The organism is Nocardioides endophyticus, assembly GCF_039543845.1.
Lineage (GTDB): Bacteria > Actinomycetota > Actinomycetes > Propionibacteriales > Nocardioidaceae > Nocardioides > Nocardioides endophyticus.
On record NZ_BAABKN010000027.1, the window covers coordinates 1 to 55,615 of the forward strand.

At 70.6% G+C, this 55,615-nt stretch carries 55 protein-coding genes, 2 tRNA genes and 2 pseudogenes (1 of these 59 cut by a window edge); 22 read left to right on the forward strand and 37 right to left on the reverse strand.

From position 1 onward, the window contains the following. Nucleotides 1–424: 424 nt before the first annotated feature. Entirely contained in the window at nt 425–1,696 is a 1,272-nt protein-coding gene (gene tyrS / locus ABEA33_RS20535) for a tyrosine--tRNA ligase (RefSeq protein WP_345528844.1), read from the reverse strand. Between the two features lie 83 nt (nt 1,697–1,779). On the opposite strand from tyrS, the gene ABEA33_RS20540 reads away from it, so the two are divergent. Genes ABEA33_RS20540 through ABEA33_RS20560 form a run of 5 tightly spaced genes read left to right on the forward strand, consistent with a single transcriptional unit; the run spans nt 1,780 to nt 7,929 of the window. Continuing rightward, on the forward strand, nt 1,780–3,192 hold the full coding sequence (locus ABEA33_RS20540; protein ID WP_345528845.1) for a serine/threonine-protein kinase: 1,413 nt from the start codon (nt 1,780–1,782) through the stop codon (nt 3,190–3,192). A 34-nt stretch (nt 3,193–3,226) separates the two neighbouring features. Beyond that, nucleotides 3,227–6,421, forward strand: a complete 3,195-nt coding sequence (locus tag ABEA33_RS20545) for a response regulator (protein ID WP_345528846.1) — start codon at nt 3,227–3,229, stop codon at nt 6,419–6,421. Between the two features lie 35 nt (nt 6,422–6,456). Continuing rightward, on the forward strand, nt 6,457–6,666 hold the full coding sequence (locus ABEA33_RS20550) for a hypothetical protein (protein ID WP_345528847.1): 210 nt from the start codon (nt 6,457–6,459) through the stop codon (nt 6,664–6,666). A 25-nt stretch (nt 6,667–6,691) separates the two neighbouring features. Beyond that, on the forward strand, nt 6,692–7,663 hold the full coding sequence (locus ABEA33_RS20555) for an aldo/keto reductase (RefSeq protein ID WP_345528848.1): 972 nt from the start codon (nt 6,692–6,694) through the stop codon (nt 7,661–7,663). After that, complete coding sequence (locus ABEA33_RS20560; protein ID WP_345528849.1) at nt 7,663–7,929, forward strand: ACT domain-containing protein; 267 nt, start codon at nt 7,663–7,665, stop codon at nt 7,927–7,929. Before ABEA33_RS20555 ends, ABEA33_RS20560 begins: the two co-directional genes overlap by 1 nt. A gap of 1 nt (nt 7,930) precedes the next feature. Here ABEA33_RS20560 and ABEA33_RS20565 read toward each other — a convergent pair whose 3' ends face one another. The 3 genes from ABEA33_RS20565 to ABEA33_RS20575 form a co-directional block, all read right to left on the reverse strand. Continuing rightward, nucleotides 7,931–8,116, reverse strand: coding sequence for a hypothetical protein (locus tag ABEA33_RS20565; protein ID WP_345528851.1), 186 nt, complete (start codon nt 8,114–8,116; stop codon nt 7,931–7,933). A gap of 83 nt (nt 8,117–8,199) precedes the next feature. Next, a tRNA-Ile gene (locus ABEA33_RS20570) sits at nt 8,200–8,273 on the reverse strand. A 32-nt stretch (nt 8,274–8,305) separates the two neighbouring features. Beyond that, complete coding sequence (locus ABEA33_RS20575; RefSeq protein ID WP_345528852.1) at nt 8,306–8,488, reverse strand: hypothetical protein; 183 nt, start codon at nt 8,486–8,488, stop codon at nt 8,306–8,308. A 163-nt stretch (nt 8,489–8,651) separates the two neighbouring features. Between ABEA33_RS20575 and ABEA33_RS20580 the strand changes: the two genes are divergently transcribed. Next, nucleotides 8,652–9,617, forward strand: coding sequence for a collagen-like domain-containing protein (locus ABEA33_RS20580; RefSeq protein WP_345528853.1), 966 nt, complete (start codon nt 8,652–8,654; stop codon nt 9,615–9,617). A gap of 10 nt (nt 9,618–9,627) precedes the next feature. Here the strand turns inward: ABEA33_RS20580 and ABEA33_RS20585 are convergent, their stop codons facing one another. Genes ABEA33_RS20585 through ABEA33_RS20595 form a run of 3 tightly spaced genes read right to left on the reverse strand, consistent with a single transcriptional unit; the run spans nt 9,628 to nt 11,652 of the window. Beyond that, nucleotides 9,628–10,452, reverse strand: coding sequence for a DUF72 domain-containing protein (locus ABEA33_RS20585; protein ID WP_345528854.1), 825 nt, complete (start codon nt 10,450–10,452; stop codon nt 9,628–9,630). Between the two features lie 7 nt (nt 10,453–10,459). Beyond that, nucleotides 10,460–10,828, reverse strand: a complete 369-nt coding sequence (locus tag ABEA33_RS20590) for a hypothetical protein (protein WP_345528855.1) — start codon at nt 10,826–10,828, stop codon at nt 10,460–10,462. Between the two features lie 29 nt (nt 10,829–10,857). After that, on the reverse strand, nt 10,858–11,652 hold the full coding sequence (locus ABEA33_RS20595) for an ArsR/SmtB family transcription factor (RefSeq protein ID WP_345528856.1): 795 nt from the start codon (nt 11,650–11,652) through the stop codon (nt 10,858–10,860). A gap of 63 nt (nt 11,653–11,715) precedes the next feature. Here ABEA33_RS20595 and ABEA33_RS20600 point away from each other — a divergent pair, with 63 nt between their 5' ends. Continuing rightward, complete coding sequence (locus ABEA33_RS20600) at nt 11,716–12,456, forward strand: PIG-L deacetylase family protein (protein ID WP_345528857.1); 741 nt, start codon at nt 11,716–11,718, stop codon at nt 12,454–12,456. 53 nt (nt 12,457–12,509) lie between these two features. On the opposite strand, the gene ABEA33_RS20605 is transcribed toward ABEA33_RS20600, so the two are convergent. The 7 genes and pseudogenes from ABEA33_RS20605 to ABEA33_RS20630 form a co-directional block, all read right to left on the reverse strand. Further along, a tRNA-Asn gene (locus ABEA33_RS20605) sits at nt 12,510–12,585 on the reverse strand. A 55-nt stretch (nt 12,586–12,640) separates the two neighbouring features. Continuing rightward, a complete protein-coding gene (locus ABEA33_RS20610; RefSeq protein ID WP_345528859.1) occupies nt 12,641–13,159 on the reverse strand; it encodes a hypothetical protein in 519 nt (172 codons plus the stop codon). A gap of 10 nt (nt 13,160–13,169) precedes the next feature. Continuing rightward, the gene (gene dnaG, locus ABEA33_RS20615) at nt 13,170–15,404 is read right to left on the reverse strand and encodes a DNA primase (RefSeq protein WP_425577461.1); all 2,235 of its coding nucleotides are present in this window, start codon (nt 15,402–15,404) and stop codon (nt 13,170–13,172) included. A 384-nt stretch (nt 15,405–15,788) separates the two neighbouring features. After that, a pseudogene (locus tag ABEA33_RS27525) lies at nt 15,789–15,974 on the reverse strand (CHC2 zinc finger domain-containing protein); the annotation flags it as partial. A gap of 21 nt (nt 15,975–15,995) precedes the next feature. After that, nucleotides 15,996–16,910, reverse strand: coding sequence for a 2-hydroxyacid dehydrogenase (locus ABEA33_RS20620; RefSeq protein ID WP_345528861.1), 915 nt, complete (start codon nt 16,908–16,910; stop codon nt 15,996–15,998). A 10-nt stretch (nt 16,911–16,920) separates the two neighbouring features. Then, nucleotides 16,921–17,571, reverse strand: a complete 651-nt coding sequence (locus ABEA33_RS20625) for a calcium-binding protein (RefSeq protein ID WP_345528862.1) — start codon at nt 17,569–17,571, stop codon at nt 16,921–16,923. Between the two features lie 73 nt (nt 17,572–17,644). After that, nucleotides 17,645–18,868, reverse strand: a complete 1,224-nt coding sequence (locus ABEA33_RS20630; RefSeq protein WP_345528863.1) for a deoxyguanosinetriphosphate triphosphohydrolase — start codon at nt 18,866–18,868, stop codon at nt 17,645–17,647. An 89-nt stretch (nt 18,869–18,957) separates the two neighbouring features. On the opposite strand from ABEA33_RS20630, the gene ABEA33_RS20635 reads away from it, so the two are divergent. Next, on the forward strand, nt 18,958–19,644 hold the full coding sequence (locus ABEA33_RS20635; RefSeq protein ID WP_345529093.1) for a HEAT repeat domain-containing protein: 687 nt from the start codon (nt 18,958–18,960) through the stop codon (nt 19,642–19,644). 40 nt (nt 19,645–19,684) lie between these two features. Here the strand turns inward: ABEA33_RS20635 and ABEA33_RS20640 are convergent, their stop codons facing one another. The 7 genes from ABEA33_RS20640 to ABEA33_RS20670 form a co-directional block, all read right to left on the reverse strand. Next, nucleotides 19,685–20,560, reverse strand: coding sequence for a VldE C-terminal domain-containing protein (locus tag ABEA33_RS20640; RefSeq protein WP_345528864.1), 876 nt, complete (start codon nt 20,558–20,560; stop codon nt 19,685–19,687). Between the two features lie 143 nt (nt 20,561–20,703). Beyond that, nucleotides 20,704–21,849 (reverse strand): tRNA dihydrouridine synthase DusB, encoded by a 1,146-nt coding sequence (gene dusB, locus ABEA33_RS20645; RefSeq protein WP_345528866.1) that lies wholly within the window; start codon nt 21,847–21,849, stop codon nt 20,704–20,706. A 63-nt stretch (nt 21,850–21,912) separates the two neighbouring features. Beyond that, nucleotides 21,913–22,572 (reverse strand): hypothetical protein, encoded by a 660-nt coding sequence (locus tag ABEA33_RS20650; protein ID WP_345528868.1) that lies wholly within the window; start codon nt 22,570–22,572, stop codon nt 21,913–21,915. A 26-nt stretch (nt 22,573–22,598) separates the two neighbouring features. After that, nucleotides 22,599–23,999 carry a glycine--tRNA ligase gene (locus tag ABEA33_RS20655; protein WP_345528870.1) on the reverse strand — a complete coding sequence of 467 codons (1,401 nt, stop codon included), beginning with the start codon at nt 23,997–23,999 and terminating at the stop codon, nt 22,599–22,601. A gap of 41 nt (nt 24,000–24,040) precedes the next feature. Continuing rightward, complete coding sequence (locus ABEA33_RS20660; protein WP_345528871.1) at nt 24,041–24,361, reverse strand: antibiotic biosynthesis monooxygenase family protein; 321 nt, start codon at nt 24,359–24,361, stop codon at nt 24,041–24,043. Between the two features lie 180 nt (nt 24,362–24,541). Beyond that, nucleotides 24,542–25,189 carry a helix-turn-helix transcriptional regulator gene (locus ABEA33_RS20665; RefSeq protein WP_345528872.1) on the reverse strand — a complete coding sequence of 216 codons (648 nt, stop codon included), beginning with the start codon at nt 25,187–25,189 and terminating at the stop codon, nt 24,542–24,544. Next, nucleotides 25,186–25,407 (reverse strand): DUF2188 domain-containing protein, encoded by a 222-nt coding sequence (locus ABEA33_RS20670; RefSeq protein ID WP_345528873.1) that lies wholly within the window; start codon nt 25,405–25,407, stop codon nt 25,186–25,188. The genes ABEA33_RS20665 and ABEA33_RS20670 overlap by 4 nt, the downstream gene beginning before the upstream one ends. Nucleotides 25,408–25,587: 180 nt before the next feature. Here ABEA33_RS20670 and ABEA33_RS20675 point away from each other — a divergent pair, with 180 nt between their 5' ends. The 4 genes from ABEA33_RS20675 to ABEA33_RS20690 are packed head-to-tail and all read left to right on the forward strand — an operon-like array spanning nt 25,588 to nt 28,685. Then, the gene (locus tag ABEA33_RS20675; protein ID WP_345528874.1) at nt 25,588–26,493 is read left to right on the forward strand and encodes a metal ABC transporter substrate-binding protein; all 906 of its coding nucleotides are present in this window, start codon (nt 25,588–25,590) and stop codon (nt 26,491–26,493) included. Then, nucleotides 26,490–27,293: a metal ABC transporter ATP-binding protein gene (locus ABEA33_RS20680; protein ID WP_345528875.1), complete on the forward strand. Its 804-nt coding sequence runs from the start codon at nt 26,490–26,492 to the stop codon at nt 27,291–27,293. Before ABEA33_RS20675 ends, ABEA33_RS20680 begins: the two co-directional genes overlap by 4 nt. Further along, entirely contained in the window at nt 27,290–28,297 is a 1,008-nt protein-coding gene (locus tag ABEA33_RS20685; protein ID WP_345528876.1) for a metal ABC transporter permease, read from the forward strand. Before ABEA33_RS20680 ends, ABEA33_RS20685 begins: the two co-directional genes overlap by 4 nt. Next, nucleotides 28,284–28,685 carry a Fur family transcriptional regulator gene (locus ABEA33_RS20690; RefSeq protein ID WP_345528878.1) on the forward strand — a complete coding sequence of 134 codons (402 nt, stop codon included), beginning with the start codon at nt 28,284–28,286 and terminating at the stop codon, nt 28,683–28,685. The genes ABEA33_RS20685 and ABEA33_RS20690 overlap by 14 nt, the downstream gene beginning before the upstream one ends. A 25-nt stretch (nt 28,686–28,710) precedes the next feature. Here the strand turns inward: ABEA33_RS20690 and ABEA33_RS20695 are convergent, their stop codons facing one another. The 8 genes and pseudogenes from ABEA33_RS20695 to ABEA33_RS20730 form a co-directional block, all read right to left on the reverse strand. Next, the gene (locus ABEA33_RS20695) at nt 28,711–29,262 is read right to left on the reverse strand and encodes a M15 family metallopeptidase (RefSeq protein WP_345528879.1); all 552 of its coding nucleotides are present in this window, start codon (nt 29,260–29,262) and stop codon (nt 28,711–28,713) included. A gap of 90 nt (nt 29,263–29,352) precedes the next feature. After that, on the reverse strand, nt 29,353–30,948 hold the full coding sequence (locus tag ABEA33_RS20700; RefSeq protein ID WP_345528880.1) for a sensor histidine kinase: 1,596 nt from the start codon (nt 30,946–30,948) through the stop codon (nt 29,353–29,355). Between the two features lie 46 nt (nt 30,949–30,994). Beyond that, complete coding sequence (locus ABEA33_RS20705; RefSeq protein WP_345528881.1) at nt 30,995–31,774, reverse strand: isoprenyl transferase; 780 nt, start codon at nt 31,772–31,774, stop codon at nt 30,995–30,997. Nucleotides 31,775–31,805: 31 nt separating this feature from the next. Continuing rightward, nucleotides 31,806–33,458: a sensor histidine kinase gene (locus tag ABEA33_RS20710; RefSeq protein WP_345529094.1), complete on the reverse strand. Its 1,653-nt coding sequence runs from the start codon at nt 33,456–33,458 to the stop codon at nt 31,806–31,808. A gap of 19 nt (nt 33,459–33,477) precedes the next feature. Next, nucleotides 33,478–33,639 (reverse strand): annotated as a pseudogene (locus ABEA33_RS20715) (ATP-binding protein); the annotation flags it as partial. Next, on the reverse strand, nt 33,627–33,881 hold the full coding sequence (locus tag ABEA33_RS20720) for a hypothetical protein (RefSeq protein WP_345528882.1): 255 nt from the start codon (nt 33,879–33,881) through the stop codon (nt 33,627–33,629). The gene ABEA33_RS20720 and the pseudogene ABEA33_RS20715, both read right to left, overlap by 13 nt. 305 nt (nt 33,882–34,186) lie before the next feature. Further along, a complete protein-coding gene (recO, locus tag ABEA33_RS20725; RefSeq protein ID WP_345528883.1) occupies nt 34,187–34,912 on the reverse strand; it encodes a DNA repair protein RecO in 726 nt (241 codons plus the stop codon). Nucleotides 34,913–34,934: 22 nt separating this feature from the next. Continuing rightward, nucleotides 34,935–35,792 carry an alpha/beta fold hydrolase gene (locus tag ABEA33_RS20730; protein WP_345529096.1) on the reverse strand — a complete coding sequence of 286 codons (858 nt, stop codon included), beginning with the start codon at nt 35,790–35,792 and terminating at the stop codon, nt 34,935–34,937. Between the two features lie 31 nt (nt 35,793–35,823). Here ABEA33_RS20730 and ABEA33_RS20735 point away from each other — a divergent pair, with 31 nt between their 5' ends. Next, nucleotides 35,824–38,223, forward strand: coding sequence for an ATP-binding protein (locus tag ABEA33_RS20735; RefSeq protein WP_345528884.1), 2,400 nt, complete (start codon nt 35,824–35,826; stop codon nt 38,221–38,223). Nucleotides 38,224–38,243: 20 nt separating this feature from the next. Here ABEA33_RS20735 and ABEA33_RS20740 read toward each other — a convergent pair whose 3' ends face one another. Beyond that, nucleotides 38,244–39,761: a hypothetical protein gene (locus ABEA33_RS20740; protein WP_345528885.1), complete on the reverse strand. Its 1,518-nt coding sequence runs from the start codon at nt 39,759–39,761 to the stop codon at nt 38,244–38,246. Between the two features lie 11 nt (nt 39,762–39,772). Beyond that, on the reverse strand, nt 39,773–41,287 hold the full coding sequence (locus ABEA33_RS20745) for an AfsR/SARP family transcriptional regulator (protein WP_345528886.1): 1,515 nt from the start codon (nt 41,285–41,287) through the stop codon (nt 39,773–39,775). 252 nt (nt 41,288–41,539) lie between these two features. On the opposite strand from ABEA33_RS20745, the gene ABEA33_RS20750 reads away from it, so the two are divergent. The 4 genes from ABEA33_RS20750 (at nt 41,540) to ABEA33_RS20765 (ending at nt 45,157) form a co-directional block, all read left to right on the forward strand. Next, nucleotides 41,540–41,737 carry a hypothetical protein gene (locus ABEA33_RS20750; protein WP_345528887.1) on the forward strand — a complete coding sequence of 66 codons (198 nt, stop codon included), beginning with the start codon at nt 41,540–41,542 and terminating at the stop codon, nt 41,735–41,737. A 79-nt stretch (nt 41,738–41,816) separates the two neighbouring features. After that, complete coding sequence (locus ABEA33_RS20755) at nt 41,817–42,026, forward strand: hypothetical protein (protein ID WP_345528888.1); 210 nt, start codon at nt 41,817–41,819, stop codon at nt 42,024–42,026. A 90-nt stretch (nt 42,027–42,116) separates the two neighbouring features. Continuing rightward, a complete protein-coding gene (locus tag ABEA33_RS20760) occupies nt 42,117–44,423 on the forward strand; it encodes a nucleotide-binding protein (protein WP_345528889.1) in 2,307 nt (768 codons plus the stop codon). Then, nucleotides 44,420–45,157, forward strand: a complete 738-nt coding sequence (locus ABEA33_RS20765) for a hypothetical protein (RefSeq protein ID WP_345528890.1) — start codon at nt 44,420–44,422, stop codon at nt 45,155–45,157. The genes ABEA33_RS20760 and ABEA33_RS20765 overlap by 4 nt, the downstream gene beginning before the upstream one ends. 9 nt (nt 45,158–45,166) lie before the next feature. Here the strand turns inward: ABEA33_RS20765 and leuA are convergent, their stop codons facing one another. Beyond that, nucleotides 45,167–46,888 carry a 2-isopropylmalate synthase gene (gene leuA / locus ABEA33_RS20770; RefSeq protein WP_345528891.1) on the reverse strand — a complete coding sequence of 574 codons (1,722 nt, stop codon included), beginning with the start codon at nt 46,886–46,888 and terminating at the stop codon, nt 45,167–45,169. A gap of 599 nt (nt 46,889–47,487) precedes the next feature. On the opposite strand from leuA, the gene ABEA33_RS20775 reads away from it, so the two are divergent. From ABEA33_RS20775 to ABEA33_RS20795, 5 genes are all read left to right on the forward strand, one after another. Beyond that, on the forward strand, nt 47,488–48,357 hold the full coding sequence (locus ABEA33_RS20775) for a sigma-70 family RNA polymerase sigma factor (protein WP_345528893.1): 870 nt from the start codon (nt 47,488–47,490) through the stop codon (nt 48,355–48,357). A gap of 63 nt (nt 48,358–48,420) precedes the next feature. Next, nucleotides 48,421–48,888: a carboxymuconolactone decarboxylase family protein gene (locus ABEA33_RS20780; protein WP_345528894.1), complete on the forward strand. Its 468-nt coding sequence runs from the start codon at nt 48,421–48,423 to the stop codon at nt 48,886–48,888. An 18-nt stretch (nt 48,889–48,906) separates the two neighbouring features. Then, complete coding sequence (locus ABEA33_RS20785; protein WP_345528896.1) at nt 48,907–49,389, forward strand: flavodoxin family protein; 483 nt, start codon at nt 48,907–48,909, stop codon at nt 49,387–49,389. Between the two features lie 46 nt (nt 49,390–49,435). Beyond that, nucleotides 49,436–50,209 carry a septum formation family protein gene (locus ABEA33_RS20790; protein WP_345528897.1) on the forward strand — a complete coding sequence of 258 codons (774 nt, stop codon included), beginning with the start codon at nt 49,436–49,438 and terminating at the stop codon, nt 50,207–50,209. Then, the gene (locus tag ABEA33_RS20795; protein WP_345528899.1) at nt 50,206–51,075 is read left to right on the forward strand and encodes a septum formation family protein; all 870 of its coding nucleotides are present in this window, start codon (nt 50,206–50,208) and stop codon (nt 51,073–51,075) included. The genes ABEA33_RS20790 and ABEA33_RS20795 overlap by 4 nt, the downstream gene beginning before the upstream one ends. Here the strand turns inward: ABEA33_RS20795 and ABEA33_RS20800 are convergent. The 5 genes in view from ABEA33_RS20800 to ABEA33_RS20820 are tightly spaced (at most 19 nt apart) and all read right to left on the reverse strand, a layout consistent with a single transcriptional unit that may run on beyond the window. Next, a complete protein-coding gene (locus ABEA33_RS20800; protein ID WP_345528901.1) occupies nt 51,048–51,449 on the reverse strand; it encodes a nuclear transport factor 2 family protein in 402 nt (133 codons plus the stop codon). The two genes, ABEA33_RS20795 and ABEA33_RS20800, sit on opposite strands and share 28 nt — an antisense overlap. Further along, the gene (gene era / locus ABEA33_RS20805; RefSeq protein ID WP_345528903.1) at nt 51,449–52,378 is read right to left on the reverse strand and encodes a GTPase Era; all 930 of its coding nucleotides are present in this window, start codon (nt 52,376–52,378) and stop codon (nt 51,449–51,451) included. Before era ends, ABEA33_RS20800 begins: the two co-directional genes overlap by 1 nt. After that, nucleotides 52,375–53,160 (reverse strand): siderophore-interacting protein, encoded by a 786-nt coding sequence (locus tag ABEA33_RS20810; RefSeq protein ID WP_345528905.1) that lies wholly within the window; start codon nt 53,158–53,160, stop codon nt 52,375–52,377. Before ABEA33_RS20810 ends, era begins: the two co-directional genes overlap by 4 nt. 19 nt (nt 53,161–53,179) lie before the next feature. Next, a complete protein-coding gene (locus ABEA33_RS20815; RefSeq protein WP_345528907.1) occupies nt 53,180–54,451 on the reverse strand; it encodes a class I SAM-dependent methyltransferase in 1,272 nt (423 codons plus the stop codon). Next, on the reverse strand, nt 54,448–55,615 hold the 3' portion of the coding sequence (locus tag ABEA33_RS20820; RefSeq protein WP_345528909.1) for an FAD-binding oxidoreductase. Its footprint extends 203 nt past the window's final position; 1,168 of the gene's 1,371 nt are visible here — the last part of the coding sequence; the start codon falls outside the window, past its right edge — the gene reads right to left on this strand; the stop codon is at nt 54,448–54,450. The genes ABEA33_RS20815 and ABEA33_RS20820 overlap by 4 nt, the downstream gene beginning before the upstream one ends.

The window sequence follows — 55,615 nt, forward strand, 5'->3', positions numbered from 1 at the left end:
CATAACAAACTAATTCGTCGACTATGACACACTGTTGAGTTCTCAAACATCAGACGCACTCGGAAGTTCGGCCTTCGGCCTCCCCGTCCGGGGCAGTGGTTTAAACTTAGCGGATTGTTTTCCCCGGTGCAATTCCGGGCTTTTCCGCCTCATCTTGCACAGCGCACAGCACATTCTCGCCAGTTTTGGAGGGCTCCAGCTGGAGCTCGCTTCGCCACCGGAAAGGTGAGTGAGAGGTGAAGATGTCCGCCGGGGCCGGAGGCCCGACCTGACCGGTCTTGCCTCCCGCCGCTCCCTGGCGACTCGGAGAACATTAGGGGACGTGGCCGCCGAGTTCAAATCGAGCAAACGTGACGGCGGGCACATCCGCGTTTGCGCAGGTCAGAGGCCCTTTCGGCGATCCCACCGGCGCTGCGCGTGCGTGTCAGCGGACCTCGACGCCGGCGAAGTTCTTCTTCCCGCGGCGCAGCACGAGCCAGCTGCCACCGACGAGGTCTTCCGGTCCGGGCACCTGGTCGGGATCCTCGACGCGCACGTTGTTGAGGTAGGCGCCGCCCTCCGAGATGGTGCGCCGGGCCTCCCCCTTGCTCTTGACCAGTCCGCTGGCGACCAGGAGGTCGACCACGCTCGGCATCGGCTCGTCCCCGTCGAGAGTCGCCGACCCGGCCTCGCGGAGCGCGGCGCCCAGCGTCGCCGTGCTGAGTCCCGTCAGGTCCGCGCCACCGAACAGGGCGGCCGAGGCTTCCTTGATCCGCTCGGTCTCCTCGGCGCCGTGCACGATCGTCGTCACCTGCTCTGCCAGCGCACGCTGGCCCGCCCGCAGGAACGGCTTCTCGGCGTGCTCCGCCTCGAGCGCCTCGATCTCGGCGCGGCTCAGGAAGGTGAAGATGCGGAGCAGCTCCCCGACCTTCTCGTCCTCGACGTTGAGCCAGAACTGGTAGAAGGCGTACGGCGACATCATGTCCGGATCGAGCCACAGGGCGCCGCCCTCTGTCTTGCCGTACTTGGTGCCGTCGCTCTTGGTCACCAGAGGTGTCGCGAACGCGTGCGCCTTCCCGCTGTCGGCCCGCCGGATCAGCTCCACCCCGCCGGTGAGGTTGCCCCACTGGTCGGAGCCGCCGAACTGCAGCGTGACGCCGTGGTCGCGGTAGAGGTTGAGGAAGTCCATCGACTGGAGCAGCACGTAGCTGAACTCGGTGTAGCTGATCCCCGCCTCGAGCCGGCTCTTCACGACGTCGCGCGCCAGCATCCGGTTGACCGGGAAGTGCTTCCCGATGTCACGCAGGAAGTCGATCGTCGACAGGCTCGCGGTCCAGTCGTAGTTGTTGACCATCGTCGCGGCGTTGTCGCCCTCGAAGGACAGGTACGGCTCGATCTGGCGGCGTACCCGCTCGACCCAGTCCTTCACCGTGTCGAGGGTGTTGAGCGTGCGCTCCCCCGAGTCCCTCGGGTCTCCGATCATCCCGGTCGCGCCGCCGACCAGGGCGTACGGCGTGTGGCCGGCCTCCTGGAGCCGACGCGCGGTGAGGATCTGGACCAGGTTCCCCATGTGCAGGCTGGGCGCGGTGGGGTCGAAGCCGACGTAGAACCGTACGCTCTCACCGGTCAGGGCCTCGCGCAGCGCGTCGAGGTCCGTCGAGTGGGCGATCAGGCCGCGCCACTCGAGGTCGTCGAGGAGGGTGGGATCGACGGTCACGGGGAACCTTTCGGGTCGGAATGTGCGGGTCAAGCGTGCCATGGGCCCATCTGACTACGCTCGTGGGTTGGAAGGGGAGATCCTTGATCGCAGGTAGGTACACGCTCGGACGCGAGATCGGACGCGGTGGGATGGGCGCCGTGTGGTTGGGCGAGGACGAGGTCCTGGGGCGCCAGGTCGCCCTCAAGCGCGTCGGCTTCGGCCCGGGCGGGGACGACCTCGATCTCGACCGGGCCGAGCGAGAGGCCCGGCTCGCCGCGCGACTCAACCATCCCCACGTCGTCGCCGTGTACGACCTCCTGGTCGAGGGCGACGACCGTTGGCTGGTGATGGAGTACGTCGCCGGCGCGACCCTCGCCGAGCTCGTGAAGCGCGACGGGCCGCTCACCCCTGACCAGGCCGCACCGCTCCTGCGACAGGTGGCCGACGCGCTGGCCGCCGCGCACCAGGCGGGGATCGTGCACCGCGACGTGAAGCCGTCCAACATCCTCGTCACGCCCGACGGCCAGGTGAAGCTCTCCGACTTCGGCATCGCCCGCGCCCAGGCGGACGCGTCACTCACCCAGACCGGGCTGGTCACCGGGTCGCCGGCGTACCTCGCCCCGGAGGTCGCATCCGGGCAGCAGGCCACGGCTGCGAGCGACGTCTGGTCGCTGGGCGCCACGATGTATCACGCGCTCACGGGGCGTCCGCCGTACGACGTAGGGGAGAACCTGCTCGGCGCGCTCTACCGGATCGTGCACGAGGAGCCACCGCGGTTGGGAGCGTCCGCCGGGTGGTTGGCTCCCGTCCTGCTCGCGACGATGGCTCAGCAGAGCGAGGACCGCTGGTCGATGGCGCACGTGCGCGACTTCCTCGCGGGTGGGCCGTCTGCGCCGCTGCCGGCGCCGCTCCCCCGCGCGGTCCCGGTCGGTGCGCCCTCTTCGCCGGTGCCGGACCCGACCTCCACCCAGGTCATCGCGGCCGTGCCCCCGGGCTCGCCGGCGCCACCGGGCACTCCCCCGCCAGCACCGCGACCCCGCCGGCGCAGCGCCGTCCTGCCCCTGCTCGCGCTGGCCATCGTGGCCGTCCTGGTGGTCATCGTCGTCGCGTGGGTGCTCGGCAACGACGACGATCCCGGCGCAGAGTCGAAGACGCCGTCGTCCAGTCCGTCCGGCTCGAGCTCGGCACCGCCGGCGACCACCGAGGGCGTGACGGCCGACGGCATGGAGAACTTCATGGAGGACTACCTGGCCACCGTCACCTCCGACCCGAAGGCGGCATGGGAGCGGCTCACCCCGCAGTTCCAGGAGCAGAGCGGCAAGTTCGGGCAGTACAAGAAGTTCTGGAGCGACTACCAGTCGGCCGACATCATCGACTTCCAGGCCGATCCGGACGCCATGACCGTCACCTACCGGGTCGAGTACCTCCACCAGGACGGGCAGAAGACCACCGACGTCGTCACCCTTCAGCTCGAGGGCACGGACGGCAACTTCCTGATCGCCGCCGAGAGCTGACTCCCGGCCTCTATCGTTGGCGCGGGAGGGTTCGATGGAGCTGGGGGCGCTGTACAAGGACATCGTCGAGCGGTCGCCAGATGCGTTCTGGGTGTGCGACCTCGACGGTCGAACCATCTATGCAAACGCGGCCATGTGCGACCTCTACGGCGCCAGTGCCGAGGAGATGGCGGACGTCACCGTCTACGACTCGCTCGACGAGCCCGGTCGCAGGCAGCTCGCGGAGCACCTCGAAGAGCTGAAGGTCGTCGGCGGCAACGGCGAGGACGTCGACGTCCTCTTCTGGCGCCGCGACGGCACCTCGCTCTGGGTGATCGTGAGCGAACGCGAGCTCCGCGGCCCCGACGGCGAGATCGTCGGCTTCACGCAGCGGATCAGTGACTACAGCGGCCGGCGCCGCGCCCTCGACCAGCTCCGGGAGAGCCGTGAGCAGCTCGCCGAGGCGCACCGCATCGCCCGGCTCGGCAGCTGGCAGTGGGACCTGGCAACCGACGAGATCTATGCGTCCGACGAGCTCTGCGCGCTCTACGGCCTGGACCCGGCGTCGTTCCCGGCGAGCTACGCCGGCTTCCTCGACATCGTCCATCCGAACGACGTCGAGGCCGTCGACGACGCGGTGCGAGCTGCCCGCGAGCAGCCGTCGGAGTTCGTGTTCGTCGCCCGCATCAACGGCGAGAACGGCTGGGTCTGGACCCGGGGCCGAGGTGTCTCGATCGCCGACGAGACCGGTGAGGTCGTCGCGATGTCGGGCACCCACCAGGACATCACCGAGACCAAGCTCGCCGACCTGGCCCTCGAGGACCAGCTCCGGCAGAACGCCCTCATGCAGGCGGTGGCGATCGCGGCCAACGAGGCGCGCACCCTCCACGAGGTGCTCGGTCAGGCACAGCACCTCGTGCTGCTCCACGACGACTGGGAGCGCGGCCGGGCCTTCGTGCCGGACGAGGCCGGCACCGCCGTCGTCCCCCTGCACATCTCCGACGACGACCGGCTGATCGACGAGTCGACCCCCGACGAGTCGGCGATGGAGCTCGCCCTCGCCAACCGGGCTCTCCAGTCCGGTCGGTCGGTGTGGAGCAACTCGCGACTCACCATCGCCGTCCCTGTCTCGCACGCCGACCAGGTGGTGGCGGTTGTCACGATCACGTCCGCACCGCCCCTCTATCGCTTCGACATGATCCAGTCGATGGTCGAGCAGGTAGCCGTCGAGCTCGGTCGGGTCGCGGAGCGCGAACGCGCCGAACGCGCCCTGGCCGACGCCAGGGATGCCGCGATGGAGGCGTCGCGGCAGAAGTCGGAGTTCCTGGCCACCATGAGCCACGAGATCCGCACGCCGCTCAACGGGGTGATCGGGCTCAACGACTTGCTGCTGCGCAGCGAGCTGACGGCCGACCAGCGGCGGCTGGCCTCCGGTGTCCAGGTCGCCAGCCGCGCGCTGCTCGGGATCATCAACGACGTCCTCGACTTCTCGAAGATCGAGGCCGGCATGATGGAGCTCGAGCGCCTCGACTTCGAGGTGCGGGCCGTCTTCGACCAGGTCGCGAGCATGCTCGGCGAGGCCGCCCGGGCCAAGGGCCTCGAGCTGATCGTCGCCTGCCACCCCGACGTACCCGAGGTGCTGTGCGGCGACCCGACCCGGCTCTCCCAGGTACTCACCAACCTCGGCTCCAACGCCGTGAAGTTCACCGAGTCCGGCGAGGTGTTCATCCGCGCCACAGCGACGCCGCGCGCCGACGGGGGCACGCACCTCGAGGTGAGCGTCACCGACACCGGCGTCGGCATCGACGAGTCCGAGGTCGTGGACCTCTTCGAGGCCTTCACCCAGGCCGATGCCTCGACAACCCGGAGGTACGGCGGCACCGGGCTCGGACTGGCGATCTCCCGCGAGATCGTCGCCGCCCTCGGCGGTGAGATCGGGCTCCGCCCCAACCCCGGTGGCGGCACCGTCTTCTGGTTCACCGCCGAGCTGGACGCACCGCTGGGGACCGGGATCGACCCGGACGACGAATATGGGCGCAGCTGGCTGTCGGGGCGGCGCGTCCTCGTCGTCGACGACAACGACAACAACCGCCTGATCCTGACCGAGGTGCTGGCCCGCTGGCGGATGCGCTCGTCCAGCGCTGCCGATGCCGACGCGGCCGAAGTCGCGCTCGCCGAGGCCCGTGCCGCCGGCGACCCGTTCGAGGCGGTCCTGCTCGACATGTCGATGCCCGGCCGGGACGGGCTCGGGCTGGCGCGGGACCTGATCGCCGACCCAGCCAACGCCGGGATGCACCTGGTGCTCACCTCGCCCGAGCCGCCGCCGCCCGAGGAACTCGCCGCGGCCGGCATCGTGGCCTGCCTGACCAAGCCGACCCTCGCCGGCGAGCTCCGCACGACGCTGCTGCGCCATCTCGCGCATCGCGACCCGCGACCCGACGGTCTGGTCCACCCGATCGCCGAGCCGACCGCGACCCACCGGGTGCTCGTCGTCGAGGACAACCCGGTCAACCAGCTCGTGGCCGTGGGCCTCCTCGAGGCGCTCGGCTACGCCGCCACGACCGTCGACGACGGCGAGGTGGCGGTGGCGGAGATGCACAGCGGCGGGTACGACGCCGTGCTCATGGACGTCCAGATGCCCCGGATGGACGGGTACGCCGCCACCCGCGCGATCCGCGCCGAGCAGTCCGTCCACGTGCCGGTGATCGCGATGACGGCAGCAGCGGTCGAGGGCGAGCGCGAGCGGTGCATCGCCGCCGGGATGGACGACTTCCTGACCAAGCCGGTCGACCCGAGAGCGTTGGCAGCCGTGCTCGACCGGTGGGTGGGGGGCGGCGAGATCGCCCCCGCACGTCGTACGCTGCGGGGCGTGTCTGGCACACCCGCGTCCCCCATCGACGGTCTCGCCACGGATCGGCTCGACGAGCTCCGCGACCTCGATCCGGGCAACACGGCCTACCTCGACCGCGCGATCGGCAACTTCGTGCGCAACACGCCCGGCACACTGGAGTCGATCCGTCAGGCCATCGCGGACGAGGACGCCGAGGTCCTCAAGCAGGTGTCGCACAAGCTCGCCGGGGGTGCCCTCAACCTCGGGGTGATGGCCGCGGGCCGCACCGCCCAGCAGATCGAGCTCGTGGCCGACACCGGCGCGACTGCCGGAGCGGTCGAGCTGACCGACCAGCTCGAGATCGACCTGGAGACCGGCCGTATGGCGCTGCTCGCCTACCAGGCGTCGTACTCGACCTGAGGTTCGGCCTGCCCGTCCCCGGGTACGGATGGGTCATGAAGACCATCATCGGCCTCGTTGTCGTCATCTGGTTGGCCATCGGCGTGCTCGCGGCGTATCAGCGCGACTACTTCACCGACGACCGGGACGTGAGCTGCAAGTCCTCCGGGGACACGGTGCTGACGGTCCTCGCCGGCCCCCTCAACTACTTCGGTGTGAACCCGAAGGTCGACTGCGACGTGAAGGTGCCCCAGCCCTCCGAATGACCGCCGGGGCTGCCAGGCTGGGGTCATGCGATACGCGAAGCTCGGTAACACCGGTCTCGACGTCTCCCGCGTGATCCTCGGCTGCATGAGCTGGGGCGAGGCCGACCGCGGCTGGCATCCCTGGATCCTCGATGAGGAGGCCGCCCGCGTGATCATCCGCCAGGCACTGGAGGCGGGCATCACGACGTTCGACACCGCGAACGTGTATGCCGGCGGCAGCAGCGAGGAGTTCACCGGTCGGGCGCTCCTCGACTTCGCCAGGCGTGAAGACGTCGTGATCGCGACGAAAGTGCACGGGCGGATGCGTCCGGGCCCGTACGGCGCGGGTCTGTCGCGCAAGGCGATCCTGCACGAGATCGACGAGTCCCTGCGCCGGCTCGGGACCGACTACGTGGACCTCTACCAGATCCACCGGTGGGATCCCGAGGTCCCGATCGAGGAGACGATGGAGGCGCTGCACGACGTCGTACGGGCTGGGAAGGTGCGGTACCTCGGTGCGTCCTCGATGTGGGCCTGGCAGTTCGCGAAGGCACAGCACGTCGCGACGGCGAACGGCTGGACGCCGTTCGTGTCGATGCAGAACCACTACAACCTGATCTACCGCGAGGAGGAGCGGGAGATGATCCCGCTCTGCGCCGACCAGGGCGTCGGCGTGATCCCGTGGAGCCCGCTGGCGCGCGGTCGCATCACCCGGGACTGGGACGCCGAGACGGCGCGCTCGGAGACCGACGAGTGGGGCGCCGACCTCTACCTCGATGAGGACCGAGCAATCGTGGAGACCGTGGCGACGGTCGCCGCGCGGCTCGGCGTCACCCGCGCGCAGGTCGGCCTGGCCTGGCTGCTGCACCAGTCGGCCGTCACCGCGCCGATCGTCGGCGTCACCAAGGCGGCGCACCTCACCGACGCGGTCGCCGCGGTCGACCTCGAACTGTCGGACGACGACCTGGCCGAGCTCGGCGCCGGCTACCGCCCCCACCCGGTCTCAGGACACGTCTGATGGCCGGGATCACGGATCTGCAGCAGCTGCTGCGTTCGATGGAACCGACGGCCCTGGAGGTCGAGTACGTCTTCGTGGCAGTCGACGAGGATCGGGCTCGCGAGCCGACCTACTCGGCGATGGTCCGCGAGGACGAGGGCACGAGCCTGGTGATGCGCCGCCGTGACGCCGATGCTGCGGGGCTGCACCACGACCACCTGCTGGTGCCGGTCGAGCGCACGGACGATGCGCTGGAGGCGCTGCAGAGGCTGGGGCACACGACCTGAGTCAGGGACGCGAGCGCCACCGACGGACCAGGAGCCAGGCTCCGAGCGCGAACCAGACGAGACACAGCACCCGAGCCACCGGGTGGCCACCACTGACCACTCCACCTACCGCCGCGAACATCGACCACGCGACCAGAGCCATGACGATCGCATGGCCCGCGATCGGGCGAGTCGAGTTGTCGGACACGCCGGGATCGTCGCACAGCCGTCGGCAGTTCGGCGCCGGATGGCGAACGTCACCCGTCAGTGGAAGTCATACACAAACTCGGGTGGGGCGGGTGGGGCTCGAACCCACGACCCAAGGATTATGAGTCCTCTGCTCTAACCGACTGAGCTACCGCCCCGTTCGGGGCGGCAGCCTAGCGGGGTCGGCCAGTCAGCGCCTGACCCGGACCGGCTTGCTGGTCGCGGTGTCCGCGCGCCAGCCGCTCTTGCGGGCGGTGACGACGACCTGGAGCCGCTTGCCGCGGTCCGCGCGTACGACGCGGTGACGGCGCTCGTCGGCGCCGTCGATCGCCTTGCCGGCGAGCTTTGAACGGACAGCGGGGGGTGGACACAAGTCCTCCAGGTGAGTGGGTGCGGGAACACCGTCAACCTCTCGCGCTGCTCTGGGATCGCACTGGGTTCCGCTGGGAGGTCGAGAAGGCCGCGGTCTAGACACACGAGCCCACCTCGTGAGAACAGGTGCCCGAAGTGACTTTCGGACCACTAACGTCGACTGTGTGACTGTCTTCGCCAGCCCACGGGCCGCCCTCTCCGTCAGCCTCGTGTCGCTCTCGCTCGTCGCCGTGTTCGGGGCGGTCGACACCGCCCAGGCCGCGCAGCAGGAGCGCCGCGTGATCCGTGCCTGCTTCAGCACCGAGACCGGGAAGATCCGGATCGTCGACAGCTTCGCCGACTGCCGGCGCGGGGAGGACCACATCGCCTGGGTCCGTGGTGGCACCAAGCCGAACCAGGGCAAGACCGGTCCGCGCGGACCGCAGGGCGTCGCGGGTGCCGACGGCGCGACCGGACCCACCGGGGCAACGGGTGCCACGGGCGCGGTCGGACCGGCCGGCGCCGCCGGACCTACCGGCTCGACGGGGGCGACCGGCGCCACGGGTGCCACCGGCGACATCGGACCGGCCGGCGCCATCGGCCCTGCGGGCACCACCGGCGCCACGGGCGCGGCGGGCGCTACCGGGGACATCGGGCCCATGGGCGCCACCGGGCCAGCCGGGGCGACCGGACCCACCGGAGCGACCGGACCGGTTGGCTCCGCTGGTGGGACCGGACCGACGGGCGCCACCGGAACCGCGGGATCGGCCGGGCCTACCGGACCTACCGGTGCCACCGGACCGACCGGCCCGACCGGGGCAACGGGCGCGAACGGGGCGACGGGCGCCACCGGAGCGACCGGCCCCGCCGGCCCAGCGGGCGGCATCAGCGGGATCTACGTGAAGTCCTCTGCAGGTTCAACCGTCTACGGTGCCGTCGCGACGATGGCGACCACGTCGTGCGACCCCGGCGACGTGGCGATCGGCGGCGGCGTGTACCTCGACGACCCGAACTCGCTCGCCTCCAGCTACCCCAGCAATGCGCTCGGCGCCCCCAGCACGTCCGCGCCGGCAGCGTGGACGGTGACCTACTGGCCGGGACCGGCCGCCAACACGGTCACGGCGTACGCCGTCTGCGCGCCGACCAGCTGATCGCGACGGCTCACGTGCCGAGTCGCGCGAGGAGCCGCTCCGCGTCGTGGGGTGCGAACCCCTTGGCGTCGTTGTCGAAGTAGACGACGACGTCGACCTGCTCCGACCACTCGCGGATCCGCGCGGCCCACGCATCGAGCGCCGGGTCCGAGTAGCCACTGGTGTAGAGCTCCTGGTCGCCGTGGAGTCGCACGTAGGCGAGGTCGCTGGTCACGAGCTCAGCCCGGGGCCAGCGGCCGGCCGAGTCCGCGACGACCGTCGCGATGTCGTGCGCCCGGAGCAGGTCGAAGGCCTCGTCGGTGCAGAAGCTCTCGTGCCGGAACTCCAGTGCGTGCCGGATCCGTCGGCCGGCGAGCCCCTGCGGCGCCCGGGTGAGGGCGCGCTCCTCGGGCATCTTGTCGTCGTGGCGGCGGGCCAGCGCCGCTGCGTCGCCGATGGTCCGCGGCAGCTGGTCGAAGAACCCGGCGAGCAGGTGGGCGTCGAAGGCGAGGTTGGGCGGGAGCTGCCACAGCACCGGGCCCAGCTTCGCGCGGAGTGCGAGGACACCGGACGCGAAGAAGTTCGCCAGCGGCGTCTCGACGTCGCGCAACCGCTTCATGTGGGTGACGAAGCGACCGCCCTTGACCGCGAAGACGAAGTCGTCCGGGGTCTGGTCGTGCCAGGTCTCGTACGACGAGCGCCGCCGCAGCGAGTAGAACGAGCCGTTGATCTCGACCGAGCCGAGCCGCTCCGCGGCGTACGCGAGCTCCGCTCGTTGCGGCAGCCCGCGCGGGTAGAAGTCGCCGCGCCAGCCGGCGTACGTCCAGCCGGAGATGCCGACGCGCACCTCCCCCATGACGCGCCTAGCGGCTGCGAGCGGTGTCGATCGCCAGCGCGACGGCGTTCAGACCGGCCCAGCCGAGGGTGATGCCGAGGACCTTGCGGCGGAGGTCCGGGTTCTCGGTGCGGGACCCGAGGACCGCGGCGTCGCCGAGGTCCATCGTGATCCGCAGGATCATCGCGGCCCGCACGGTCTTGTCCGATCGACCGAAGACGGCGAGGCTGCTGATCGCCAGGTCGCGGACGCCGTACGTCCTGGCGAGCAGCTCGAGCCCGTCCTGGTCCTTGCGGTCGGAGTGCAGCGCTTGCCAGAGATGCGCGGGCTGGGCGAGGGCGTAGCCGCCGTAGGAGGCGGAGGCGATCGACATCAGGCGGCTCAGGCGGTAGGTCATGGGCGACCGGTACCCCCGGGCGTCCGGGCTCACGCAGTCGGGAGCGGTTCGCCGGTCTCGAGGAGGGTCTTGAGGCTGGCCAGGATCTGCGGCCAACCCCCACTGACGCCCTCGCGGATCTGGCTGCCGTCCTCGAACCCGCTGTGCGTGACCGTGAGCTTGACCTGCTCCCCCGCCTGCTCGATCTCGAAGAGCACGTGCGAGAGGGGCTCGGCCGCGAACGCGGCCAGCACCTCGGGATCGGCATCGATGGCGCGACCGAACTCCTCGGTGATCGCGTGCCAGGTGAAGGAGAGCCGGTACGGCGGGTCCGCGACCAGCACCCGCTGAGCGGGGTCGGCCATGGTGGCCCCGGCGAACGCCCAGGTGACGGTCGACCCGACCTGCCAGTCGGAGGTCAGCTCGACGCCCCAGTAGCGGCTGGTGAAGGCGGGCTCGGTGAGTGCGCGCCAGAGCGCCTCGGGCGTGGTCCTGATGTAGGTGGTGTAGACGAAGTCGTTGGCGGTGTCGTTCACGGGTGTTGCCTCCAGTGCGGTCGTGAGGTCGGCCAGCGCCTGCGCGCGGCGACGGTCGAAGCGGCTGAGCCAGCGGTCGGCGACCGCGTTGATGGGCGCGGCATCGAGGTAGTGCAGCTTCTCCCGGCCGCGCCACCGGGTGGTGACGACGCCGGCGTCCTCGAGGACGGCGAGGTGCTTGCTCACCGACTGCCGGGCCATCTCGACCCCGTCGCACAGCTCGGCGAGGGTCTGCCCGTTGCGCTCCCCCAGCCGGTCGAGCAGCGCCCGACGGGTCGGGTCGGCGAGCGCCTTGAACACCGCGTCCATAGACCCATTTCATGCAGCCATTTGGCTGCATGTCAAGGGTATGCTGCGGCGCGGGAGGTTCACATGGACATCGAGCGACTCGAACCGCTGGCCGAGGACTGGGAGCGCGCGCTGTGCGTGGTCGCGCACCCCGACGACATGGAGTTCGGCGCCGCCGCCGCGGTGGCGCGCTGGACCGGGCAGGGCAAGCAGGTCACCTACTGCATGGTGACCAGCGGCGAAGCCGGGATCGACGGGCTCGGCCCGGACGAGTGCCGGACCGTTCGCGAGGCGGAGCAGGTCGCGTCAGCGGCGGTCGTGGGGGTGCCCGACGTGGTGTTCCTCGGGCTGCCGGACGGGATCCTCGAGTACGGCGTACCGCTGCGGCGCGAGATCGCTCGCGTCGTACGCCGCTATCGACCCGACATCGTGATCACCGGCAACTTCCAGGACACCTGGGGCGGTCGCAACCTCAACCAGGCCGACCACATCGCGACCGGACGCGCCGTGCTCGATGCGGTCCGCGACGCGGGCAACCGATGGGTCTTCAACGAGCAGCTCGTCGACGGGCTCGAGCCGTGGGGCGGGGTGCGTGAGGTCTGGGCGTTCGGCTCGCCGGACTCGGGCCACGCGGTCGACACCACCGACACCTTCGACGCCGGCGTCGCCTCGTTGGAGGCGCATGGCGCCTACATCGAGGGGCTGGGCTGGGAGGACTTCGACGCCCGCGAGTTCCTGGAAGGCATGGCGCGGCAGACCGGCCAGCGACTGGGTACGCCGTTCGCCGCGCCGTTCCAGGTCTTCGCGATGGGTTGGGGCGAGTAGGTCCGGAGAAACGACGAAGGGCCCGTCTCGCGATGAGACGGGCCCTTCTCTGCTGGCTCCCCCGGTTGGACTCGAACCAACAACCCTCCGATTAACAGTCGAATGCTCTGCCAGTTGAGCTACAGGGGATCGGTGCAGCCCGCACAGATTAGCAATGTCGTCGGAGAGTGGAAAATTGAGGGGGTCACTCCGGGCCGACGTCGGCGCGGGCGGCCTCGAGAGCATCGGCGGCGGCCGCCTGGACAGCGGGATCCGCGGGGTCCACGCCCTCGTCGTACTCGTAGATCCAGACCACCGGGTGGTGGCCGCTCGGCGCGCGGCGGGCGATGACGCGGACGCCGCGGCGGCCGTCGACCGGCACGTGGCGCTGGAGGATCACGCTGGCGGTCACGCGTTCGCGCACCAGCTGCAGCAGCAGGCCCGGCTCGTCGAGCGTGAAACGGTGCTCGGGGCGCACCTCGCCCCAGGACCCGACCTCGCTGACCCGTAGCGTCGAGGACTCCTGATCCCAATCGGCGGCCTGGACCTCCTCCCACGGGATCCTGATCGTCTCCTCGAGCCCGAGGGCACCGGTCCCCCGCGTCCGCAGGAGGTAGAGCGCGTCGCGGGTGCCGCCGAGGTGTCCCTCCTCCGCGACCGCGTCGGCGAGCAGGCGCTCGCCACGCTCCACGCGGATGGGCGGACGTTCGCGGCGTAGCCTCATCGAACCGAGCTCACTGGGCCGGTCCCGCGAGGCGATCGCGCAGGGCCCGGCGGTGCGCCTCGAGGGCAGCCAGCTCGCCGAACATCTTGTTGAACTCCTCGGGGTTCTCGACCGGGTTGGTGCGCTGGAGCTTGGACTTGATCGCGGCGATCCGTCGGGCCGCGGTGAGCTCCATCAGGCGTACGACGTGTTGGGCGACGTACGACGCGTCCGGCTCCTTCTTGAGCGGCTCCACGCCGAGGGCGCCGATCGCCGACGCGACGGCCGGGTCCTGGGCGGAGTCGCGGAGCTTGGTGCCCCAGCTCGTGTCCCCGGCGCCGGCCACCGAGCCGCCGGCGGCCTCGACGAGCTCCCAGACGGCCCGGTAGGTCGGGTGGGTGAAGTCGTTGGGGCCGAGGTCGGTGGTGGTGCGGCCGATCGCCATCGGGTGCTGGATCACCAGCTTCAGCGTCTCCCGCTCCGTCTCGAAGCGCGGGTCGCGGAGGTCGGGCACGTTGGTGCGCGGCGGCGCGGCGACCTCGGGCGCGGCACCCCGGGCGTCACGCGACTGGCGGGACGCGGCCCGGCGTACCTCCGCACGGGCCTCGTCGATGTCGACGCCGATCATCCCGGCGATCTCGCGTGCGAAGGCGTCGACCTTCGACTTGTCGCGGATGCTCGAGACGAGGCGGGCGCTCTCGCGCAGCGCGTCGACCCGGCCGTCGGCGCGATCGAGGTCGTACTTGCCGACGATGTTGGAGAGCACGAAGCGGTAGAGCGGCACCCGCCGGGCGACCAGCTCGCGGACCGCGGCGTCGCCCTTCTTGACGCGTACGTCGCACGGGTCGAGGCCGTCGGGCTCGACGGCGACGTACGTCTGGGAGACGAAGTTCTGGTCACCACCGAAGGCGCGGATCGCGGCCTTCTGCCCGGCGGCGTCGCCGTCGAAGGTGAAGATCACCTCACCGCGGAACTCCTCGTGGTCGTGGAGGAAGCGACGCAGCACCTTGGAGTGCTCGTCGCCGAACGCGGTGCCACAGGTGGCGACCGCCGTGCCGACGCCGGCGAGATGGCAGGCCATCACGTCGGTGTAGCCCTCGACGATGACCGCCTGCGACGACTTCGCGATGTCGCGGCGGGCGAGGTCGAGGCCGTAGAGCACCTGGCTCTTCTTGTAGATCCGGGTCTCGGGAGTGTTGAGGTACTTCGCCTCGATCTTGTCGTCGTCGAAGATCCGGCGCGCGCCGAAGCCGATCGTGTCGCCGGGGGCGTCGCGGATCGGCCAGAGCAGGCGACCGCGGAAACGGTCGTACGCCGAGCGGCCGATCGCCACGAGACCTGCCTCGACGGTCTCCTCCTGCGTGAAGCCGCGACCGCGCAGGTGCTTGAAGAGCGCCTCGCCCTCGCGGGGTGCGAAGCCGAGGCCGAAGGTGGCGGCGGCCTCCTGGTCGAAGCCTCGCTCCACGAGGAACTGCCGGGCGACCTGCGCGTCGGGGGTCGCGAGCTGCTCGGCGTAGAACTCCTGCGCGACCTTGTTGGCCTCGATCAGGCGCTGTCGGGGCGGTCCCTTGGGCCGCTCCTCCCGGACATCGCCCTCCTCGCGCCGCAGCTGCACGCCGTACTTGTCGGCGAGGCGTTCGACGGTCTCACCGAAGGTCAGCCCGTCGATCTTCATCAGGAAGCTGATGACGTCGCCGCTCTCGTTGCAGCCGAAGCAGTTCCCCGTGAGGATGTTGTCCTCAAGCGTGAACGCGTGACCGTCCTCGACCTCTGCGCAGAAGACCTCCTCCTCACGATCGGTCGCCTCAACCGACCGAACCACCCATCCAGTTCTCGCGTACTTCTTCGTCGCTGCCTGGAAGCGCTCGCGATGCGAGTCGAGCAAGAAGAAGGCGTCGGTTAGGTCGTCGTTGACGAAGTGGACGCGGTGCAGGTCGGAAGGCTCCGGCCCGAATCCCACGCGTGACTGGGAGGTGATCCCGTACGTCGCTATGCCCAGTCGGCTACAGATCAGACGAACGAACTCGAGGTCCTCTCGATCAGCGGCGTTGAGGATCACCGTGCCGTCGGCCGCTACGCAACCGTCCGCCGCGAAGTAGCCGGCGAGCCAGCCGTATAGATACGAAACCGACTCGTCGGGAGGCGGAAGCTCCTTGAAGAACCGAGGCAGGTGGTGCACCAGGAGGTTGTCACCAGAAGACGACGTGTGGCTGTTGGGGAACCACTTCAGCATCGCACGGTCTTTGGGCGGGCAGATGAGCGCCATACTTCCGGTCCCGGAGCGGGTGCCGTCGCCGTAGGTGAAGCCGTGCGCGATTCCGAACGGGGACGGAGTGGTCCGCTGGATCCGCGAGCGAGGGAACTTCGAAACCAGCCGATCACCCGGCTTCAGGTCAGCGGTCAGGACCTCTCTGCGCTTCTTCTGGTCCGTTCCAGACCGCACGAACCAGCGATGGCCGTCAGTTGCGTAGAGCTCCTTGCGCTGACGGTTGCGAGTGACGACGATCCGTTGCAGCCGCTGCACGCCGTACGACTTGAACGGCGCCTCCACCCAGTCGCCGCGCGCATTCAGAATCCGGTGCGTTCCGCCTGCGAGTTCGCTGATCGGTCGCGGACCATCCCAGGTGAGTACCTGTGTCTCACCCGCGAGGCAGTGGTAGAAACCGCGCGTCGGGTTGACGTTGAAGGAGGGCGACTTCTCGTCGTGGAAGGGGCAGAGCCCCTTCTGGGAGCCGCCGCCGGCGTTCTTCAGCGTGACGTACTGCGAGACGACGTCGTCGATGCGCGCCTTTTCGCGCACCTCGGCGATGTCTTCCTCGCGAATCCGACCAGCCACGTGGCGGAGTCTACGGTCCGCTCAGTAGTCCCCGGACATGACGTTCACAAGCTCCTCGCCGGCCGCGTAGCGGTGCAGCTGGTCGCGCACCAGCCGGTGCGCCCGGGGCCACATCGCGCTGCTCGCGCCACCGACGTGCGGGGACACCAACAAGCCTGGCGCTTCCCAGAAGGGATGGTCTGCAGGGACCGGCTCCGGGTCGACCACGTCGACCGCCGCGCGGAGCCGGCCCGACGTCAGCTCGGCGACCAGCGCGTCGTTGTCGACGACCGGCCCGCGGGCGACGTTGACCAGCAGGGCGCCATCCGGCATCGCGGCCAGGAACGTGGCGTCGACGAGACCCCGGGTCTGGTCGGTGAGGGGTACGACGAGCACCACGACGTCCGCCTCGGGCAGCAGTCGCGGCAGCTCATCGATCGCGTGGACGCCGTCCCGCGCGCTCCGGGCGACCCTGGTGACCTCCACCTCGAAGGGCAGCAGCCGTCGCTCGATGGCCTCCCCGATCGCGCCGTACCCGACGAGCAGGACGCGCTTGTCGGCGAGCGCCGGGCGCCAGCCGGGCTTCCACTCGTGGCGGTCCTGCGCGCGCACCCAGTCGGGGATGCCGCGCAGGCTGGCCAGGATCAGGGTGAGCGCGAGCTCGGCGGTCGAGGTGTCGTGGATGCCACGGCCGTTGCAGAGCGTCACGCCCTCGGGGACCTGGGCGCGGACGTTGTCGACGCCGGCGGTCAGGGTCTGCACCACCTCGAGGCTGCCCATCTGCGCGAGGACCTCTGCGACCCGAGGCCCCACCATGTACGGCGGCACGTAGAACCGGACGTCTCCCACGCTGTCCGGCACATCGCGCGTCGGATCGACGACCTCGTAGCGCAGGCCGGCGGGCGGGTCGCCCAGAAGGGCGGGTTCGAACGGCAGCCAGACGAGTCGGTCGCTCACATCCCCGAACCTACTGCTGGACGTAGACCTCGTCGCAGTCGCCGACCAGGGTGTCCTCCGGGCCGGGGTAGAGCACCTCGTGCGACGCACCGCAACGGATGGTGTCCGCGCCCCCGCCGCCGGAGTGCACCTCGACCCGTCCGTCGTCGGTCACGTCACTGCTGACGATCAGGTCGTCGCCGGGTCCGGGCATGACCAGCACGCGGACAGCCTGCTCGACGAGGATGCGGTCGCCGCCGGTCCCGCCGTACAGAGCAACGTTGAACGATCGGTCGCCGTGGAGGACGTCCGCGCCGGCCTGGCCGTAGAGCAGGTCCGGTCCGCTCTGATGCGGGGGGTTGGTGCCGGCGTGCAGCACGTCGTCGCCGGCACCGCCCTTCAGGTCGTCGGTGCCGGCGTCACCACGGATCAGGTCGTCACCCGCGCCGCCCCAGGCGATGTCCTTGCCCGGGCCCATCCGCATCCGGTCATCGCCACTGCGGCCGTAGTACTGGTCGTTCCCGCCACGCCCGACCATCACGTCGTCGCGCGGGGAGCCCTTGATCAGCTCGCCCGCGCCCGTGCCGGGGAACCGATCGGCGAGGGCCGGCGCACCGGCGAGGATCACGGCGGCAGCGACCGCTCCGGCTAGCACGTGGGAGGTGAGACGACGAGGTGTCACGAGGGGGCTCCTGGGACGGTCGGATCGGCCGAGCCGCACTTTACCTTCCAGACGGCGACCGTCCGCAACGCGGTCAGCGTTGCTCCCACCGGGCGACAGCGCTGGCGTCGGTGAGGGAGGCCACCTGGTCAAGGACCACCCGCAGCCGTGCGGCATCGTCTGCGGCCACCCGCCAGTCGTCAGCGAAGGGCCGGTCGAGCGCGTCCGGTCCGCGATCCAGCAGACCGGCGACGAGCTCGGCGAGCAGCTCGCGTTGCCGCTCCATCAGCGCGGCCCGCTGGTCGGTGTGCATCACGTAGTGGGCCGCGATGCCCTTGAGCACCGCGATCTCGAGCCGGGTCTGCTCCGGGACGACCAGGTCTGCGGCGTACCGCACGAAGGGGCCGTCGGAGGCAGCGAACGTCGCGTGCTGCACCGCTCCGCAGAAGCGGCCGATCAGGTCGCTGGTGACGTTCTTCAGGGCTGCGAGCGAGCGCCGGCTCCCGTCGTACGGCGCGGTCGGCCAACTGCCGACGGCGCGCATCCCGGTGAGCGTGGCATCGAGCACGTCGTCGCCGACGTCGGGCAGGTACCACTCGCGCACCGTCTCCCAGACGGCCGCAGGGTCGATCAGGGTCAGGTCGATCTGACCGGCGACCACGCCGTCCTCGACATCGTGGACGGAGTAGGCGACATCGTCGGCGAGATCCATGATCTGCGCCTCGACGCACCGTCGACCCTCCGCGGCACCGCGCCGCATCCAGTCGAAGACCGGGCGGTCGTCGACGTACACGCCGAACTTGCCGTCGGGGCCGGCGGCGGCGCGCGGCCACGGGTACTTCGTGCAGGCGTCGAGCGTGGCGCGGGTCAGGTTGAGCCCGACCGAGGCGCCGGTTGCGTCCACGGTCTTGGCCTCGAGGCGGGTCAGCAGCCGCAGCGTCTGGGCGTTGCCCTCGAACCCGCCGCAGGACGCGCCGAGCTCGGCGAGCACGCTCTCGCCGTTGTGGCCGAACGGCGGGTGACCCATGTCGTGCGCGAGCGCGGCCGTCTCGGCGATGTCGGGCTGGCTGCGCAGCGCGCGCGACAGGTCGCGGGCGACCTGGGCGACCTCGAGGCTGTGGGTCAGCCGGTTGCGCACGAAGTCGTCGCTCTGCGGGCCGAGCACCTGGGTCTTGGCCGCCAGCCGGCGAGAGGCGGCCGCGTGGACGACCCGGGCCCGGTCTCGCTCGAACGCCGTCCGGATCGGCGCGTCCACCCGCTTGGGCGGCTCCTCGACGATGCGCTCGCGCGCGGCGTCGCCGTACCCGTCGCTGTCCATCGGGAGAGACTCTATGCCGCCCGGCCGGCCACGGACCTTCGGCCCTGGCACCAGCACCGGCATCATCCTAGGTTGCCACCGTGAGCCGAATGTCCGACTACCGCAGCGCACTGACCTCCCTGGAACCGGCGGCCTGGCCGGCGTACCTCGACGAGCACTCGGGACTGCCCGGCCCGCGAGGCAACCTCGAGCTCGCGACTGTCGTGGCCGACCTGGGTGACCGGGTCCTCTTCGACGCGCTGATCGCGAGCGGCGACGAGTACCGGACCTTCTGCGGCGTCGTCGGCCTCGGCCGGGACGCCGGTGACGACCGCGTGCGCGCGCGGCTGCGAGAATTCAGCACCGACGCGCGGTGGCGGGTCCGCGAGGCCGTCGCCATCGGCCTGCAGCGTCTCGGCAACATCGACCTTCCGTCGCTCGAGCGGATCGTGCTCGACTGGGCCGCCGATCCGCACCCCCTCGTCCAGCGCGCGGCCGCGGCGGCCATCTGCGAGCCCCGGCTGCTGCGGACCCCCGCGGCCGCGAGCACGGCGATCGAGGTCTGCCGGCGGGCGACAGCTGCCCTGGCGGCACTCCCCGCCGACCGCCGGCGGGCCGCCGACGTACGAACGCTGCGCCAGGGCCTGGGCTACTGCTGGAGCGTCGCGGTGGCGGCCGACCCGGGCCCCGGTCTCGCGGCGTTCGCGGCGCTCCAGGACCAGAGGGACCCGGACGTCGCCTGGATCGTGCGTGAGAACCTGGGCAAGAAGCGGCTCGCCCGACTGGTCGAGCGGTGACTGGTGGCGAAGATGTACCGGCTCGGGCTGGCCCCCGCCGTCAGTAGGTCGCGACGTGGACGTGGTCGTAGTGGTTGGCGGTGGCCGAGCCACGTGACGACATCGCCCGCCAGCCTTCGCCGCTCCGCTCCTGGGTCCAGATCCGCTGGCGCCACAGCACGTCGTACAGCTTGAGCTCGGAGGCGTGCTCACGCAGGAAGTCAGCGATGGCGGTGCCGAGCGTGACGTCGCTGGTCATGATGTCGAGCGCGCGACCCGACGCGTGCTCACCGTGGCCGTCCCAGCCGCCGTACGACGTGATCTGCGGGAAGGCGTGGCACACGGAGCGGTAGACGTAGACCGCATTGGAGGTCAGGCCGTTCTCGACGCTCGGGTCGGGGCAGGGCGCCATCGAGAGTCCTGCGGCGGCCGCGAGCGGCTTCTCGTCGGAGAGGTAGCCCGCGGTGACCCAGCGGGGCTCACCGTCGATGACGACCTCCTCGCGGTCCGCGGACCTGCGACCGGTCACCAGCACGCGCTTGCCGGCCTCGATCTCGCCGGCCTGCTTGGCGTCCTTGCCGGAGCCACTCCACAGGTTGAGGTCGGCGGTCGCCCACAGCCGAGTGTCGGCGTTGCGGACGGCGGTCCGCGTCACGATCATCTGGTTGCTGCGCTCGTGGGCCTTCTCCAGCCGAGCCGCCACCCGGCGCGACTGGGCCCGGGAGACGCCATCGGTCCGGGTGGCGTCTCGAGGAGTGACGCTGGAGATGTCGGCAGCGTCCTTCGCCAGCACGTTGCCTGCGGCGACCGGGTTGGTCGCCAGCACGCCGATGGTCACGGCACCCGCGGTCGTGAGGAGGGCTAGCGGCGCGGCCACCAGGGCTGCGCGGGGCTTGCGGCGGGCTTCGGTGTCCCGCTTGTGGCGGTGTTCTGCCACAGCGCTGATCCTTCGCTGTTGTCCGTCAGGGTCGGTGTCGCCGGACCGCCGGGGGAAGGTCACGAAACGGCAACGACGGTCGAGTCAACCACAGGCATGCCGCAGTCGTGGAATTTTCAAACTGTTCAATTGAGGTATCCCGGTCACCCGCCGGTGGTCTCGTCGGCATCCTCGTGCAGGTGGGAGCCGGAGCCGGCCCCGTCGGTGTCGTCGTACCAGCCCTCGGGCACGACCACCCGATCACGCGGCGAGCCCTGACGCCCCCGCGGCGCGCCCAGCTCGGACACCGGGAACGCCTCGGTCGGGTCCAGCTCGGCCAGCAGCCGATCCAGGTCCGCGAGCGTGTTGACCAGGCCGAGGGAGCGGCGCATCTCGCCGCCGGCGGCGAAGCCCTTGAGGTACCACGTCACGTGCTTGCGGAACTCCTTGCAGCCCCGCTCCTCCCCCATGTGCTGACACAGCAGTTCGGCGTGGCGACGCATCATCGCGGTCACCTCGCCCAGCGTGGGCAGCGTGGCGACGACCTCGCCAGAGAACGCCGCTGCCAGGTCGCGGAAGATCCAGGGCCGGCCCAGGCAGCCGCGTCCGACCACGACGCCGGCGGCTCCGGTCTGCTCGACCATGCGGACGGCGTCGGCGGCCTCCCAGATGTCGCCGTTGCCGAGCACCGGGATGTCGACATGGTCGACCAGCGCCGAGATCGCGTCCCAGTCGGCGGTGCCCGAGTAGGCCTGCACGACGGTCCGGCCGTGCAGCGCGATCGCGGCGACGCCGCTCTCCTGCGCGATCCGGCCCGCGTCGAGGTAGGTCAGGTGGTCGTCGTCAATGCCCTTGCGGGTCTTCATCGTCACCGGCACGTCGTACGGCGTGGCCGCGGCGACGGCGTGCTCGAGGATCTCGGCCAGCAGCCCGCGCTTCCACGGCAGCGCGCCGCCGCCGCCCTTGCGGGTCACCTTGGGGACCGGGCAGCCGAAGTTGAGGTCGATGTGCGCGACGCCGTACTCCGCGCAGAGGATCTCGGCGGCCTTGCCGACGTAGACCGGGTCGGTGCCGTAGAGCTGGACCGAGCGGACGGTCTCAAGCTCGTCGAAGACCAGCATGTCGCGGGTGTGCTGGTCACCCTCGACGAGCCCGCGGCTGGTGATCATCTCGCAGACGTAGAGGCCCGCGCCCTGCTCGGCACACAGCCGGCGGTAGGCGGCGTTGGTGATGCCTGCCATCGGCGCCAGCACCACGGGTACGTCGACGCGCAGCGACCCGAGGGTCAGCGAGGTGGGCAGGGAGGACATGGACCTATTGTCCGCGGGCGGGTCGGGAGCCCCCAAATCGGCCTCAAGACGCCCGTGGCGCGCTCACTTCTTCTTTTTCTTCTTGTCCGGCTTCGGCGCGACGTACTTCTCGATCTCGCCGGTCCAGTAGATCGGGTCGAAGGTCTCCTCGGGCCGGAAGCTGACCGCCTCGAGGCTGCCGTGGTCGGGCGCCAGGTAGACGAGGCACACGTCGGCCTGCGCACCCGGTCCGAACTTGTCCGGCAGTGCCGTGCTCGGGCAGGCCTCGAAGGAGCTCGCGAAGGGCGTCGACTCCAGCAGGAGGTTGTCCTCGTTGACCGCGTAGAGCGGGACCCGCCGACCGCCGAGGTCGGACTCCCCGACGTTCGTGACGCTCACGTGCACGAAGTACGGCGTCGACTTCTGCTGGGCGTCGGTCAGCTGCCAGGCCGACAGCGTCTTCTTCGTGGTCGTCCGCTCGAGCTTGGTCACGGTGAGGTCGAGCACGCCGACCTCGTCCTGGCGCGGCTCGTAGGCGACCACCGCCTGGTCCCCGACCGAGAGGTGCGTGCCCTGCGGGGTCAGCGTGACCTCGTCAGGCACCGGGAGGTACGGCGAGGCGCTGGCCGAGCCGCTGGGGATGCCGGACTCCCCCGACGCGTCGGGGTCGTCGCTCCCGGAGCAGCCGGCCAGCAGGCCGGCCGACAGCAGGACAGCGAGCGACGTACCGAGCAGACGCGACATGGGAACAGTCTGCCTACGCAACGGCGTCAGCAGCCGACGAAACGCTCAGCGAAGTACGCAACTGCGCGATCGAGGCTGATCCGCTCCTGCGCCATCGTGTCGCGCTCGCGCACCGTGACGGCGTCGTCCTCGAGGGTCTCGAAGTCGATGGTGACGCAGTACGGCGTACCGATCTCGTCCTGACGACGGTAGCGGCGGCCGATGGCGCCGGAGTCGTCGAAGTCGACATTCCAGCCCGCGCGGCGCAGCTGCATCGCCAGGTCCTTCGCCTTCGGCGAGAGGTCGGCGTTGCGCGAGAGCGGCAGCACCGCGACCTTGACCGGCGCGAGGCGCGGGTCGAGCTTGAGCACGACGCGCTTGTCGACACCGCCCTTGGTGTTGGGCGCCTCGTCCTCGGTGTAGGCATCGACGAGGAAGGTCATCAGGCTGCGCGAGAGGCCCGCGGCCGGCTCGATGACGTAGGGGACGTAGCGCTCGTTGTTGGCCTGGTCGAAGTAGGATAGGTCCTGGCCCGAGTGCTTGGCGTGGGTGCTGAGGTCGAAGTCGGTGCGGTTGGCGATGCCCTCGAGCTCACCCCACTCCGAGCCGGCGAACTTGAAGCGGTACTCGATGTCGACGGTGCGCTTGGAGTAGTGGCTGAGCTTCTCCTGCGCGTGCTCGTAGTGGCGCAGATTGTCGGGGTCGATGCCGAGCTCGACGTACCAAGCAGTGCGCTGGTCGATCCAGTACTGGTGCCACTCCTCGTCCTCACCCGGCTTGACGAAGAACTCCATCTCCATCTGCTCGAACTCGCGCGTGCGGAAGATGAAGTTGCCGGGAGTGATCTCGTTGCGGAAGCTCTTGCCGATCTGGGCGATGCCGAACGGCGGCTTCTGGCGGCTCGAGGTCACCACGTTGGCGAAGTTGATGAAGATGCCCTGCGCGGTCTCGGGACGCAGGTAGTGCAGGCCGGACTCGTCCTCGATGACGCCGAGGTAGGTCTTGAGCAGGCCCGAGAACTGGCGCGGCTCGGTCCAGGCGCCGCGGGTGCCGCAGTTGGGGCAGGCCACGGTGGAGAGGTCGACCTCGTCGGGGTTGTCGAGACCCTTCTTCTCCGCGACCTCCTCCTGCAGGTGGTCGAAGCGGTAGCGCTTGTGGCAGGACTGGCACTCGGTCAGCGGGTCGCTGAACGTGTCGACGTGGCCGCTCGCCTCCCAGACCTGGCGCGGCAGGATGATGCTCGAGTCGAGGCCGACCATGTCGTCGCGCATGGTGACCATGGACTTCCACCACTGGCGCTTGATGTTCTCCTTGAGCTCTACGCCGAGCGGGCCGTAGTCCCACGCCGACCGGGTGCCGCCGTAGATCTCGCCGCACGGGTAGACGAAGCCCCGACGCTTGGCGAGCGAGACGACATGGTCAACGGTGGACGGCGGCGGCTTGGCCACGATGAAGCTCCTGCGACGTGTTGATGGTGTGACTTAGTGGATCAGCCTATCGACCGGGGCGACTCGATATTGAGGGCGGTGTCCGGCTCGACCCGCTCGTACGCCGACGGCTCCTCGATCGCCTGCGAGAGCGTCGCCACGGCCCGCAGCTTCACGTCGTACGACGAGAGCGCGCGGCGGTAGCTGCCCACGTTGTCCCACCGGGTGCTGAGCACCCACAGCTCGGGGTCGTCGACGTTGCGGCCGATCTCGCCGCCGGCATACCCGGCGCAGGCGGCGAGCGCCTCGCGTGCCGTCTCCACGTCGCCTCGGAAAGAGTCAGCCCGGTCCGCGGGCACCCGGAACCTGTTCACGACCAGCACGACGTGACCGTACAGCCCGTCAGAGCCTCCGGCGGTCCGCCCACCTGTGGTCATCTCGCCACACGAGGACGAGCGATACCAGGGCGGCGACCGAGATCAGCGCGCACACGCCGGCAGAGAACACGTGATGGACTTCGCCCATGCCCACCAGTGTCCCACTGCGTGAGGCCTCCGACCGGGTCAGACTTCGTCCCAGGTGTCGTACCCGTGCTGCAGCGCCCAGAGCACCGCCTGACTGCGGGTCTGCACGCCGATCTTGCCGTACGCGCTGCGGATGTAGGTCTTCACCGTGTTGATGCTCAGGAACTCACGTTGGGCGATATCCGCGTTACTCAGCCCTTGAGCGATCGAGGTGAGGACCGCGGCCTCACGAGCGTTCAGTCCGACGCTGACGCCCAGCCGCTGCGAACGCCGCTCGGAGGGGCAGGCACAGACGATCGGCTCCCGGGTCGTGGCGGAGCGCTCCCTGGTCCGCACTGTCTCGAGGATCGCCAACAGAGCGGTCTCGCCGGTGCTCACCGAGACGCAGCCGTCAACGCCTTGCGCCAGGGCTTGGTTGAGGAGATCCGGCCTCAGGTCGCGCCCGACGGCGAGTACGACGGCCGACGCCTCGTTGACCAGGCGATCGAGCTCAGCCTCGTCACCGTCGGCGAGGCCCAGCACGTCGTACAGGACGACGTCTGGTTCAGCCATCCCTCCCGGCGCCCGCCACTGGACCAGCTCGATGCGCGCAGGGTGGCGGCCGAGCACGGCGGTGATGCCGGCCACGACCATCGCCTCGGGGCTGACCACCGCGACCTTGGTGCGATGCCCGGGCGGCGACGTCAACTCGGAAGCTCCTCGGACCGCCGCGGATATCGGTTGCGCTCGCTCACGCTGCCGTCGGCCTCGCGGACCACGTGCACGACACCGCGCACCCGAGCCTCGTCGCGCCCGACCTCGACGGCCGACTGTCTGCTGCGGTACTCGCCTGGCAGCGCACTGTCGCGACCGACGGAGTTCCGCCACACCCCGTCCACGCAGGACGTCTCGATGGGCTCACCCACCATCCTCATTCCCTCCCAAATGACGCGTGCCCTCCGGGCGCCGTGCCTCCCGAACGGCGCACCCGGCACAAAGCCGTACGCCTGTACGTGTCGCGACCCCCGCCGTTCGTTACAGGACTCCAGGACGACGCCGCACACCCGAGTTGACAATCATTCTCAACTCGTCTGAGAATGGTTCTCATGAAGAGACTCGCCGTCGCGGCCACCGGTGCCGCCCTGCTCAGTTCGGTCGTCCTGAGCGGGTGCGCCGCATTCACCGACGACTCCGCCTCCTCCGCCGACGGCGTCGAGGTCGCGGCGGCGTTCTACCCGCTCCAGTACGTCGCCGGCCGAGTCGCCGGTGAGCACGCGAAGGTCGAGAACCTCACCACCCCGGGCAACGAGCCGCACGACCTGGAGCTCTCCCCGAAGGAGACGGCGGACGTCGCCCGCGCCGACCTGGTGCTCTACCAGCGTGGCTTCCAGCCCGCGGTGGACGACGCGGTCGACCAGAGCGCGACGGGCGACACCCTCGATGTCGCCGACGTCGTCGACCTGGTGCCGTTCCGCGACCACGGCGTCGATTCCGACGAGCTCGACCCGCACTTCTGGCAGGACCCGCTGCTGCTGGCCGATGTCGGTGACGCGGTCGCCGAGCAGCTCGAGGAGGTCGACCCGGACAACGCCGACGACTACGCGGCGAACGCGGCGGACCTGCGCGCGGACCTCAAGCAGCTCGACCAGGAGTACGCCGACGGGCTGACCGGCTGCGAGCGCACCACGGTCGTGGTGAGCCACGACGCGTTCGGATACCTCCAGCGGTACGGCGTGACGATGGCCGCGATCCTCGGCCTCTCCCCCGACTCCGAGCCGACCCCGGCCGACCTGGCCCGCCTGCAGGAGCTGATCCACGACGACGGCGTCACGACCGTCTTCTCCGAGTCGTTGGTCAGCCCCGAGACCGCCGAGCAGCTCGCGGACGACACGGGGGTGAAGAGCGCGGTGCTCGACCCGATCGAGGGCCTCACCGACGAGACGTCCGACGAGGACTACCTTTCCCTCATGCACGCCAACCTGTCCGCCCTCGAGGAGGCGAACGGCTGTTGAGCACCCCGGCCAACGAGCCTCCCGTCATCGAGCTCGGCAACGGCGCCGTCGCGATCGCCGGCCGGCCGATCCTGCGTGGGATCGACCTGACGGTGCGCTCGGGCGAGTTCGTGGCGCTGATGGGGGCCAACGGCTCCGGGAAGTCCACGCTGGTGCGAGCGCTCACCGGCCTGAGGCCGCTGGCGTCCGGATCGCTGAGCCTGTTCGGCACGCCGTTCGAGAGCTTTCGCGACTGGCGCCGCATCGGCTTCGTACCCCAGCGCGGTGGCGCCGGGTCCGGCGTACCGGCGTCGGTCTGGGAGATCGTCGCGTCCGGGCGGCTCACGCACCGCCGGCTGCTGCGACCGCTCGGTCGCCGCGACCGGGCCGCCATCAACGAGGCGCTCGAGGTCGTCGGGCTGTCGCACCGGGCCAACGACGGCGTCACCACGCTCTCCGGCGGGCAGCAGCAGCGGGTCCTGATCGCCCGGGCACTCGCCGGGGAACCGGAGCTGTTCTTCCTCGACGAGCCGACCGCCGGCGTCGACCTGCCCAACCAGCAGGTGCTCGCCGACACCCTCGAGACCCTCTCGGTCCGGGGCTCCACGATCGTGCTGGTCGCCCACGAGCTCGGCCCGATGGCGCCGCTCATCGACCGCGCGGTCGTGATGCGCGACGGGCGGGTCGCGTACGACGGCCCCCCGCTCGCGAGCGCCGACGTCGCGACCGCCCACCTCGACGGCCATCACCACCATCATCACGAGCCGGAGCGGCACGACCACGCGCCGCACGTCTCCTCCCTGCTGGACGGCGCACCGTGAACGACTTCATCGACCTGCTCGGCTACCAGTTCATGCAGCGCGCGATCATCGCCGCCTTGTTCACCGGGCTCGCGGCGCCGGCCATCGGCACCTACCTCGTGCAACGGCGCCAGGCGCTGATGGGCGACGGCATCGGCCACGTCGCGGTGACCGGCGTCGCGCTCGGCCTCCTCACGCACACGTCGCCCACGTGGACGGCGGTCATCGTGGCCGTGCTCGGCGCGGTCCTGATCGAGGTGATCCGCGAGCGCGGCCACACCAACGGCGACGTCGCGCTGGCCCTGCTCTTCTACGGCGGCCTGGCGGGCGGCGTGCTCCTCACCGGGCTCGCCGGGCAGAGCGCCGGCCGGTTGAACCAGTTCCTCTTCGGCGCGATCACCACGACGTCGATCTCGGACGTGATCGTCGTGATGGTGCTGGCCGCCGTGATCGTCCTGGTCTGCGTCGGCCTGTCGCCGCAGCTCTTCGCCGTGGCCCAGGACCAGGAGTTCGCGCGGGTCGCCGGCCTGAACATCCGGTTCTACAACCTGCTCGTCGCGGTGCTCGCCGCGGTGACCGTCACGGTGGCGATGCGGACCGTCGGCCTGCTGCTGGTCTCCGCCCTGATGGTGGTGCCGGTCGCGACCTCGCAGCAGCTGACCCGGTCCTTCCGGTCCACGCTGGGTGCGGCCATGGTCCTCGGCACGCTCGCCTCGGTCGGCGGACTGCTGCTCTCGGCGTACACCTCCAACTACGCCCGGGTCGCTCCAGGCCCGACGATCGTGCTGCTGGCGCTGGCCGGCTTCGTCGTCGCCTGGCCCGTCGGGGTGCTGCTGCGGTCGCGACGACGGCTGCGGCGCCCGTTCCCGGTGGTCGAGGTCGCGGCTCATGAGGCCATCGACGAGCACCCCCACGAGCACGGCAAGGACTGCGGCCACGTGGCGGTGCGACACGGCGACCACGTCGACTACGTCCACGGCGGCCACCGGCACGCCCCACACGGGAAGCACTATGACGAGCACTGATCCGACACCGCCGCTCCGCCCGACCCGCCAGCGCAAGGCGGTCGCCGAGGCGATGGCCTCCTTCGCCGACTTCCGCTCCGCCCAGGAGATCCACGAACTGCTCGGCGACCGCGGCGAGCAGGTGGGACTGGCGACCGTCTATCGCACCCTGCAGCGCCTGGCCGACGCCGGCGAGGTCGACGTGCTGCGCACCGAGGACGGCGAGGCGATCTACCGACGCTGCTCGGACACTCACCACCACCACCTGGTCTGCCGCTCGTGCGGCGCGACCGTCGAGGTCGAGGGTCCGACCGTCGAGCGATGGACCTCCAGCATGGCCGCCGAGCACGGGTACGCCGACGTGAGCCACACGCTGGAGATCTTCGGAACCTGTCCCCGCTGCGCCTGACGCGCCGTTCACAGCCAACTCATTCTCACGCATGGCGGCTGCTGCTGTCGGCGTACATCTCGGGGCACCGGCCGCCGGGGGTCGTCGCCAGCTCGAAGTGCCAGATCTCGTTCGCGAAGATCTGGCACAGCCCGTAGTCGGCGCCGTGCCGGCCGAGCCAGTCGGCGGCGTCGGTCGGGCCGATGTCGACGGCGTCGCCGGTGACATGCTCCGACGCGTCGGGGGTCGAGACGTAGCGGAGCGCCTCCTCCGCGCTGCCGTACCTGGTCACGGCCTCGTCGAACAGCCGCCGCTGGTGCGCCTTGCTGCGCCACCCGCTGGTGACGACCATCCGGATGCCGTCCTCCCGCGCGTCGCGCGCCGCTGCCTGGATCGCGTCCAGCAGGTCCGGATCGAGCCGGTTGACCGTCGCCCGGCCGGTGTCGAGGGGTCCGCTGTGGTTGATACCGCGGTCGCTGTCGCTGTCGAAGCCGCCGTCGGCGGGGATGCCGCAGCCGACCGTCGCGAGGGCTAGGACGAGCAGGGTCGCGACCTGCACGGCGTGGGTTCGAGGATGACGGGTGGTGGAGGCTGGCACCTCAGCAACGTTGACAGCCGGACCGTGTCGGCACCTCCGCCGCAGGTGCCGACCTCGCTGCCCAGCGGCCAGCCTTCCTCCTCCGCGCGACTAACGCGGCAGCCGGACCCGGAAGACGCTGCCCCGGCCGACCTCGCTCTCGACGGTGATCCGGCCGCCGTGGCTCTCGACGATGTCCTTGGTGATGCTCAGGCCGAGCCCGGCGCCGGCGACGGCCCGTCTGGCGGCGTCCTCGGTCCGGAAGAACCGGGTGAAGAGCCGGAGGCAGTCGTCAGGGTCGATCCCGATGCCGGTGTCAGCGACCTGGAGGTCGACCCAGCGTTCGTCGCTGCCGAGCTGGACGGTCACGTGGCCGCCCGGCTCGGTGTACTTGATCGCGTTGGACAGCAGGTTGTCGACGACCTGCGCGATCCGCTGCGCGTCCAGGCTCAGCCGCAGCTCGTCGGTGGCCGACAGCACGAGCTCGACACCGGCGCTGTCGGCGACGGGCCTGGCCGCCTCGACCGACTCGACGACGATCGCCGACAGGTCGGCACTGGAGCGGTTGATGGGCATCGGACTGCCGTCGCGCTGCGCGGTGTCCAGCAGGTCGCCGATCAGCCGCCGGAGCCGCTCGGCATTGCGGTGCACGACGCGGAGCTGGTCGACAGCGTGCGCCGGCACCGCACCGTCCTCCTCGAGGATCTGCACATAGCCGACGATCGAGGTCAGCGGGGTGCGCAGCTCGTGGGAGACCAGGGCGATGAACTCGTCCTTCACCCGCAGCGCCCGCATGAAGTCGGTGACGTCGGTGTAGCCGAGCGCGGCGCCGGCGAAGGCACCTGAGTCGGAGCGCACCACCCGCGCAGAGACCGACAGCGCCCGGCGGCTCGCCGGGTCGGCACCGATCCACATCCGGAGGTCGTCGAACTCCTCGCCCGCGGTGGCCCGGTATGCCGGCATCTGCTCGCGGAGCATCGGCGTCCGGCCGTCCTCGTCGAACACGTACCCGAGCTGTCCGGCGCGGCCCGCGTGGCCGTCGGGGTAGCCGAGGGCCATGAACTCCTGGTGGCGCCGGTTCATGCCGACGTACTGCCCGTCGCGATCGAGCAGCAGCAGGCCGACGTCCACGGTGTCGAAGATCGCCTGGCTCACCCGGCGCTGGTGCTCGATGGTGCCGGCCTGCACCCGGACCTGGTCCATCCCGTCCGCGATCACCAGCGCCGTGACGAGCACGACCAGCGCGATGAAGAGCGTGCGCACCAGCAGGACCGCGTCCCCGTCCGTGTAGATCGCGCCGGGCACGACCAGAAAGAGCACGGTCGCGGCGCCTGCGACCACCGCGCCGAACCGACCCCACTGACGGCCCAGCCAGAGCGCCGGGAAGACCGCCAGCAGTCCATTGCCGCCTTCGGGAGCCAGCCGGCTCACGCCGATGATCGCGATGTCCGCGACCGGCAGGACCAGCGCCATCCGGGGGGCGAGCCGGTCCCACGGGACGGCGAGCCCGACGACGAGGAGCAGCGGCACGGACATCAGCGCGAAGCCCGGGCCGCAGACGAGACCGAACCAGGAGCCGAAGGTGACCCGCACGCCGACGTCGATGACGTAGAGAGCGGTGAAGACGAGTTGGAAGCGTCCGGGATCGGCCAGCCACGCCAGCGTCCAGCCGCGGGCGGGCGCCCTGCCCTCGCCGAGTCCGACCACCGCACCTCCTCTGCGTCGGCTGAACTGTGTCAGAAAGTCACGCGTCTCAGCCGAAGTTCGGCTGCGCCCCGCCGTAGCGACGGTCGCGGCCGGCGTACAGCTCGATCGCCTGCCACAGGTGACGACGGTCGACGTCGGGCCAGAGCACATCGGTGAACACGAGCTCGGCGTACGCCGCCTGCCACAGCATGAAGTTCGAGAGCCGCTGCTCCCCTGACGTGCGCCAGATCAGGTCGGCATCGGACTGCTCCGGGACGTAGAGGTGTCGCGCGAAGGTCTTCTCGTCGACCTTCTCCGGGTCGAGCCGACCGGCTGCGACCTCGCGGGCGATGCTGCGCGCCGTGTCGGCGAGCTCGGCGCGGCCTCCGTAGTTGACGCACATCGTGAGCGTGAGGACGTCGTTCCTCTTGGTGAGCTCCTCGGCGACTTGGAGCTCGCGGATCACCGACTTCCACAGCCGCGGCGCCCGGCCGGCCCAGCGGACCCGGACGCCCAGCTCGTGCATCTCGTCGCGACGCCGGCGGATCACGTCGCGGTTGAAGCCCATCAGGAACTTGACCTCGTCGGGCGACCGGCTCCAGTTCTCCGTGGAGAAGGCGTACGCCGAGATCGCCTTCACGCCGATCTCGATCGCTCCCTCGACCACGTCGAAGAGTGACGACTCACCCTGCTCGTGGCCCTTGGTGCGGGGTAGCCCGCGCTCCTTGGCCCAGCGGCCGTTGCCGTCCATCACGACCGCGACGTGCCGGGGCACCAGATCCTTCGGGACCGCCGGCGGCCGGGCTCCGGACGGGTGGGGCGTGGGCTGACGGATGCTGCGCTTCACGGCAGGAGCCTAACCAGGACGCGGGGCGGCCTCAGGACGCGAGGCGGGCGATGTGGAGCGGGAGCACGACCCGGAACCGGCTGCCCCGGCCGGGCTCGCTGTCCACCTCGATCCGACCGCCATGGCTCTCGACGATGGACTTGGTGATGCTCAGGCCCAGCCCGATGCCCTGGATCGCGCGGTCGTGCGCCTCCTGCGCGCGGAAGAAGCGGGTGAACAGCTGGGACTGGTCGCTCTCGCAGATGCCGATGCCGGCGTCGGAGACGATGAGCTGGACCTCGGTCGCGCGGGCGCGCAGCTCAACTGCCACCTGCCCGCCGGCAAGGCTGTACTTGACCGCGTTCGAGACCAGGTTGTCGACCACCTGCGCGAAGCGGTGGGCATCGGCGTCCACCCACAGCACCGAGGGACACCTCAGCACCAGCTCGACGCCGGTCCGCTCGGCCGCGGGGCGCGCGGTGTGCACACAGTCACGGACGATCCCGCCGAGGTCGATCCGGGCGCGGTCGACCGGCATCGCGCCGTCCGGGTGCTGCGCCTCCTGGAGCAGGTCGGCGACCAGGCGCTGGAGGCGCTCGGTGTTGCGGGCGATCACGGTCAGCTGTCGCATCACCCGCTCGGGCAGATCCTCCTCGTCCTCGAGCAGGATGCTGACGTAGCCGACGATCGAGGTCAGCGGCGTACGCAGCTCGTGCGACACCAGGGCGACGAACTGGTCCTTCACGGCCAGAGCCTGCATGAGGTCGGTGATGTCGGTGCCCGCCAGCGCCGCACCGAGGAAGCCACCGGACTCGGTCGCGGCGTGGCGGGCGGAGACCGACACGGCCCGCCGGGTGCGCGGATCGGCCCCGCACCACATCCGGAAGTCGTCGAACTCCTCGCCGCGCGCAGCCCGAGCGCTCGGGATCTCGTCGGGTCCGAGCGGGGTGACGCCGTCGGCCGCGAACGTGTGGCCCGGCCAGGCGAGCCCGCTGCCCTCGGGGAGGCTGAGCGAGATGAAGTCGCCGTACCGCTGGTTCATGGCGCGCAGCTCGCCGTCGTGGTCGAGCAGCATCAGCCCGACGCCTGCGGCGTCGAAGATCGCCCGCGAGGTGTCCTGGTGCGCCTGGATCGTCTCGAGCGCCCGAGCCAGCTCCCGCTCGCCACGCTCCGCGCGGGCCTGCGCGGAGCGGGCCACGTCCAGGCCGCCGGAGATCGCGAGCGAGCTGACCCCGGCGATGAACGGGATCATCACGAGGTAGGTGAGAGGTGCACCGCCGACTCCGTGGACCAGCAGGCCGGGGACCGTGATCAGCAGGGCGCTCGCGGCCACCGACGCGAGGGCGCCCCACTCGCCGTACCGACGGCCGAGCCAGAGCGCGGGGAGCACCACCAGCAGCCCGAGGCCGCCGTCCTCGCCACTGAGCAGGGCGACCCCGACGATGCCGATGTCGACGGCAGCGATCACCGGGATCGTGCCGCGCCGCCACCTGGCCGGCACGCACCCGACGACGACGGTGAGCGTCGCCGCGAGCGCCAGGGCGGCCATCAGCCAGCTCCCAGGCGAGTCCGGGACACCGCCGAGGACCCGGAGCCCGGCCTCGGCGACCAGCAGAACGGTGAAGCCCAACTGCAGCACGCGAGGGTCCGGCTCACCGCGGAGCCACATCAGGCGCCAGGCGGTGGCGCCGGCTGTGCGCATCATGCTCACGCGATCCTCCTTCTCAGAACGCGAGTCGGGCGACATGGAGAGGCAGTACGACGCGGAACTCGCTGCCCCGGCCGAGCGCGCTGGCGACCTCGATCAGCCCGCCATGGCTCTCGACGATCGACTTGCTGCTGGAGAGCCCCACCCCGACGCCTTGGATCGCGCTCATGGTCGCCTCCCGGGTGCGGAAGAACCGGTGAACAGGTGGTCCTGGTCCTCGGCCCGCCCTCTGAACCCGGTGTACTTGATGGCGTTCGACACCAGGTTGTCGACCACCTGGGCGAGGCGCTGCGGGTCACCGATGAAGGCGATCGCGTCCGGGGCGCCGATCTCGAGGACCACACCGGCGCGGGTCGCGCTCGGGCACGCGCCCACCAGGCTGCCGTCCGAGTGCTCCACCCGACGGGCCGAGATCGACATGGCGCGGCGGCTCGCCTCCACCCCACCGGTCCAGACCTTGACGTGGTCGAACTCCTCGCCGGTCGGGCGCGCGCGGTCGGCACGTCGTCGATGGCCATCCGGACCGCGCCGCTCTCGTCGAACACCCAGCCGTCGACGACGTTGCCGCCTGGGTAGGCGAGCTCCGCGAACTCGGCCAGCCGGTGGTCCCAGCACAGATGAGCGATCACCCATCTGCACCGCCGAGTCCAGCCCCGCACCTGGTCCTCCCCCGCTCCTGACACCGTGACGATCGGCAGACGGCAGCGGGAACTGAGGACTGCGGGTCAGCGCTCGACGTACGCCAGCGACCTGAGCGCGCGCTCGAGATGCCAGGCGAGGTAGGCCGCGACCAGCGTGCTCGCCTCCTTCAGGTGCCGAGGGTGTGCGGCGTCCACGACCGGCCAGTCACCGGTCAGCAGGGCAGCGAGCAGCGCGACCGTCTCCGGCGCCGGGTTGGCCGACCCGGGGACCCGACAGGTCGCGCACAGCACACCTCCCATGGAGGGGTTGAACCACCGGTGCGGGCCAACCTCCCCGCACCGGGCGCAGTGCTCGAACGACGGGGCGTAGCCCGCCACCGAGAGCGAACGCAGCAGGTAGGAGTCGAGGACCTGTCCGGGGCCGTGCTCGCCGGCCGTCATCGCCCGCAGACCGCCGACGAGCAGCAGGAACTGCTGGACGGAGGGCTCGCGCTCCTCGGTCACCAGCCGGTCGGCGGTCTCGAGCATGACCGTGCCCGCCGTATAGCGGTCGTAGTCCAGCCCGAGGCCCTTGGCGTACGGCGTGATCGTCTCAGCCTGGGTGATCGTGTCGAGGTTGCGTCCCTCGGCGAGCTGGAGGTCGACGTAGGTGAACGGCTCCAGCCGTGACCCGAAGCGCGACGTCGTACGGCGTACACCCTTGGCGACCGCCCGCACCCGACCGTGCTGCCGGGTCAGCAGCGTGATGATGCGGTCTGCTTCACCCAGCTTGTGGGTGCGCAGCACGATCGCCTCGTCGCGGTAGAGCACCCACCCATTCTGCCCGGGCCGGTCAGGATCCGGCGCGTCGGCGGCGGCGTGGCGTGCGCCAGCACTGGGTCGCCAGGTCGAGTGCTGCCTGGTCGAGCCGGTGCGGTCGCAGCCGCCACTCGAGCGGCGTACGAGCCCGCAGGAGGGTGGCTCGCGGCAGCTCCCCCGCGAGCATCTCCGCGTCGGCGAGCGGACGCATCAGGTCGAGCGGGTGTCCGACGACCAGAGCGGGTACGTCGATGCGGCGCCGCTCCCGCGCCGACGGTGCCGCGCGCCCGAAGAACAGCCCGTGCAAGAGCGCGGCGACTGCGCCGGGCCGCTGGTCGCAGGTGTCGAGCGCGATCCCGGCCCAGAACGGCACGATGCCGCGGGGCACCGGACGCGTCGCCCGGCGCAGGGCCGTCACGGCCAGCGGGAGGAACCGCGCCGTGAGCAGCAGCGGCCCGAACGTGAGGATCCCGGACTCCACGCCGTTGTCGAGGATGGGCGCCTCGAGGATCAGCCCGCGCACGCGCTCCGGGGCGATCGCGGCCGTCTCGAGCGCGACGTTGGCACCGAGGGAGCTCCCGCCGACCACGGCCTGGGGCGCGCCGAGGTGGTCTAGCAGGGCCACCACCTGCTCCGCGAAGGCCGTGACCGAGTAGGCCTGCGGGTCGGCCGGCCGGTCCGAACGACCATGGCCGAGCGGATCCAGGGTGACCACGTGCAAGCCCTGGGCAGCGAGGAACCGGGCGAGCGGCTGCTGCATCCGCCGCGGCAGCAGCTCGGCAGGCACCAGTACGACCCAGGCGTCGCCGTCGCCGTACTCGGTGAACTCGAGGCGGTCGCGTCCGACGTCGGTCTCCATGAAGAGCTGCCCGATCCGCTCCGACACCAGCATGTTCACCAGATTAGAGTGCAACACTGCCGCCATGTGGAACTCGGCCCGCGGCCAGCTGAGCCTGCCCGAGGCCTTCGTGGTCCTCGGCGCCGTGCTGGGCGCCGGGGTGCTGGCCATCGCGTCCGCACCCGAGGGGTCGACCATCGCGATCTGGTGGCCGGCCGCGGGCATCGGCGTGGCGCTCCTGGCGCTGACGCCACGGCGCTGGTGGTGGTGGCTGGTCCCCGGCATCCTCGCGATGACCGCGGCCGCCAACCTGATCGAGGACCGCCCCCTGGACCTCGCGCTCTGGCTGGGGGTCGCCAACGCCAGCGAGGCGCTGGTGGCGGCAGTCTTCCTGTGCTGGCGCCGACAGGGCCCTCCCGAGCTCGCCGGGTTCGACGTGTTCGTCCGCCTGCTCGTCGCCGCGCTCCTGGGTGGCATCACGATGGCCACCATCGCGGCGACCGCGATCGCATTCCTGGTCGACGGCTCGTTCCCACAGACCCTGCGCTCCCTGTCCCTGTCGCACGCTGCCTCGACCCTGGTGATCCTGCCGATCGTGATGGCGCCGCCGATCCGGCGGCCACGTCGGCTCGCCTGGGAGCTGCCCCTGCAGCTGGGCGTGCTGATCGGGGTCACCGCGCTGGTCTTCGCGCCCAACCAGACCTTGTCGCTGGAGTTCCTCCCGCTCCCCCTCCTGATCTGGGCGGCGCTGCGCTTCGACCTCGGCATCGTCGCCTGGGAGCTCGCCGGATTCGCAGTCGTGGTGATCCTGCTGAGCTCGTTGGGGCACGGGCCCTTCGGGTTCGACTTCGAACGCGGTGAGGTCAGCGCCCTCGGGCTGGGCGCGGTGCTCCAGGCCTTCCTGCTCGCAAGCGCCCTGATGGCCCTCCCGCTCGCCATCAGCGTCGAGCAGCGACGCCGGCTGCTGCAGCGCATCAGCAGCAGCGAGAAGCTGACCAGCGCCACCCTCGACACCACGGCGGCGATGATCCTGGTGACCGACCTGTACGGCGAGGTGGTGCGCGTCAACGGCGCCACGGCCGCGCTGACCGGGTTCGCCGAGAGCGAGCTGGTCGGCCAGGAGGTCTGGGACCTGCCGCTCGCGCCTCCGGGCTCGTCCGGCTACCCCGCAGGCCTGCCCGACGAGATGAACGCCCAGGTCAGCCGCGAGACCGACGTGGTGACGAGCAGCGGCGACAAGCGACGGGTGATGTGGAACACCAGCTTCGTGCTCGACGAGCGCGAGCGTCCGACGTACGTCGTGATCACCGGCACCGACCTCACGCCCGAGCGGACCGCAGCCGGCCTCACCCGGCACCTGCTCGAGGCCGCCATCACGACCGCCATGATCGGCATCGACCCGCACGGCCGGATCAGCCTCTTCAACGCCGGCGCCGTGAACCTGCTCGGGTACGACGGGCAGGACATGGTCGGCACGTCGTTCGTCGACCTGCTCGATGTCGACCAGGTCGCCCAGCGCTGCCACGGCGCGACCGGCGAGGCGGCGTTCCAGAGCCTGGTCGCCGGCATCGAGAGCGCCGGTGCGACCCCGCCGCGGGACTGGACCTGGACCGGCATCGACGGACGTCGCCACACAGTCTCGATGACGATCAGCATCGCCGCCGACACGTTTGCGGCGCGGTTCGGCTACCTGTGCGTCGCCCGGGATGTCACAGAGGCTCGCGCCAGTCAGGAGATGCTGATCGCGGCCCTGGAGAAGGAGCGGCTCGCCGTCCAGCGGATGAAGGACCTCGATGAGGCGAAGAACGAGTTCGTCTCGACGGTCAGCCACGAGCTCCGCACCCCGGTGACCAGCATCGTGGGCTACACGGAGATGCTCGAGGACGGCTCGCTCGTCGACCCGGCACCCGAGCAACGTCCGCTGCTGCAGAGCATCGCCCGCAACGGCCAGCGGCTGATCCTGCTCTGCGACGACCTGCTGACGCTCAGCGGCATCGACTCCGGTGCCGCCCGCTGGGAGCGCAACGCGGTCGATCTCTCCGCGATCCTGGCCGGTGCCGAGGATGCCCTGCGCGCCCAGCTCGCGGGCCGGCAGCTCGACGTTGTCGTGATGTCCGCCGACGCCCCGATCCCGGTGCTCGGCGATCGCGTCCAGCTCGAGCGGGCGCTCACCAACCTGCTGAGCAACGCGATCAAGTTCACCGAGGACGGCGGCCGGATCGAGGTGTCGGCGAAGGTGCACGGAGGCGAGGCCTGGCTGACGGTCTCCGACACCGGGATCGGCGTCCCGGTCGAGGAACAGGAGGGCCTCTTCCAACGGTTCTTCCGCTCCTCCACCGCTCAGGAGCGCGCGATCCAGGGCACCGGGCTGGGGCTGTCGATCGTGGCCGCGATCGTGGCGACGCACGGTGGGCAGATCGACGTACGGTCCGCGCACCTGGAGGGCACCACGTTCACCATCAGGTTGCCGCTGGCGCGCGGTTGACCGTACTGGTCACGGTTGCCTCAGGAGACGTGTAGCACGGTGCCGAGGGCCAGGCACGCGGACTGCGAACCCTGGTGGAGCTCCCCCGGCGAGACGGTCGCCTGCAAGGCGTACCAGCCGATCTGGTCGACGTAGGGGTACAGGGTCACCGAGGCGTCGCCGTTCATCTTCTGGTCCACCGAGGTCGCGATGGCTCCCGAGCAACCCGCTGCCGTCAGCTCCTGCTGCGTCGCGTAGGGACCGCGCACGTTCACGCTCACGTTGACCGCGGGGTAGCGGGGCAACCCGGACAGGCTCACTCGGACCTCCGCGTTGCCGGGCTGCATCTCCGGGTTCAGGGCGGTCAACGCGACCTTGGACACCGCCTTGACCGTGGTGATCGCCCCACATGCTGTGACCGGCAGGGCCGTGGCGGTGCCGTCGACCGCCACCCTCCAGACGTAGTAGCCAGGAGCCCCGGGCACCAGAGACGGCAGGGTGTAGGCGCCGTCGACGCTCACGGTCGTGCTGCCGGCACCGACCGTCGAGCCCGCACACTGGGCAGCGGAGGCTGAGCCGAACGGTCCGTGGAGGGTTCCAGTCGCGTCGCGCGGCGTGCCGTCGCCGGTCACGGTGGCGGTGACCCGCGCCGGCGAACCTGTCAGCAGGGTGTCGGGGCTGGCCCTGAGAGCGAGCGTCTGCGGACCTCGTACGGCGGCCCGAGTCCTGGCGGCGAGCGTCCTCCGGACCCCGCCTTCGGCAGCGGAGGCCTCGTCCTGCCGCACCGGGAGCCGCAGGTGGATCCGGTGCTCGGGAACGTTGCGGACCGTGGCCGTCACGCGCTGCCATCCCGACTGGAGCTCCGCGAACCGCCCCACCGCCTTGCCGTCGTCTCCCGTGATCGCGTCGATCGCCGTGGCGCCGGCGGCGAGGGTCACGGGCAGTCCGGGGGCCGGCCTGCCGTGGCCATCGACGACGGTGACCGTGGCCGTGACCGTGCCGCCGACGTCGGCGCTCGTCGCGCTCACCCGCGCCCGGTACCGTCCCGCGTGGCGGCGCGACTGGTCGAGCATGATCCGTGCGAACCGTCGCACCGTCGCCGACTCGGGCGCCTGGCGGATGCGGCGCGCACCTCGCTCGCCCGTGGTGGCCCAGCGGCCACCGACCACGAGGGCGTAGACGCTCACGTCGACGGCGGCGGCCTGCGCGGCATCGCGGTAGCCGCCGTACTTGGACAGGATCCAGGCCGCGCGCTCGGTCTCTCCGTGCGTCGCGCCGCGCCGACCGCTGAGGTCATCGACGACGCGAGCCCGCTGGTAGCCCCGGCGGTTGACGTCCTTCGTGGGGGTCGTCACGAAGACCGGCCTGCCATCGACCAGGTATCCACCGATCCAGCTGCCGTCGGCACGTCCGTCCTGGGTGATCTCGTAGCCGGCCCACCGCTGGGGGGTATCGGGTCGGGCGACGGCGCCCATTGGTGCGACGCTCACGAGGAGGGCGGCGGGCAGAGCGACCAACAGCGCGGTACGGCGGACGCTGGCACCGGTGGTCTTCGCCATGGCTGCCTTCCTCAGCCCACGGGAGTCTCCGGCACACTGCCGGGGTCGATGGGCCGACCCGTGGGTCTGCCTTCTGGAGAGTTGTCGGATGGCGCGCTGTGGTGGGGTTGCTGGCTCGGAACGGGTGGGTCGGTCGCGCTCGACTGGCTGGGGCTCGGAGTCGAGGACTCAGGGGACGCCGGCGCCGTGACCGTCGATGCGGGACCCGCCGCCTCGCGCGGGCCGTCAGCGTCCACCGAGGCGGGCTGGCCGGGTATCCGCAGCCGCCCGCTCACGGTGGATGCGACCGACGAGCTGGCCAACCATCGGTAGCGTCCCGGATCAAGGCCGTCCAGCTCCAGGACCCGACCGCGTGCGCTGCGCACCAGCAGCGTGCGCACGACGCCGGCACCGGCTGGTCCACGCACCTCGAAGTGGACCAGGGCGGGCCGCAGGGTGGTCCGCACCAGGAAGGCGGCAGAGCCGACCGCCGCATCGACGGGTCGCACCACCATCTGTCCGGCCCGGATCGCGCCCTCGGCCCGGAGCACGCGCATCGTCGACAGCGACGGGCCGCCCGAGTCACTCACGTCGCCACCGTCCTCGTAGCCGACCCCGGCCACCGCGAGCGCAGTCGCCAGGACCAGCGCCGCCACGCCCAGGAGCCGCACCACCGCGCCGCGCGCGCCCGTTGACCCAGCCGGCTCCTGCCGCGGCCCCGGGATCGCCGCCCTCGTCCGGACGGGCGGGAGAGCGGCGACGACGACGTCCGGTGCCATCCCGCGCTGGTGGCCCACCGTCGCTGCCTCGCGAGGGGCGGTGGAGCCTGCCTTGAGGACCGGCTCGATCAGGTCCAGGATCGCGCGCGACGGCGGGGCGCCGAGCTCGTCCCTCACGGCGTCGCGGTAGCGGTCGAACTCCCGTCGCGCGCTGCCGAGGTCGCCGCGGTCCAGGTGGGCGCGGATCGCGAGCTCACCGGCCGACTCCAGCAGCGGGTCGATGTCGGTGGCCGCGTGCGCCGCGTCGACGGTGAGCGCCAGGTCTCCTGCCTCCAGGGCGTGCCGCGCGATCCGTTCGAGCGCCTTCACCCGCAGCTGCTCGAGGCCTTCGCGCTCGTGGAGGACCCAGTCTTCGTACCAGTCGGGGAGAAGCTCCTCCCCCACCAGCTGCCTGACGAGCGCCCCAGCCTCGCCCTCGGCGAGCGCGCCCTCAGTCGCGGCAGCGGCCCGCCGTACCTCGTCGACGTCGACGTCGACGTCGGGGCCCAACCCGATGGTGAGTCGGTCGGCCTGGAGCAGACCGGGACTGCGCTCCTGGGTCTGGAGGACGGCACGTCGCAGGCTGGCCAGCGCTCGCGCGTCTGTGCTCTCGGACCAGAGGACGCCGGCGACGTGCAGACGGCTGCTCCGACCGCTCAGGCCGAGCAGCGCGATGAGCCGCTCCTCGCGGTGGCCCAGCTCGACGCACTCAGTGTCGACGGCGAGCTGCCAACGACCCAGCAGGCGCAGGCGGCAGCGCCGCGTCTCTGCCCTGCTGTGCTCAGGCATCTCTGCCTCCCCGAGACCCTGGAAAACTCACAGTGGTGCCACACCGATGGCTCCGCCGGAACGGAATCGTTCAGGATGCCAAGAAGCGGCTCATCCACGGCCGAATCCGCAGCGGATATACCCAACATTGGGCGGACGGCAGGCCGTGACCGACCGACGGGACGGCTCGTCACACCGCGGTCACGCTGATGTCACGGGGGGCTCGCTCTCATGTGGCCCTCATTCCATCGCGCCACGGGGGAGGTGAAACCAATGCGCAGGGAACTGACCATCGCAGAGCTCGAGAGCGAGCACACAGAGCTGCTTCCGACCCGGGAGACGCTCTTCTTCGGCAACACCAACTGGGCGTCGGTCATGGCGTCCAACTCCTCGCTGGCACTCAATGCGGCGTCGTTCGGCTCCGTGGCCCAGAGCGCGGCTACCCAGTCGATCACCGTCAGCCAGGGCTGACGCACCACGCGTGGCCTCCCGTTCGCCGGGAGGCCACGCCTCCACCGATCCCTCACCCGCGGGAAGGAGGTGAACCGGGATGTCTCGTCCAGAGATGGCCATCGCAGAGCTCGATGCGCAGACAGCCGTGCCGCTGCCCCGCCGCGAGACGCTGAGCTGCCAGTTCGCGTGCGTCAACGTCAACAACGTGGTCGGCGTCAACCTCGCGATCGCGATCAACGCTGCCACCGTCAACTCGCAGGCGAACGCGCTCGCCATGCAGTACCTCGCCTCCGTCCACGTGTCGTGATCCAGCGCCTGACTCCGATCAGGCGGTGGGTGTGTTGCTCTGGCGCACCCGCCGTCCTCACCCTTCTCCACTCCAGAGCACACCAGAGCGATGAACCCAACGACTGCAGATCACCTCGCCGACCCACCGCCCGCCACGAAGCCGCGATGGCGTCGGGCGCTGGGTCTTCAGTTCCTGGGACCGGTCCAGGGATCAGGACTGCGTGATGTGTCCTACCTGGTGCGCCGGAGCGACGACCAGGTGGTGCAGCTGTCCGAGCTGCTCCATCTGGTCGTCGTCCACGCGGAGCCGCCCCGCCCGGCGGCGGAGGTCGCGGCCGACGTGAGCGCGTCGTACGGACGCACCCTCACGGTCGAAGGCCTCGAGCACCTGGTCACGACCCGCCTCGAGCCCCTCGGCCTGGTGCTGTCCGCGGACTCGGAGGACGTGGCCCGGCCGGTGCGCGCCAATCCGATCCTGGCGCTGACCGTGAAGGCAACCCTGCTCCCGGCGCGGTGGAGCAGGCGCGTGGCAGCGGTGCTCAGCCCGGCCTTGTGGCCGCCCCTCGTGCTCGCCGCCCTCGTCGGGCTGGTTGTCGCCGACATCGCGCTGCTCACCAGCGGTGGCTTCTGGCCGGCCGTCACCGAGGTCTTCGCCTCGCCGACCTTGGCGCTGGTGATCTACGCGCTCCTCACCCTGGCCGCGGTGGTCCACGAGCTCGGCCACGCGGCAGCGTGCCACTACGGCGGGGCCGATCCGGGCGACGTCGGCGTCGGCATCTACATCGTCTTCCCGGCCTTCTACACCGATGTCACCGACTCCTACCGGCTGAGCCGTGGCGGGCGGGTGCGCACCGATCTCGGTGGCCTGTACTTCAACGTCCTGACAGTCCTGGTCCTGGCGGCCGCCTATGTCGCCACCGGCAACGGCGTGCTGCTCCTCACCGCGCTGGTGCTCCAGGTGCAGATGCTGCAGCAGCTCATCCCCGTCGTCCGGTTCGACGGGTACTACGTCGTGTCCGACGTGGCCGGCGTGCCGGACCTCTTCGCGAGGGTGGGCCCGGTGCTGCGCAGCCTGCGTCCCGGTCACCCCGTCGACCCCCGGGTGACCGAGCTCCGTCCCTACGCACGGCGCTTCGTGGCCGGCTGGGTGCTGGTCACGGTCCCCCTCCTGACATTCGCCGTCGGCTGGACGCTGTGGAGCCTGCCCGAGTTCATCACCCGGGCACGCGCGGGCATCCGCCTCCAGCAGATGGTGTTCGACCTGGCGTGGGAGCTGCGTGACTGGTCGGCCATGGCCCTCGCGGTCATCTCGATCGCGCTGATCCTGGTCCCGCTGGTGGGTACCGCCATCGTGCTGTGGCGGGTCGCCGCCTCACTGACCGATCTCGCTCGCAACCGGATGGCCGCACGAGCCCGGGCCTGGGAGGACCGCGTGATCGGGGATCCTGGCGTCCGCGGGGCCCCGGCTGCCGACCCACCCCCCGTGCTGTCGGCCGCCGACTTCACCGACGCGATCATGTACCAGCCACGACCCCCTACCCCGGGACGCGGATGGCGCCGCGCCGTCTACGACGGCAGCGGACACCTGCTCAACCCGGGTCCCAGCGTCGTGGAGCAGCGCCGTCACGAGCTGGAGCGGCGCCTGCGCACGCCCATCACCGACTCGCGCCGGGTCGTGGTCATGAGTCGCAAGGGCGGCGTCGGCAAGACGACCATCTCCCTGGCCCTCGGCAGCACGTTCGCCATGCTGCGGGGCGATCGGGTGATCGCGGTCGACGCCAACCCCGACGCGGGCAACCTCGCCCACCGGGTGGCGCCACCGCACGGCCGCACCATCACCGACGTGCTCCGGGAGATCGACACCATCACCAGCTACGCCACCCTGCGCTCCTATACCGCCCAGGCGGAGGAGTCACGCCTCGAGGTGCTCGCCTCGGACGACGACCCGCGCATCTGGACGGCACTGGACCGCAACGACTACCACCGGCTGATCGAGCTCCTCGACCGGTTCTACAACCTGATCGTGCTCGACACCGGGACCGGGATCCTCGACAGCGCCAACCAAGGGCTCCTGACGGAGGCCGACCAGATCGTGCTGGTGGTGCGCTCGGGGATCGACGGGGGCCGCGCCGGCGCACTCACCCTGGACTGGATGGACGAGCACGGCTTCGAGGACCTCGTGTCCCGAGCGGTGGTGGTCGTCAATGCGCAGCGCAGCGGGGCCGCCCCGCCCGATCTGATGCGCCGCCACTTCGAAAAACGATGTGGCCACGTGGTGACCGTCCCCTGGGACGACGCCCTCGAGCAAGGAGCTCTGACCGACATGTCATCCCTACACCGCAAGACCCGGGACAGCCTCGTCGGCATCGCCGCCGCCGTGGCCGACAACTTCGTCCAGATGGGCGATCGACCGTGAGCGGGGCGACGACGCGCCGCCGCGCCGTGACCTCCGTCGTCATCGCCGCCCTCCTGGTCGGCGCCGCCGGGAGCACCTCGGCGCCAGCGGCCCATCCGGACCCGGCGGTCCGCGACCTCGATCTCGTGGCGAGCGCCAATCCCACAGCGGCCGAACCGGTCGTGGCAGACGACGCCTTCGCCGACGACGGCGTGTTCCCGCGCCGTACGGTCAAGTCGGACGTCGCCGCGACCGGCTCGGCGACCTGTGACGGCTGCGACGCGACGAGCACCGCCTTGCAGGTCCTCTACGTCAACCGTGGCCGGCAGGCCCGTCTCGACAACACCGCCGCCGCCTGGACCCAGGCCTGCACGGACTGCGCCGCGAGGGCGCTGTCCGTGCAGGTCGTCGTCCTCCGCGGCGTGCCGTCGATCGTGCCCAACAACCGGGCCCTCGCCGTCAACGCGGCATGCTCGTCGTGCCAGGCGACCGGCGTCGCCTACCAGCTGGTCGTGGCCTCCCGCCGGGCAAACCGGCTCTCCGGCGGCACGCTGGCCGAGCTCCGGGCGTGGGTCGCCGAGCAGGCAGCAGCACTCAGGGTCCCCGAAGCAGCGCCACCGTCGCGCCTGAGCCAGAAGAAGGCGGACCGGCGAGCCCGACGGGTCGCCGTCTCGGAGCTCGCCACGCTCGAGGACCTCGTCACCGACGACCTGGACGCGGTGACGGTCTCCGCCGACGTCGAGCTCAACCGCTGAGCGAGGCGATCAGGCGCGGTTGACCGCGCTGATGACCGCCTTGAGCGACGCGGTGACGATGTTGGCGTCCACGCCGACGCCCCAGTAGACCTGGTCGCGGACCAAGCACTCGACGTACGCCGCCGCGAGGGCGTCCCCGCCTGCGGAGAGGGCGTGCTCGGCGTAGTCGAGGACGCGGACGTCCCACTCGTGCGGCAGCTCGTTGATCGCGCTGACGAACGCCGCGATCGGGCCGTTGCCCTCACCGTGCAGCGACTGGATCTCGCCGTCGACGTAGACGTTCACGTCGAGCGCGTCCTTCTCGCCGGCAGCCGACGACGTGTGCACCGAGTTGAGCTTGAGCGGGGTCTCGCGGTCGAGGTACTCGCTCGAGAAGACCTCCCAGATCGCGTCCGGCGTCATCTCGCCGCCCTCGGTGTCGGTGCGCTCCTGGACGACCCGGCTGAACTCGATCTGGGCGCGGCGCGGCAGGTCGAGCTTGTGCTCGGCCTTGAGGATGTAGGCGACGCCGCCCTTGCCGGACTGGCTGTTGACCCGGATCACGGCCTCGTAGGTGCGGCCGACGTCCTTCGGGTCGATCGGGAGGTACGGCGCCTCCCACGGCAGCGAGCCGACCGGCACGCCCAGCTCGTCGGCCTGACGGTCGAGGTCCTCCAGACCCTTCTTGATCGCGTCCTGATGGGATCCCGAGAACGCCGTGTAGACCAGGTCGCCGGCGTACGGATGGCGCGGGTGGACCGGCAGCTGCGTGCAGTACTCGACCGTGCGCCGGATCTCGTCGATGTCGGAGAAGTCGACCATCGGATCGATGCCCTGGCTGAAGAGGTTCATGCCCAGCGTCACCAGGTCGACGTTGCCGGTGCGTTCGCCGTGCCCGAAGAGACAGCCCTCGACGCGGTCGGCGCCGGCCATCATCGCGAGCTCGGTCGCGGCGACCGCCGTACCCCGGTCGTTGTGGGGGTGCAGCGAGATGACGGTGTTCTCGCGGCGGGTCAGCTGCCGGCTGAACCACTCGATCTGGTCGGCGTACACGTTGGGCGTCGCGGACTCGATCGTCGCCGGCAGGTTGAGGATGATCTCGCGACCGTCCTCGGGCTGCCACACATCGGACACCGCCTCGCACACCTCGAGCGAGAACGGCAGCTCGGTGCTCGTGAAGATCTCCGGGCTGTACTCGTAGCCGATCACCGTGGTGTCGAGGTAGTTCTCGACGTTCTTCATCACCAGCCCGGTGCCCCGGACCGCGATGTCCTTGATCTCGTCCTTGCTGGCGCGGAACACCACCCGACGGAAGAGCGGCGCCACCGCGTTGTAGAGGTGGATGTTGGCGCGGGGTACGCCGACCAGGGACTGCACGCTGCGCTCGATCAGGTCCTCACGCGCCTGCGTCAGGACCGAGATCGTCACGTCGTCGGGGATGTGGTCACCCTCGATCAACTGGCGTACGAACGAGAAGTCCGTCTCGCTGGCGCTCGGGAAGCCGACCTCGATCTCCTTGTAGCCCATCTTCACGAGCAGCTCGAACATCTTCATCTTGCGCGCCGGGCTCATCGGGTCGATCAGCGCCTGGTTGCCGTCGCGCAGGTCGGTCGAGAGCCAGCGCGGCGCCTCGGTGATGACCTTCGACGGCCAGGTGCGGTCGGGCAGGTCAATCGGGGGGAACGGGCGGTAGCGCTCGAACGGCATGCCGCTCGGCTTCTGCTGGGACAGGTTCGTCGGAGACGTGGTCATGGGGTCCTCGCTGGGTCTGTGTGAGTGCGGGGCCGGCGCACGCAATCACTCCGCAGCGAGGGGGTCCGGCTCTGGCTCAGACCTCGCTGCGGCAGCGAAGGAGAAGCTGGCGCATCATCATGACGACCCTCACCCTAGCCCACCGCTCCGTCCGCTGACACGACGATCCGGATGCTGGCGGTTCCCGCCGGTGTTGCGGCGCTTGTTCTCGAGAGGGGAGATGATCGAGGACGGGCTGACAATCGAGGACGGGCTGGCATGGGTGGCGGGCCTCCTCCACAGGGCGCCTTGGCGGCACCCACGTTTCGGTTGTTCGAACGTTCGTGCGGGAATCTCGCACGAACGTATGAACAACGCGGAGGGGATTCAATTGGCTGTTGCAACGAGCCCCGTGTTGAGTGCCTGGCCGGGAGTCTGCCCGTCGAGGGTCTTGCGGGGGCGGGTGATCTCGGCGGTGTGCCGACCCGGGAGCGGTGCGACCAGAACGAAAACGGGAGGACCGCTCGACCAGGGTGATCACCGCACCCTCACGATCGGTTACCTCGGCGCTCCCGCAGCCGTCAGACACATGATGAGACGCGATCGAGGAAGGTGACGAGATGACGCGCGAGACGCTGGCAGCGGAGTTCGAGCAGCAGCGTGGGCGGCTCGTGGCGATGGCGCAGCGAGTGCTCGGCTCGCCCGCGGACGCGGAGGACGTCGTGCAGGAGGCGTGGCTGCGACTGGAGCGTCAGGACCCGGCGATGATCGACAACCTCGGGGGCTGGCTGACGACGGTGGTGGGGCGGATCTGCATCGACGTGCTGCGATCACGCAAGGTCCGGCCGGAGGCGGCGTACGACGACGAGCCTCCGGAGCTGGTGGTGAGCGAAGACGCCGGCAGCACGCCCGAGGACGAGGCCCTGCTCGCCGACTCGGTCGGACTGGCGCTGCTGGTCGTGCTCGACACGCTCGGTCCCGCCGAACGACTGGCGTTCGTGCTGCACGATGTGTTCGCGGTGCCGTTCGACGAGATCGGCCAGCTCATCGGCAGGTCCACGGACGCGTCCAAGATGCTCGCCAGCCGCGCGCGACGGAAGGTCCAGGGCGCACCGCCGTCCGCAGAGGTACGTCGGCAGCAGGGTGCCGTCGTCGACGCCTTCCTGGCCGCAGCGCGGACCGGCGACTTCGCGGGGCTGCTCCGGGTGCTCGACCCTGACGTCACCTGGCGCGTGCACACGCCGCGCGGCGTGATCGTCAGGTCGGGCGCCACCGAGGTGGCCGCCAAGGCCCAGCGTGGGATCCACACGAAGGTAGTCGCTCGCCGGGTGCTCGTGAACGGCGAGCCGGGCATCGTCGCGTGGGATCCCAGCGGCAGGGCGCGCAGCGCGATGGCGTGCACCGTCGTCGACGGCCGGATCGTGGAGATGGTGTCCGTCACCGATCCGGAACGGCTCGCGGCGATCGACCTGCCGGCTCCTCCCGCGTAGCTGTTACGTCTGCGACGACCTCCTCGTCACCCAGGTGATAGCCCATCAACGAAGGAGATCGTCGTGGAAGCCCGACTCAACCCGTTCGGCACGGAGCTCGGCCCAAAGTTCGCGAAGTACCTGATCGGCGCCAACCGGGTCCTGACCGATTCGACCCTGCCGATCGCGACGCAGGAGCTCGTGAAGGTCCGTGCCAGCCAGATCAACGGCTGCTCCGGCTGCCTCGACATGCACGTCAAGGAAGCCGTCGTGGCTGGCGAGACCCCGCACCGCCTGGCCCTGGTCGCGGCGTGGCGGGACGCGAACGTCTTCACCGAGGCCGAGCGGGCGGCGCTGGAGCTGGCCGAGCACGGCACCCGTCTCGCTGACGCGGGCGACGGCGACGACGTGTGGGCGAACGCGTCCAAGTACTTCGACGAGGAGCAGCTGCTCGCCCTCGTGTGCGTGATCGCGCTGATCAACGCCTTCAACCGGCTGAACGTCATCACCCGGCAGGTCGGCGGCGACTACGAGCCGGGCCAGCACGGCTGAGCGTGGCAACCTGAGGGCATGGCACGTCTCCTGGTTGTCCACCACTCCCCTACGCCAACGGCGCAAGCGCTGACCGATGCGGTCCTGGCGGGAGCGAACGACGACGCGATCGAGGGTGTGGAGGTCGTCGTACGCCCCGCGCTCGAGGCGACCGTGGAAGACGTGTTGGCCGCCGACGGCTACCTGCTCGGGACCACCGCGAACTTCGGCTACATGAGCGGGGCGCTGAAGCACTTCTTCGACACGGTCTTCCTGCAGGCGGGCGGCTCTCTGTCGGACGACGGCTCGGCATCGACGGCGAGCGGCGGCAAGAAGCCGTACGGGCTCTGGGTGCACGGCCGGTACGACGCGACCGGCGCGGTGCGCTCCGTCCTCTCGATCGTCGGCGCGCTGCCGTGGATCCAGTCGGCCGATGTGCTGACGGTGCTCGGTGACGTCGGCGAGGAGCAGCGCGAGGCGGCGTACGACCTCGGAGGGACGCTCGCGGCCCTGCTGAGCTGAGCAGGGGTTACGATCGCGCGGTCCGGCTACACCGAGGGAGGAACGCGTGCGCTTCGCCATCCTCGCGCTGGCCGCGTGCGCCATCCTGACCGGCTGCGGTGACAGCACTGCCACCTCCACCGCCGACGAGAAGCCACCAGCCGTCGGAGCCTGCCGGGTGCTCACGCCCAAGGACGTCGCCGAACCCGACAACGACACCAAGGCCGTCGAGTGCTCGGAGGAGCACACCGCAGAGACGTACGCCGTCGGGGACCTCCCCGACGAGTACGAGGATGCGGACTACGACGACGAAGGGCTCGGCGCCTGGGCCTACCGGACCTGCTCGAAGGGGTTCCAGGAGTTCCTGGGTGCCGACGACAGCCTCGTGATGCGCACGGTCGTGAGCTGGGCCTGGTTCCGTCCGTCCGAGGATGCCTGGGACGCCGGCGCCCGTTGGTACCGCTGCGACGTCGTCGGAGGCGGCGAGCAGAGCAAGGACTACGTCGAGCTCCCGACCAGCGCCAAGGGACTGCTCCTCGGTCGTCCGAAGGACACCTGGATGGTGTGCGCCGACGGCGCGACCGTCGCCGGGTCGGTCAAGGTGCCGTGCACAGAGCCGCACGACTGGCGCGCGGTCACCACGATCTCGCTCGGCGGCGCGAAGGACGAGTACCCGGGCGACCGCCTGGCCGAGGTGACCACCCGCGACTTCTGCTCGAAGTCGGTCGGCGCCTGGCTCAGCTACCCCATCGACTACGACTTCGGCTACACGTGGTTCCACGAGGCCGAGTGGGACGCCGGCAACCGACGCTCGGTCTGCTGGGCGAAGACGGCAGAGTGAGTTCGGGGACAGTGACCCGCAGGCGCGCACCGCTTGCGCTCGCCGGCACGCTGCTGCTCGCCGGCACGCTGCTGCTCGCCGGCTGCAGCGGCAGCGACGAGCCGGAGACCCCGGAGCCGTCGGCTTCGAGCTCGCCGGCCGGCCCGGGCTCCGGTACGCCGACCCCGGCGGCCGCGCCCGAGCCTCCGCGGGACCGCGCCTGCTACCAGCTCGACTACACCGAGGCCGTCGCACCGACGGTCGAGGTCGCGTCGACTCCCTGCGAGCGGCCGCACACGTCGATGACCTTCGCGGTCGGCCCGCTCGACGCCGTCGTCGACGGGCATCTGCTGGCGGTCGACTCCGAGCGCGTGCGCGGCCAGGTCGCCCGGGCCTGTCCGGAGCGCTTCACCGGCTTCGTGGGCGGTACGACGGAGGACCAGCGCCTCAGCATGCTGCGGCCGGTCTGGTTCACCCCGACCGTCGATGAGTCCGACGCGGGCGCGTCCTGGTACCGGTGCGATGTCGTCGCGCTCGCCGCGGACGAGAGGCTCGCACCGCTCACCGGGCGGCTGCAAGGTGTGCTCGGCCGGGCTGACGGACGCGACCGCTACGCGATGTGCGGCACGGCGGCGCCCGGCACCCCCGGCTTCGAGCGCGTCATCTGCTCGGCCAAGCACTCCTGGCGCGCGGTGGCGACGGTGCCGTTCGACCAAGCCGGCTACCCGGGCGTCGCCAAGGTCCGCGCGGCCGGCGACGAGCCCTGCAAGGACGCCGGCGCGAGCGCTGCCGACGGCGCCCTCGACTACAAGTGGGGCTACGAATGGCCGACCGCCGCGCAGTGGCAGGCCGGCCAGCGCTACGGGCTCTGCTGGGCTCCGGACTGAAGCTCGGCCGCCATCAGCTCCACCAGCTTCTGCAGCCCCTTGAACGGACGCACCATGACCGTGAAGTCGGTCAGCCGGCAGTCGGGTCCCCACGTCAGCATGTCGACGCCGTGGACGGTCAGCCCGTCGAGCACGGCGGTGAACTCCAGCACGGCCGAGTCCTCGCCGTACCACTCACGCACGTACTCGAGCGTCGGGCCGAGGACGACCATCGCGGCTGAGAGGTACGCCGTCGTCAGTGCCTTCCCCGCCTGCGGGGTGTGCACCGCCGGAGAGCGGAAGACGACGTCGTCGGCGAGGAGCTCGGCCAGGCCCGCCGGGTCACGGGACTCGACGACGGCGTGCCAGCCGACGACAGGAGCGGGGCGGGCCATCAGAAGCCCAGCTTGCGCAGCTGCTTGGGGTCGCGCTGCCAGTCCTTGGCGACCTTGACGTGCAGGTCGAGGTAGACGGGCGTGCCGAGGAGCGCCTCGATCTGCTTGCGAGCAGTGGTGCCGATCGTGCGGAGCCGCGCACCCTTGGGACCGATCAGGATCCCCTTCTGGGAGTCGCGCTCGACGTACAGGTTGGCGTAGATGTCGAGCAGCGGCTTGTCCTCGGGGCGGTCCTCGCGCAGCTGCATCTCCTCGACCACCACGGCGACGGAGTGCGGCAGCTCGTCGCGGAGTCCGTCGAGGGCGGCCTCGCGGATCAGCTCGGCGGCGAGGATCTGCTCCGGGGCATCGCTGAGGTCGCCGTCGGGGTAGAGCTGCGGCCCCTCGGGCAGCAGCCCGACCAGCAGGTCCTGGAGGAGGGCGACCTGGTCGCCGGACTTCGCCGAGACCGGGACGATCTCGGCCCACTCGGTGCCGGTCTCCTCGCCGAGCCGCTGGATCGCGAGCAGGTGCTCACCGAGCTGCTCGGACGTCACGAGGTCGGTCTTGGTCGCGATCGCGACCTTCGTCGTGCGCTTGACCTTCGCCATCTCGTTGACGATGAACCGGTCACCGGGCCCCGGCCTCTCATTGGCCGGTAGGCAGACCGCGACGACGTCGACCTCGGCCAGCGTGGTCTTGACGAGGTCGTTGAGCCGTTCACCGAGGAGGGTGCGCGGCCGGTGCAGGCCGGGGGTGTCGACCAGGATCAGCTGGGCGTCCTCGCGGTGCACGATGCCGCGGACGACGGTGCGTGTGGTCTGCGGCTTGTCGGAGGTGATCACGACCTTGCTGCCGACCAGGGCGTTGGTGAGTGTCGACTTGCCGGCGTTGGGGCGGCCGACGAACGACACGAACCCGCTCTTGTGCTCGGTCGGCTGCTCGGTCATTGCGGTTCCCTCGCGTCGTCGTACTCGGCCCAGATCTGCTCGTCAGTCTTGCCTGCCGCCTTGCCCGCCCGCCAGATGGGGCCGGGGTCGACCGCGCGCGGCTGGCGCTGGGCCACCCCACGCCAGTAGCCCATCACGTCGTACGCCGTGCTCGGCAGCTTGCGGTCGCGCATCAGGTGCTTGCGGATCGTCCGCATCTGCGCCGACTCGCCGGCCATCCAGAAGTAGCCGTCGCCCGACGGCCAGTCGATCGACTCGACCGCGTCGGCCAGCTTGCTCTGGCCGTCGCCGGGCGGCTCCAGCCAGGTGACGTCGGTGCCGTCGGGGAAGTACGCGCTCATGTCGTCCGGCACCTCGGCCCAGATCCGCGTCGGCACGTCCACCTCGGAGGCGATCCGCGCCATCGCCGGCATCGCCGTGAGGTCGCCGACCAGCAGCAGCCAGGAAGCGGAAGGCGCCATCAGGAAGGACCCCTTGGGCTCGGTGATCGTGACCGTCTCCCCCACGACGTCACCAGGACCATCGCGGAGTGCCCACTCGGTCACCAGGCCGACGTCGTGAACCACGATGTCAAGGGTCAGCTCGGCGCCGGTCCAGGAGCGCACCGTGTAGTAGCGGCTCTGGAACTGGCCCGGCACCACCAGCCCGACCCACTCGTCGGGGATGCCGGTGCTCTCGAACTCCGCCAGTCCCGGGCCACCCAGCACCAGGCGCACCAGGTGGTCCGAGAGCCGCTCGCGACGGAGCACCTCCGCGTCGTACTGCTGGGCTCTCGTGCTCACCCACCGAGGCTATCGGTCCTCAGAAGCTGTGGCGGAGCGGGTAGCCGCTGGTGCCGCCGGCCTCGGTCTTGGTCGCGAGCACGTGGTGCAGCTGGATCTCATTGCGCTCGAAGCCCAGCCGGGAGCCCGCCATGTAGAGGCCCCACACCCGGGCGGTCCCCTCGCCGACCTCGGCGACGCACGCGTCCCAGTTGTCCACGAGGTTCTGGCACCAGGCGGCGAGCGTCTTGGCGTAGTGGACCCGGATGTTCTCGTGGTGCTGCACCTCGAGGCCGGCGTCCTCGACCGCGGTGACGATCGTGCCCGAGCCGATCAGCTCGCCGTCGGGGAACACGTAGCGGTCGATGAACGCGCCGGTGTCCGTCGACTTGTTGTGCGGCCGGGTGATGCAGTGGTTGAGCATCCGGCCCTGGGGCTTGAGGTGGTCGCGGATCCAACCGAAGTACGCCGGGTAGTTCTTCACGCCGATGTGCTCGGTGAGGCCGATGGACGAGATCGCGTCGAAGCCGGACTCCTCGACCTGCCGGTAGTCCATGAACCGGACCTCGGCGAGGTGATCGAGCCCCTCCTCCTTGATCGCCTGCTGCGCCCAGGACGCCTGCTCGCGCGACAGCGTCACTCCGATCGCCTTGGCGCCGTACTCCCGCGCGGCGTGCCGCACCATGCCGCCCCAGCCGCAGCCGAGGTCGAGCAGTCGCTGGCCCGGCTGGAGCTCGAGCTTGCGGGCGACCAGGTCGTACTTGGCCGCCTGCGCCTCCTCCAGCGTCGCGTCCGCGGTCGGGTAGAGCGCGCAGGTGTAGGTCATCGACGGCCCGAGGACGTACTCGTAGAACGTGTTGGACACGTCGTAGTGGTGGTGGATCACCTCGGCGTCGCGCTGCAGCGAGTGCCGCACGCCCTCGACGGTCCGGCGCCACCGCGGCAGGTGCTCCTGCGGCGGGGGCGACGGCGGCTTCAGGTTGGAGATCCCCAGCGACCGCACGATGGTGAGCAGCTCGGCCGGAGCCGGCCGCCGGAACTTGGTGTGGTTCATCAGCCGCGTCAGGAGAGGGTAGGGGTCACCCGGGTGGACGCCGTTGATGTCGAGGTCGCCCTGCACGTAGGCGCGGGCGAGACCGAGGTCGCCGGGCGCCGTCATGATGTACGACAGCCCGCGCTGGTTGAGCAGGTCCAGATGGATGTCTGCATCGGGCGGGCCCGCCGAGCTCCCGTCGTACGCCGTGAAGCGCACCGGCATCCCGTCCCGCATGAGTGCACCAACGGCCTCGCCGATCGTGTACGTCTTGGTCATCGTCTCTTCACCGCCTTGTCGTACAGGGTGGTCAATCGGTCCTGCGGGTCATAGCGACCCTTCACGACGGCCAGGTTGGCGCCGCCGTACAGCCTGTCGAAGGTCTCGCGGTCGTAGAAGGCCTCGCTGTAGAGCGACTTGTGGCCGTCGAGCTCGAGGACCTGCTGCTCGATCGCGCGGTTGCGCGGTCCGTTGGGGGCGTCCGGGCCGACGTGCACCGTGCCCCAGAAGCCGGCGTTGACGTAGACCTCGCCCGGCTCCAGCGGGTAGGACGCCCACTCCCGCTTGGAGACCAGCGGGCACAGCCACACCGGGCGCATGCCGACCGCGTCGTCGAACCAGTCCAGGAACGCCGGCAGGTTGGCGACCGGCACCTCGATGTCCTGGATCACGCGTTCGCGCAGCGGCCGGCCGGCACGGCGGTCGAGCCGGTCGGCGATGGAGAAGCGCCGGTCGAGCCCGAGCAGCTTCTGGTAGACGTCCGAGCGCCGCCAGCGACGCGGCCAGAACCGCCGGATCCTCGGGTTCTGCGCACCGAACGCCCCCGAGCACCAGAACCAGTCGGTGTCCCAGCGCCACAGGTAGTCGTACGTCGTCAGCAGGTCGGTCGAACGCTGCTGGATGCTCTTGTAGTAGACGTCCTGGCCGACGTAGTCACTGGTCGGGCCGCCCTGCTCGCTCCACGTGGCGAGGGTCAGGTAGTACTCCCCCGGCTCGAACGCGACGCCGTCGAGCCCGTCGACGCGGACGCCGTCGTACGTCTGGGTGTCGACGATCTCGCTGACGGTCTTGGCGAGCAGCTCGGCGTCGTCGAAGCGGACGTGACGCAGCGCGACGTACGCCGGGACGGCCTCGAGCTGGATCCGCAGGCGGGTCGCGTAGCCCAGGGAGCCGTAGGAGTTGGGGAACGCGTCGAACAAGTCGCTGTGCTCGCCGTTGGGGCCAGGCATACAGGTCACGACCTCACCGGCTCCGGTGAAGACGTCCATCTCGAGCACCGACTCGTGCGGCAGGCCGTTGCGGAAGCTGGTCGACTCGATGCCGAGGCCGGTGACCGCACCGCCGAGGGTGATCGTGCGCAGCTGCGGCACGACGTACGGGATCAGGCCGTGCGGCAGCGTCGCGTCGACGAGATCCTCGTAGGTGCACATGCCCTGCACGTCG

What these genes read in the sequence shown, in the direction of transcription:
- ABEA33_RS20545 (WP_345528846.1), top strand. Translation starts at nt 3,227, where the DNA reads ATGGAGCTGGGGGCGCTGTACAAGGACATCGTCGAGCGGTCGCCAGAT.
- ABEA33_RS20550 (WP_345528847.1), top strand. Translation starts at nt 6,457, where the DNA reads ATGAAGACCATCATCGGCCTCGTTGTCGTCATCTGGTTGGCCATCGGC.
- ABEA33_RS20555 (WP_345528848.1), top strand. Translation starts at nt 6,692, where the DNA reads ATGCGATACGCGAAGCTCGGTAACACCGGTCTCGACGTCTCCCGCGTG.
- ABEA33_RS20560 (WP_345528849.1), top strand. Translation starts at nt 7,663, where the DNA reads ATGGCCGGGATCACGGATCTGCAGCAGCTGCTGCGTTCGATGGAACCG.
- ABEA33_RS20585 (WP_345528854.1), bottom strand. Translation starts at nt 10,452, where the DNA reads ATGGGGGAGGTGCGCGTCGGCATCTCCGGCTGGACGTACGCCGGCTGG.
- ABEA33_RS20590 (WP_345528855.1), bottom strand. Translation starts at nt 10,828, where the DNA reads ATGACCTACCGCCTGAGCCGCCTGATGTCGATCGCCTCCGCCTCCTAC.
- ABEA33_RS20595 (WP_345528856.1), bottom strand. Translation starts at nt 11,652, where the DNA reads ATGGACGCGGTGTTCAAGGCGCTCGCCGACCCGACCCGTCGGGCGCTG.
- ABEA33_RS20600 (WP_345528857.1), top strand. Translation starts at nt 11,716, where the DNA reads ATGGACATCGAGCGACTCGAACCGCTGGCCGAGGACTGGGAGCGCGCG.
- ABEA33_RS20610 (WP_345528859.1), bottom strand. Translation starts at nt 13,159, where the DNA reads ATGAGGCTACGCCGCGAACGTCCGCCCATCCGCGTGGAGCGTGGCGAG.
- dnaG (WP_425577461.1), bottom strand. Translation starts at nt 15,404, where the DNA reads ATGGCGCTCATCTGCCCGCCCAAAGACCGTGCGATGCTGAAGTGGTTC.
- ABEA33_RS20630 (WP_345528863.1), bottom strand. Translation starts at nt 18,868, where the DNA reads ATGGACAGCGACGGGTACGGCGACGCCGCGCGCGAGCGCATCGTCGAG.
- ABEA33_RS20635 (WP_345529093.1), top strand. Translation starts at nt 18,958, where the DNA reads ATGTCCGACTACCGCAGCGCACTGACCTCCCTGGAACCGGCGGCCTGG.
- dusB (WP_345528866.1), bottom strand. Translation starts at nt 21,849, where the DNA reads ATGTCCTCCCTGCCCACCTCGCTGACCCTCGGGTCGCTGCGCGTCGAC.
- ABEA33_RS20650 (WP_345528868.1), bottom strand. Translation starts at nt 22,572, where the DNA reads ATGTCGCGTCTGCTCGGTACGTCGCTCGCTGTCCTGCTGTCGGCCGGC.
- ABEA33_RS20675 (WP_345528874.1), top strand. Translation starts at nt 25,588, where the DNA reads ATGAAGAGACTCGCCGTCGCGGCCACCGGTGCCGCCCTGCTCAGTTCG.
- ABEA33_RS20690 (WP_345528878.1), top strand. Translation starts at nt 28,284, where the DNA reads ATGACGAGCACTGATCCGACACCGCCGCTCCGCCCGACCCGCCAGCGC.
- ABEA33_RS20710 (WP_345529094.1), bottom strand. Translation starts at nt 33,458, where the DNA reads ATGATGCGCACAGCCGGCGCCACCGCCTGGCGCCTGATGTGGCTCCGC.
- ABEA33_RS20720 (WP_345528882.1), bottom strand. Translation starts at nt 33,881, where the DNA reads ATGTCGATCTCGGCCCGTCGGGTGGAGCACTCGGACGGCAGCCTGGTG.
- ABEA33_RS20730 (WP_345529096.1), bottom strand. Translation starts at nt 35,792, where the DNA reads ATGCTGGTGTCGGAGCGGATCGGGCAGCTCTTCATGGAGACCGACGTC.
- ABEA33_RS20735 (WP_345528884.1), top strand. Translation starts at nt 35,824, where the DNA reads ATGTGGAACTCGGCCCGCGGCCAGCTGAGCCTGCCCGAGGCCTTCGTG.
- ABEA33_RS20740 (WP_345528885.1), bottom strand. Translation starts at nt 39,761, where the DNA reads ATGGCGAAGACCACCGGTGCCAGCGTCCGCCGTACCGCGCTGTTGGTC.
- ABEA33_RS20745 (WP_345528886.1), bottom strand. Translation starts at nt 41,287, where the DNA reads ATGCCTGAGCACAGCAGGGCAGAGACGCGGCGCTGCCGCCTGCGCCTG.
- ABEA33_RS20750 (WP_345528887.1), top strand. Translation starts at nt 41,540, where the DNA reads ATGCGCAGGGAACTGACCATCGCAGAGCTCGAGAGCGAGCACACAGAG.
- ABEA33_RS20755 (WP_345528888.1), top strand. Translation starts at nt 41,817, where the DNA reads ATGTCTCGTCCAGAGATGGCCATCGCAGAGCTCGATGCGCAGACAGCC.
- ABEA33_RS20760 (WP_345528889.1), top strand. Translation starts at nt 42,117, where the DNA reads ATGAACCCAACGACTGCAGATCACCTCGCCGACCCACCGCCCGCCACG.
- leuA (WP_345528891.1), bottom strand. Translation starts at nt 46,888, where the DNA reads ATGACCACGTCTCCGACGAACCTGTCCCAGCAGAAGCCGAGCGGCATG.
- ABEA33_RS20775 (WP_345528893.1), top strand. Translation starts at nt 47,488, where the DNA reads ATGACGCGCGAGACGCTGGCAGCGGAGTTCGAGCAGCAGCGTGGGCGG.
- ABEA33_RS20785 (WP_345528896.1), top strand. Translation starts at nt 48,907, where the DNA reads ATGGCACGTCTCCTGGTTGTCCACCACTCCCCTACGCCAACGGCGCAA.
- ABEA33_RS20800 (WP_345528901.1), bottom strand. Translation starts at nt 51,449, where the DNA reads ATGGCCCGCCCCGCTCCTGTCGTCGGCTGGCACGCCGTCGTCGAGTCC.
- era (WP_345528903.1), bottom strand. Translation starts at nt 52,378, where the DNA reads ATGACCGAGCAGCCGACCGAGCACAAGAGCGGGTTCGTGTCGTTCGTC.
- ABEA33_RS20815 (WP_345528907.1), bottom strand. Translation starts at nt 54,451, where the DNA reads ATGACCAAGACGTACACGATCGGCGAGGCCGTTGGTGCACTCATGCGG.